Annotated in this window: 46 protein-coding genes (2 of these 46 cut by a window edge); 8 read left to right on the top strand and 38 right to left on the bottom strand. The window is 67.1% G+C overall.

Annotation, left to right across the window (positions count from 1 at the left end; all coding sequences use genetic code 11):
• From Q3866_RS04895 to Q3866_RS04855, 9 genes are all read right to left on the bottom strand, one after another.
• Positions 1–251 carry the 5' portion of a hypothetical protein gene (locus Q3866_RS04895; RefSeq protein WP_301830050.1) on the bottom strand. 184 nt of this gene lie to the left of the window's left edge, so only the first 251 of its 435 coding nucleotides appear in the window; it begins with the start codon at positions 249–251; the stop codon falls past the left edge of the window.
• 717 nt (positions 252–968) lie between these two features.
• Positions 969–1,331, bottom strand: a complete 363-nt coding sequence (locus Q3866_RS04890) for a PLP-dependent transferase (RefSeq protein ID WP_301830049.1) — start codon at positions 1,329–1,331, stop codon at positions 969–971.
• A 9-nt stretch (positions 1,332–1,340) separates the two neighbouring features.
• On the bottom strand, positions 1,341–3,104 hold the full coding sequence (gene thrS, locus Q3866_RS04885; protein WP_301830047.1) for a threonine--tRNA ligase: 1,764 nt from the start codon (positions 3,102–3,104) through the stop codon (positions 1,341–1,343).
• A 498-nt stretch (positions 3,105–3,602) separates the two neighbouring features.
• Positions 3,603–4,034, bottom strand: coding sequence for a zinc ribbon domain-containing protein (locus Q3866_RS04880; RefSeq protein WP_293674311.1), 432 nt, complete (start codon positions 4,032–4,034; stop codon positions 3,603–3,605).
• A 126-nt stretch (positions 4,035–4,160) separates the two neighbouring features.
• The gene (locus Q3866_RS04875; protein WP_301830044.1) at positions 4,161–5,600 is read right to left on the bottom strand and encodes a folylpolyglutamate synthase/dihydrofolate synthase family protein; all 1,440 of its coding nucleotides are present in this window, start codon (positions 5,598–5,600) and stop codon (positions 4,161–4,163) included.
• Between the two features lie 78 nt (positions 5,601–5,678).
• Positions 5,679–6,284 (bottom strand): GTP cyclohydrolase I FolE, encoded by a 606-nt coding sequence (gene folE / locus Q3866_RS04870; protein WP_301830078.1) that lies wholly within the window; start codon positions 6,282–6,284, stop codon positions 5,679–5,681.
• A gap of 20 nt (positions 6,285–6,304) precedes the next feature.
• Entirely contained in the window at positions 6,305–7,168 is an 864-nt protein-coding gene (locus tag Q3866_RS04865) for a bifunctional 5,10-methylenetetrahydrofolate dehydrogenase/5,10-methenyltetrahydrofolate cyclohydrolase (protein ID WP_301830042.1), read from the bottom strand.
• Positions 7,152–7,811, bottom strand: a complete 660-nt coding sequence (locus Q3866_RS04860) for a cyclodeaminase/cyclohydrolase family protein (RefSeq protein ID WP_293674237.1) — start codon at positions 7,809–7,811, stop codon at positions 7,152–7,154. Before Q3866_RS04860 ends, Q3866_RS04865 begins: the two co-directional genes overlap by 17 nt.
• Positions 7,812–7,892: 81 nt before the next feature.
• Positions 7,893–9,557 (bottom strand): formate--tetrahydrofolate ligase, encoded by a 1,665-nt coding sequence (locus tag Q3866_RS04855; protein WP_301830040.1) that lies wholly within the window; start codon positions 9,555–9,557, stop codon positions 7,893–7,895.
• Positions 9,558–9,862: 305 nt separating this feature from the next.
• Between Q3866_RS04855 and Q3866_RS04850 the strand changes: the two genes are divergently transcribed.
• On the top strand, positions 9,863–10,972 hold the full coding sequence (locus Q3866_RS04850; RefSeq protein WP_301830039.1) for a CdaR family transcriptional regulator: 1,110 nt from the start codon (positions 9,863–9,865) through the stop codon (positions 10,970–10,972).
• Here Q3866_RS04850 and Q3866_RS04845 read toward each other — a convergent pair.
• Positions 10,941–11,585, bottom strand: coding sequence for a 5-formyltetrahydrofolate cyclo-ligase (locus Q3866_RS04845; protein ID WP_301830037.1), 645 nt, complete (start codon positions 11,583–11,585; stop codon positions 10,941–10,943). The two genes, Q3866_RS04850 and Q3866_RS04845, sit on opposite strands and share 32 nt — an antisense overlap.
• Positions 11,586–11,606: 21 nt before the next feature.
• Positions 11,607–14,309, bottom strand: a complete 2,703-nt coding sequence (locus Q3866_RS04840; RefSeq protein WP_301830076.1) for a valine--tRNA ligase — start codon at positions 14,307–14,309, stop codon at positions 11,607–11,609.
• A gap of 218 nt (positions 14,310–14,527) precedes the next feature.
• Between Q3866_RS04840 and mscL the strand changes: the two genes are divergently transcribed.
• Complete coding sequence (mscL, locus tag Q3866_RS04835) at positions 14,528–15,007, top strand: large conductance mechanosensitive channel protein MscL (RefSeq protein WP_301830036.1); 480 nt, start codon at positions 14,528–14,530, stop codon at positions 15,005–15,007.
• A gap of 17 nt (positions 15,008–15,024) precedes the next feature.
• Here mscL and Q3866_RS04830 read toward each other — a convergent pair whose 3' ends face one another.
• The 3 genes from Q3866_RS04830 to Q3866_RS04820 form a co-directional block, all read right to left on the bottom strand.
• Positions 15,025–15,360, bottom strand: a complete 336-nt coding sequence (locus tag Q3866_RS04830) for an HIRAN domain-containing protein (RefSeq protein ID WP_293673958.1) — start codon at positions 15,358–15,360, stop codon at positions 15,025–15,027.
• Between the two features lie 159 nt (positions 15,361–15,519).
• Positions 15,520–16,467, bottom strand: coding sequence for an alpha/beta fold hydrolase (locus tag Q3866_RS04825; protein WP_301830034.1), 948 nt, complete (start codon positions 16,465–16,467; stop codon positions 15,520–15,522).
• A gap of 250 nt (positions 16,468–16,717) precedes the next feature.
• Positions 16,718–17,197, bottom strand: coding sequence for a hypothetical protein (locus Q3866_RS04820; protein ID WP_301830032.1), 480 nt, complete (start codon positions 17,195–17,197; stop codon positions 16,718–16,720).
• A gap of 149 nt (positions 17,198–17,346) precedes the next feature.
• Here Q3866_RS04820 and Q3866_RS04815 point away from each other — a divergent pair, with 149 nt between their 5' ends.
• Positions 17,347–17,499, top strand: a complete 153-nt coding sequence (locus tag Q3866_RS04815; RefSeq protein WP_301830030.1) for a hypothetical protein — start codon at positions 17,347–17,349, stop codon at positions 17,497–17,499.
• Here the strand turns inward: Q3866_RS04815 and Q3866_RS04810 are convergent.
• The 4 genes from Q3866_RS04810 to Q3866_RS04795 all read right to left on the bottom strand — a co-directional run bounded on the left by Q3866_RS04810 (position 17,496) and on the right by Q3866_RS04795 (position 25,627).
• Positions 17,496–20,648 carry an SNF2-related protein gene (locus Q3866_RS04810; RefSeq protein ID WP_301830029.1) on the bottom strand — a complete coding sequence of 1,051 codons (3,153 nt, stop codon included), beginning with the start codon at positions 20,646–20,648 and terminating at the stop codon, positions 17,496–17,498. The two genes, Q3866_RS04815 and Q3866_RS04810, sit on opposite strands and share 4 nt — an antisense overlap.
• A gap of 97 nt (positions 20,649–20,745) precedes the next feature.
• The gene (locus tag Q3866_RS04805; protein WP_301830028.1) at positions 20,746–22,140 is read right to left on the bottom strand and encodes an aminopeptidase; all 1,395 of its coding nucleotides are present in this window, start codon (positions 22,138–22,140) and stop codon (positions 20,746–20,748) included.
• A 210-nt stretch (positions 22,141–22,350) separates the two neighbouring features.
• Positions 22,351–23,289 carry a glycyl-radical enzyme activating protein gene (locus Q3866_RS04800; protein WP_301830027.1) on the bottom strand — a complete coding sequence of 313 codons (939 nt, stop codon included), beginning with the start codon at positions 23,287–23,289 and terminating at the stop codon, positions 22,351–22,353.
• Between the two features lie 13 nt (positions 23,290–23,302).
• Complete coding sequence (locus Q3866_RS04795) at positions 23,303–25,627, bottom strand: formate C-acetyltransferase/glycerol dehydratase family glycyl radical enzyme (protein WP_301830025.1); 2,325 nt, start codon at positions 25,625–25,627, stop codon at positions 23,303–23,305.
• Between the two features lie 292 nt (positions 25,628–25,919).
• On the opposite strand from Q3866_RS04795, the gene Q3866_RS04790 reads away from it, so the two are divergent.
• Positions 25,920–26,675, top strand: coding sequence for a DeoR/GlpR family DNA-binding transcription regulator (locus Q3866_RS04790; RefSeq protein ID WP_301830024.1), 756 nt, complete (start codon positions 25,920–25,922; stop codon positions 26,673–26,675).
• 25 nt (positions 26,676–26,700) lie between these two features.
• Here the strand turns inward: Q3866_RS04790 and Q3866_RS04785 are convergent, their stop codons facing one another.
• The 9 genes from Q3866_RS04785 to Q3866_RS04745 all read right to left on the bottom strand — a co-directional run bounded on the left by Q3866_RS04785 (position 26,701) and on the right by Q3866_RS04745 (position 41,123).
• Positions 26,701–27,996 (bottom strand): DNA recombination protein RmuC, encoded by a 1,296-nt coding sequence (locus tag Q3866_RS04785; protein WP_293673949.1) that lies wholly within the window; start codon positions 27,994–27,996, stop codon positions 26,701–26,703.
• A 49-nt stretch (positions 27,997–28,045) separates the two neighbouring features.
• A complete protein-coding gene (locus tag Q3866_RS04780) occupies positions 28,046–31,627 on the bottom strand; it encodes a UvrD-helicase domain-containing protein (protein ID WP_301830023.1) in 3,582 nt (1,193 codons plus the stop codon).
• A complete protein-coding gene (locus Q3866_RS04775) occupies positions 31,624–34,854 on the bottom strand; it encodes a PD-(D/E)XK nuclease family protein (RefSeq protein ID WP_301830022.1) in 3,231 nt (1,076 codons plus the stop codon). Before Q3866_RS04775 ends, Q3866_RS04780 begins: the two co-directional genes overlap by 4 nt.
• Positions 34,855–35,025: 171 nt before the next feature.
• The gene (locus Q3866_RS04770) at positions 35,026–35,904 is read right to left on the bottom strand and encodes a dihydrodipicolinate synthase family protein (RefSeq protein WP_301830021.1); all 879 of its coding nucleotides are present in this window, start codon (positions 35,902–35,904) and stop codon (positions 35,026–35,028) included.
• A 114-nt stretch (positions 35,905–36,018) separates the two neighbouring features.
• Positions 36,019–36,474, bottom strand: coding sequence for an RbsD/FucU family protein (locus tag Q3866_RS04765; protein ID WP_126421491.1), 456 nt, complete (start codon positions 36,472–36,474; stop codon positions 36,019–36,021).
• A 75-nt stretch (positions 36,475–36,549) separates the two neighbouring features.
• Positions 36,550–37,347: an amidohydrolase gene (locus tag Q3866_RS04760; protein WP_195447918.1), complete on the bottom strand. Its 798-nt coding sequence runs from the start codon at positions 37,345–37,347 to the stop codon at positions 36,550–36,552.
• Between the two features lie 5 nt (positions 37,348–37,352).
• Positions 37,353–38,609 (bottom strand): MFS transporter, encoded by a 1,257-nt coding sequence (locus Q3866_RS04755; RefSeq protein WP_293674324.1) that lies wholly within the window; start codon positions 38,607–38,609, stop codon positions 37,353–37,355.
• Positions 38,610–38,636: 27 nt separating this feature from the next.
• Positions 38,637–39,428: an SDR family oxidoreductase gene (locus Q3866_RS04750; protein ID WP_293825716.1), complete on the bottom strand. Its 792-nt coding sequence runs from the start codon at positions 39,426–39,428 to the stop codon at positions 38,637–38,639.
• Positions 39,429–39,608: 180 nt separating this feature from the next.
• Entirely contained in the window at positions 39,609–41,123 is a 1,515-nt protein-coding gene (locus Q3866_RS04745; protein WP_301830014.1) for a UxaA family hydrolase, read from the bottom strand.
• A gap of 365 nt (positions 41,124–41,488) precedes the next feature.
• On the opposite strand from Q3866_RS04745, the gene Q3866_RS04740 reads away from it, so the two are divergent.
• On the top strand, positions 41,489–42,256 hold the full coding sequence (locus tag Q3866_RS04740; RefSeq protein WP_301830012.1) for an IclR family transcriptional regulator: 768 nt from the start codon (positions 41,489–41,491) through the stop codon (positions 42,254–42,256).
• A gap of 337 nt (positions 42,257–42,593) precedes the next feature.
• Here Q3866_RS04740 and Q3866_RS04735 read toward each other — a convergent pair whose 3' ends face one another.
• From Q3866_RS04735 to rpsA, 6 genes are all read right to left on the bottom strand, one after another.
• Entirely contained in the window at positions 42,594–42,890 is a 297-nt protein-coding gene (locus tag Q3866_RS04735) for a YerC/YecD family TrpR-related protein (RefSeq protein ID WP_301830010.1), read from the bottom strand.
• A 185-nt stretch (positions 42,891–43,075) separates the two neighbouring features.
• Entirely contained in the window at positions 43,076–43,432 is a 357-nt protein-coding gene (locus Q3866_RS04730) for a phage holin family protein (protein ID WP_301830009.1), read from the bottom strand.
• A gap of 105 nt (positions 43,433–43,537) precedes the next feature.
• The gene (uvrB, locus tag Q3866_RS04725) at positions 43,538–45,802 is read right to left on the bottom strand and encodes an excinuclease ABC subunit UvrB (protein ID WP_301830006.1); all 2,265 of its coding nucleotides are present in this window, start codon (positions 45,800–45,802) and stop codon (positions 43,538–43,540) included.
• On the bottom strand, positions 45,789–46,430 hold the full coding sequence (gene coaE / locus Q3866_RS04720) for a dephospho-CoA kinase (RefSeq protein WP_301830005.1): 642 nt from the start codon (positions 46,428–46,430) through the stop codon (positions 45,789–45,791). Before coaE ends, uvrB begins: the two co-directional genes overlap by 14 nt.
• Positions 46,431–46,435: 5 nt before the next feature.
• On the bottom strand, positions 46,436–46,867 hold the full coding sequence (locus Q3866_RS04715; protein WP_301830003.1) for a zinc ribbon domain-containing protein: 432 nt from the start codon (positions 46,865–46,867) through the stop codon (positions 46,436–46,438).
• A 222-nt stretch (positions 46,868–47,089) separates the two neighbouring features.
• Entirely contained in the window at positions 47,090–48,253 is a 1,164-nt protein-coding gene (gene rpsA / locus Q3866_RS04710; RefSeq protein WP_293825732.1) for a 30S ribosomal protein S1, read from the bottom strand.
• A 450-nt stretch (positions 48,254–48,703) separates the two neighbouring features.
• Between rpsA and Q3866_RS04705 the strand changes: the two genes are divergently transcribed.
• Positions 48,704–49,453 (top strand): HAD family hydrolase, encoded by a 750-nt coding sequence (locus tag Q3866_RS04705; RefSeq protein ID WP_301830001.1) that lies wholly within the window; start codon positions 48,704–48,706, stop codon positions 49,451–49,453.
• Positions 49,454–49,457: 4 nt separating this feature from the next.
• Here Q3866_RS04705 and rnhA read toward each other — a convergent pair whose 3' ends face one another.
• Positions 49,458–49,943 (bottom strand): ribonuclease HI, encoded by a 486-nt coding sequence (gene rnhA / locus Q3866_RS04700; RefSeq protein ID WP_301829999.1) that lies wholly within the window; start codon positions 49,941–49,943, stop codon positions 49,458–49,460.
• Positions 49,944–50,113: 170 nt separating this feature from the next.
• Here rnhA and Q3866_RS04695 point away from each other — a divergent pair, with 170 nt between their 5' ends.
• Positions 50,114–51,517 (top strand): Nramp family divalent metal transporter, encoded by a 1,404-nt coding sequence (locus Q3866_RS04695; RefSeq protein ID WP_301829998.1) that lies wholly within the window; start codon positions 50,114–50,116, stop codon positions 51,515–51,517.
• A 149-nt stretch (positions 51,518–51,666) separates the two neighbouring features.
• Here Q3866_RS04695 and polA read toward each other — a convergent pair whose 3' ends face one another.
• The 3 genes from polA to nth all read right to left on the bottom strand — a co-directional run bounded on the left by polA (position 51,667) and on the right by nth (position 56,886).
• Entirely contained in the window at positions 51,667–54,411 is a 2,745-nt protein-coding gene (gene polA / locus Q3866_RS04690; RefSeq protein WP_301829996.1) for a DNA polymerase I, read from the bottom strand.
• A 305-nt stretch (positions 54,412–54,716) separates the two neighbouring features.
• Positions 54,717–55,205 carry a hypothetical protein gene (locus Q3866_RS04685; protein WP_301829995.1) on the bottom strand — a complete coding sequence of 163 codons (489 nt, stop codon included), beginning with the start codon at positions 55,203–55,205 and terminating at the stop codon, positions 54,717–54,719.
• A gap of 1,021 nt (positions 55,206–56,226) precedes the next feature.
• Entirely contained in the window at positions 56,227–56,886 is a 660-nt protein-coding gene (gene nth, locus Q3866_RS04680; RefSeq protein WP_301829994.1) for an endonuclease III, read from the bottom strand.
• Positions 56,887–57,044: 158 nt separating this feature from the next.
• Here nth and Q3866_RS04675 point away from each other — a divergent pair, with 158 nt between their 5' ends.
• Positions 57,045–57,449 carry a hypothetical protein gene (locus tag Q3866_RS04675; RefSeq protein WP_301829992.1) on the top strand — a complete coding sequence of 135 codons (405 nt, stop codon included), beginning with the start codon at positions 57,045–57,047 and terminating at the stop codon, positions 57,447–57,449.
• Between the two features lie 52 nt (positions 57,450–57,501).
• Here Q3866_RS04675 and Q3866_RS04670 read toward each other — a convergent pair whose 3' ends face one another.
• A protein-coding gene (locus tag Q3866_RS04670) for a polysaccharide deacetylase family protein (protein WP_301829991.1) crosses the window boundary here: on the bottom strand, positions 57,502–57,671 show its 3' portion. It continues 1,369 nt past the right edge of the window; 170 of the gene's 1,539 nt are visible here — the last part of the coding sequence; the start codon falls outside the window, past its right edge — the gene reads right to left on this strand; the stop codon is at positions 57,502–57,504.

The following is a 57,671-nucleotide window of genomic DNA, read 5'->3' as shown; positions in this document are numbered from 1 at the left end:
GTGCCTCCGGCTATGCCAGTAAAGAGCCGATAGGTATCTACGACGTCGTCGTACAGGAGCCTTCTCTCGACTCCCTGGGCATCATTCTCAGCAACGGAAGACTGCACAAGCGAAGGACCCCCGAAAGAAGACGAAGTAAGAGCAGTGGCCTTCTGCGGCGACAAGGAAAGCGCCGCAAAAAGCGCAATCAATGCAAGAAGCAAAGCTACAACTGGCATTCCCATAGCTCGATGATTGAAATTGGCGTTCATGTCACCCTCCTAAGTTGTATATCGTCAAAAACTAGTAAGTCTCATAACTGCAGCTAAACCGCTTCAACATTCCGTTATGCGTTGGGTCTGTTGGACAGGGATATTGTGCGATCGAGTAAAGCAGAGTATCGGGATACTTTCTCGTGTATCCGTTTCTATAGGTGAGCGTGCGATAAACCGGCTCGAACACTTTAATGTCATGAGAAGACGTTTGGTAGCAGAAAAAGTAGCCATATGAATCAAGCACGTCGTCAATTTTGGAACGTTGTACTTCAACAGGAGAAAGTGCGGTCAAAGATAGCGAATCCAGAGTTGTTGCAACCGAAACAGTGGGCACAGAGAACAGCGCGAGAGCGGAAGCAAGCAGTCCACAAAAAATGGCACACGACCTTTTGGGCGAGAAAGTACTTCGTTTCATAATGACCTCACAATCTAATTTCGAGTCCTTTAATTAACCACAACTCCTATCTACCGAAAAAGAGGTTGGCTCGCACGAAGACACCCGCCGAGCGGCATTTATATTCCGGTCAGCGCCACTAAAGACATTTTTAATTCCCGGTTTACTTCCTGAACCAAATTCCAAAGCACCCGCAATGCTCAAATCGGCCACAAACCGCTGGATTATTTGACGCTGTTGAGCCGGCCGGCAATTCAAAGACTGCAAAACGGTCCCTTCCCTAACTGACGAAATATGACAGTTAGGGAAGGGACCGTTTGTCACCGTGCAAGGACGCGCTCGAGGCGCAAGACCTCGTCGCGGGCGTCGCCGGCCGCGCGGCGCGCGTCATAGCGCATCCACGCGCCACTCGCGAGCAGCACGTCCACGAGGGGACCAAAGCCACCGCGCAGCGTGCACGAGGCCTCGTGGTAGCTGGCATCGCCCGTGAGTCCCGGATAGCGCACGGCCTCAACGGCCGGATGGCACGCGAGGTAGCTTGCCACGACCTGCGCTTTGTCCGAGACGCGTCGCCATGCGGAGGCGTCCATGCCCACCTGCATCTCGAGAAGATCGGACAGGCAGGGGCCTCCCCCGCCGCACGGCGAGAGAGGCCCCCAAAAGATGTTCTCGTTGGCAGTCACGACGCGAGACTAGCTGCGACGCTCGGCGATCTCCGCGGAGACCTCGGAGATGAACTCGTCGAGGCTCTTCTGGACGGTCTCGTTGGAGCGGTCGCGCACGGAGACGTTCCCGGCCTCGACCTCCTTCTCGCCCAGAATGAGCATGTAGGGCACGCGGTCGATGGAGCGGGCCTCGCGGATCTTGTAGCCAATCTTCTCGTCACGGTCGTCGCAGACGGCGCGGATGCCGGCCTCCTCGAGCTTGGCGGCCACCTCGTCGGCGTAGGCGCGGCTCTTCTCGGACACGGGAAGGACCTTGACCTGGACGGGGGCGAGCCACGTCGGGAACTTGCCGGCGTAGTGCTCGATCAGGATGCCGATGAAGCGCTCGATGGAGCCGAAGCAGACGCGGTGAAGCATGATGGGGCGCTTCTTGGAGCCGTCGGCGTCGGTGTACTCGAGGTCGAAGTTGATGGGCATCTGGAAGTCGAGCTGGACGGTGCCGCACTGCCAGGTGCGACCCAGGGAGTCCTCCAGGTGGAAGTCGATCTTGGGGCCGTAGAAGGCGCCGTCGCCCTCGTTGACCTCGTACTCCATGCCCAGCTGGTTGAGGGCGGTCTTGAGGCCCTCCTCCGCGCGCTCCCAGTCCTCGTCAGAGCCCATGGAGTCGTCCGGGCGCGTGGAGAGCTCGACATGGTACTTGAAGCCGAACTTCTGGTACACGGAGTCGATGAGGTTCACGACGCCCACGATCTCGTCGGTGAGCTGGTCGGGACGCACGAACAGGTGGGCGTCGTCCTGGTTGAAACAGCGCACGCGAAACAGGCCGTGGAGGGCGCCGCGCAGCTCGTGGCGGTGCACGAGGCCGATCTCGCCGGCGCGGATGGGCAGCTCACGGTAGCTGTGCGGCTTGGAGGCGTAGACGAGCACGCCGCCCGGGCAGTTCATGGGCTTGATGCAGTACTCCTCGTCGTCGATAACGGTGGAGTACATGTTGTCCTTGTAGTGGTCCCAGTGGCCGGAGGTCTTCCACAGCTGCTTGTTCATGATGAGCGGCGTGGAGATCTCGACGTAGCCGGCCTTGTGATGAATCTCGCGCCAGTAGTCGAGCAGGGCGTTCTTGAGGACCATGCCATTGGGCAGGAAGAACGGGAAGCCGGGGGCCTCGTCGCGCATCATGAACAGATCCATCTCGCGGCCGATCTTGCGGTGGTCGCGCTTCTTGGCCTCCTCGAGCAGGCGCAGGTGCTCGTCGAGCTCCTCCTTGGTGGCAAAGGCGACGCCGTTGATGCGCGTGAGCATCTTGTTGTTCTTGTCGTCCTTCCAGTAGGCGCCCGAGACGGCCGTGAGCTTGAAGGCCTTCACGGCCTTGGTGTAGCAGACGTGGGGGCCCACGCACATGTCGATGTAGTCGCCCTGCTGGTAGAACGTGATGCGGGCGTCCTCGGCAAGGTCGCCGATGTGCTCGACCTTGTACTTCTCGCCGCGCTCCTCCATGAGCTTGATGGCCTCGGCGCGCGGAAGCTCGAAGACGGAGAACTTGAGGTTCTCCTTGCAGATCTTCTTCATCTCGGCCTCGATGGCAGGCAGGTCGTCCTCGCCGATCTTCTTGTCGCCAAGGTCGACGTCGTAGTAGAAGCCCTTCTCGGTGGCGGGTCCGTAGGCAAAGTCGGCCTCGGGGTACAGGCGCTTGATGGCCTGGGCCAGGATATGGGCGGCGCTGTGGCGCACGACGTGGGTGACCTCGTCTGCGGGGCACTCGTCGACATGGCCGTCGTTGTACAGGATCTTCATGGAAAACCTCTTCCGTTGCTGGTGAGCGCGATAAGTGTACTAGACATGAAAAACGCCCGCACGTCGCCCTTGGGCGACGTCGAGCGAATATGCGGCGTCTGTCACGCGACCTGCCGGCCCGTGGAGGGACAGACGCCTAGATAGTCTGGGTTGTGATGGCACCTGCGAGCTTGCGCTGCATCAAGTTGGCCCCTTCTGGCATGTGTGCGACCCTTCGCACGCGAGCAGATTGCTAATGGTTTACCACAAAGTGAGATTTCGCGTGCGGGGCAAGGGTGGTTCGCCACGCGGTCGCTACGTTACGGGGAGCGGTCGGGCTGGTGCAGGCGGACGCAGGCGGGACGGCCTCACATGCCGAGGCGAGCGTCCGCCGGACGGGCGCGGGCGTGGGGACAGCATCGCGGCCACGACGTCGCGTGCCCTTCTCGGCATGAAAAGGCCCCGCAGCGCGGGTGCGCGGCGGGGCCTGGCATGCGGCTTGTGCGTGGGCTGCGGCCTCTACTGGATGCGGGTGCGGCAGTAGGGGCAGACCTTCCAGTCGGCGTTGAGCGGGCGGTGGCACGTGGGGCAGACGTTGCGGACCTGCGTGTTGCAGTTGGGGCACACAATGAAGTCCTTGTCGATGGGCGTGCCGCACTTGGGGCAGATGCCGTAGTGCGAGAGCTGGTGCTCGCGCAGAGCGATGTCGAGGTCCTGTTCCTCGCGGTCGACCAGGTAGGAGCTCGGGCGCAGGATGACGTAGGCGAGCAGGCCCACGATGGGAATCACCGAGATGATGGCCCACAGCCACCAGGGCTCGGCGCCGCGGCGCTGGGCGTCGCGGATGACGTAGACGATGGACAGCACGTAGAGCATCACGACGCAGGCAAGCATCAGGTAAAGCACCATGAGCACCTCAGGCGTGAGGATCTGGTCGATGAGGTTCGACATAAGGGACCTGCGCTCCTTAGGGTTATGCGGCCCGTGCGGCCGCCGCGAAAAGTCAACTCAAAGGATTGTAGCAGCTCGTAGGCGTGCGGCAACAAAAGCCACCGCATGACCACAGGCCGCGCTCCCCTAGCGCGCGAGGCGTGCCAGGCCGGCGAGCTCGCCCGCGAGGGTGATCGAGCCGCAGGCGACGAAAGCCTTGTCCGCGAGGGCCGCCGCGGCGTCCGCAACGGTTGGGTAGGTGCCGGACGCCTCGACGCCATGGGCCGAGAAGCGCTCGGCGAGCTCGGCGGCAGGCAGGGCACGGGGGCTTGCCGTGGCCGTCACGTACACGCGCGGGAAGGCGGGCGCCAGCAGCGACACGATGCCATCGACGTCCTTGTCGGCCAGCACGGCGCACAGAAGCGCCGGGCGAGTGGAGACGTCTGGGGCGATGGCGTCGAGCGAGGCCAGCAGAGCGGCGACCGACTGCGGGTTGTGCGAGGCGTCGATGAGGTGCACGGGGGCATCCTGGAGCACGTCGAAGCGTCCGGGCGTGGGGCAGGCCGTAACGCTCGCGCGCAGGGCGCCCGCGTCGAGCGCGTGGCCCAGGTAGGCCTCGGCGAGCGCGGTGGCGCAGGCGACGTTGGCCGCCTGGTAGAGGGGCTTTGCGCACGCGAGGTGCTCGTAGGTGGCGCGCGGCGTGGTCACCGCAAGCTCCAGCGTGTCGCCCACGCGCTCGGGACGGCGCGTCACCACGTAGCCTGCATGGGGCAGCTCGGGGTGCTCGCGCACGCTTCCGGGCTCGACCTCGCCGGGGGCGTCCGTGGGGTCGCTCGGGCGCAGGAGGGTGGGCACGACGCCCTGCTCGACGGCACGCTCCAGCAGCACGTCCTCCACTGTCGAGGGCGACCAGGTGCCCACACCCAGCACGCAGGCCTGTCCCGCCTTGATGACGGCGGCCTTCTCGGCTGCGATCTTCTCGAGGGTGCCGCCCAGGATGCGACAGTGGTCAAGGCCGATGCCCGTGACGCAGGTGGCGGCGGGGTGGGTGGCGCTCGTCGCGTCCCAGCGGCCGCCCAGGCCCACCTCGAGCACGGCGACGTCGACGCGCGCCTCGGCGAAGACCACGCAGGCGGCCACCGTGAGCAGGTCGAACTCGGTCACGCGGAAGGGTCTCTCGCCCACGGCCGCGCGGCGGGCGCTCACGCGCTCGCCCGCCGTGGCGGCAAGCGCGATGCCGTGCGCGAAGGCCTCGCGCGAGACGGGCGCGCCGGCAACCTCCATGCGCTCGCGCATCTCGACGAGCTCGGGCGAGGTGTAGAGGGCGCAGGCGAGGCCCTGGCCCGCGAGGATCGCGGCGGTGTAGCGCGAGGTCGACGTCTTGCCGTTGGTGCCGGCGACCTGCACCACGTCGAAGGCGGCGTCGGGGCGGCCGAGCTCGTCGAGCATCTCGACGACGGTCTCGAGCAGGGGGTCGCCGGTGTTGCCAAAGAAGCCGGTGTCGTGGGCCATGGCCTCGGCGCGCTCGTAGGAGAGCGGCGCGGCCGAGAAGGGCGCCACCCATGCGTTGTGGCTGGTAGCGGGCATATAGTCTCCAAGCATAAAGTTGGTTGAAACAATAACCTTCGGGGCCATTGTCCCAAAGTGGGACAGCAGCTCAGGCACCTATTGTCCCAGGAGGGAGAGGGCCTCGGCGCGCAGGGACGCGTCGGCGTCGAAGGCGCCGCGGGTGGCGATCGTGGTGGTCTTGGCGCCGGCCGCGCGGATCCCGCGCATGGTCATGCAGGTGTGCTCGGCCTCCATGACCACGAGCACGCCCTCGGGCTCGAGCTCGGCCACCATGGCGTCTGCCACCTGGGCGGTGAGGCGCTCCTGCACCTGGGGCCGGGCCGCAAAGCCGGCCACGCAGCGCGCGATCTTGGACAGGCCCGTGATGCGGCCCTCGCGCGGCAGGTAGGCCACGTGCGCCGCGCCCACGAACGGCAGCAGGTGGTGCTCGCACATCGAGTGGAACGGGATGTCGCGCACCACGACGATGCCGCCGCCCGACTCCTCGTGGAACTGCTTGCGCAGGTGGGCCGCCGGGTCTTGCCCGATGCCACCAAAGAGCTCCTCGCAGGCGCGGGCCACGCGGTCGGGCGTGCCCACGAGGCCCTCGCGGTTCGGGTCCTCGCCAATCGCGGCGAGCAGCTCGCGCACCGCCGCCTCGACGCGCGCGCGGTCCACGTGGCCCGTGCCCACCTCGCCGGTCGTGCCCGCCAGGTTGGCCATCTCGTTGGTCTCCCCCATCGCTATCCCTCCCGCGCCGCGGCGCGCTCGGCGCTCGCGACGACATGGTCCATGAGCACGGCGGTCGTGATCGAGCCCACGCCACCGGGAACGGGCGTGATGGCGCCCACGAGCTCGCAGGCCGCGTCGAAGTCGACGTCGCCCACGAGCTTGCCGGCCGCCTCGTCCCAGTTTATCCCCACGTCGACGACGACCTGGCCCGCGTCGAGGTGCTCGGGGCCAATGGCGCGCGCGTGCCCGCAGGCCACGACCACGACGTCTGCCGCGCGGGTGTGGGCCGCGAGGTCGCGCGTCTTGGTGTGGCACATGCACACGGTGGCGTTCTTGCGCTGCAGCATGAGCGACACGGGCCTGCCGATGACGAGCGAGCGGCCCACGACGGTGACGTCAGCACCCGTAAGCGGCACCTCGTAGTGGTCGAGCAGGCGCACGACGGCCTCCGCCGTGCAGGGGGCAAAACCCATGCCCGCACCCGTGAGCACGTGGGCAAGCGAGGCGTCCGTGAGGCAGTCGACGTCCTTCTCGGGGGCGATGGCCGCAGCCGCCTCCTCCTCGCTCAGCTGGGCCGGAAGCGGGCGGAACAGCAGGATGCCGTGGATGCCCTCGTTGGCGCTCGCCGCACGGACCTTGTCGAGCAGCTCGGCCTGCGAGCAGCTCTCGGGAAGCACGATACGGTCGACGGCCACGCCCGTCTTGCCCGCGCGCGAGAGCACCCCGCGCTCGTAGGCAAGGTCGTCGGGGCGCTCGCCCACGCGGATAATCGCGAGCCGCGGCGTGATGCCGCGGGCCTCGAGGGCGGCGGCGCGGCCGGCGACGCCCTGGGTGATGGCGGCCGTGACGGGCGCGCCCCTAAGCAGTGTGGCCATGGCCGTATCCCTTCTTCATGACGCCAATCGCGTGGTCGGCGATGGCCTGGGCGCGCGGCTCCCACTCGGCGATCAGTGCCACGCACTGCTCGTCTATCTCGCGGGCACGTTCGCGGTCGCGCATCGAGGCGGTGTTGACGCAGACGGTGAGGTTCGCGGCGTCAAGCGCCCCCCGGCAGAGCATGGCGCCGCAGCCCACGTCGGAGAGGAGCAGCCGCGAGCAGTCCTGGGCCATGCCCTCGAGCAGGGCGATGGCGCGGGCGCAGGCCACCATGATGCGGTAGGGCGGCAGCGCCGCCTCGTGCAGGGCAGTCTCGATGGCCTCCGGGCGCGCGGGGTCTTCGCGATCGAGGGCATAGGCCGCGCTCACGAGCTCGTAGGCCGCCGCGTCCTCATCGACGAGGCGCGTGAGCTCGGCACGAATGCGCTCGGCGGCGGCCACCGTATGGGCGAGCTCGGCCTGCCTGGCGGCGAAGGCCGGCTTGCCCTCGTCGTAGCGGGCGACCATCGAGCACAGCGCCACGCCGAGCGCGCCCACGTAGGCGGCCGCCCCTCCGCCGCCCGGCACGGGCGTGCGCTGGCTAAGCGCCTCGGCAAAGGTGCGGCAGCTCTCGTCCATCATCGATCTTGCCTTGTCCTGCATGTCTTGCAAACGCTCCCTACGCGTGATGGCGCGGCCGCGCGCAAGCGGCCACGCCACCCAATCTATCTGGTATTTCTTGCCCTAGAAGAGGCCGGTGATGCGGCCCTTCTCGTCCACGTCGATGTTCTCGGCGGCGGGGTGCCTGGGCAGACCCGGCATCGTCATGATGTTGCCCGTGAGCGCCACGACGAAGCCCGCGCCCGCGGCGACCTTGACCGAGCGCACCGTGATGCGGAAGTGCTCGGGCGCGCCCAGGCGCTTGGCGTCGTCGGTGAAGGAGTACTGGGTCTTGGCCATGCAGACGGGCAGGTTCGTGAAGCCCTGCTCCTCGAGCTGGGAAATCTGCTTGGCTGCGGCGGGAGCAAGGTCGACGCCGTCGGCGTGGTAGACGCGCCTCGCGATGGCCTCGATGGTCTCGCGGATGCCGCCCAGCTCGTAGGCGCAAGCAAACTCGTGGGGCTGCTCGCACAGGCGCACGACCTCGCGCGCCAGGTCGAGGCCGCCCTCGCCGCCCTTGGCCCAGACCTCGGAGAGTGCTACGTTGACACCCAGCTCGCGGCACTTGCTCTCGACGAGCGCGAGTTCGGCGGGCGTGTCGGTGGGAAACGCGTTGATGGCGACCACGACGGGCAAGCCAAAGACGTCCTGCATGTTCTGGACGTGACGCAGCAGGTTGGGCATGCCGGCCTCGAGCGCCTCGAGGTTCTCCTCGGAGAGCGCCGCCTTGGGCACGCCGCCATTGTGCTTGAGGGCGCGCACGGTGGCCACCACGACGCAGGCGTCGGGGGCAAGGCCCGCCATGCGGCACTTGATGTCGCAGAACTTCTCGGCACCAAGGTCGGCGCCAAAGCCGGCCTCGGTGACGACGTAGTCGCCGAGCTTCATGGCCGTGTCGGTTGCCATGACCGAGTTGCAGCCGTGGGCGATGTTGGCGAACGGGCCGCCGTGGACGAAGGCCGGCGTGTGCTCGAGCGTCTGCACGAGGTTGGGCGAGATGGCGTCCTTGAGCAGGGCCGTCATGGCACCCTCGGCATGCAGGTCGTGCGCCGTGACGGGCGCGCGGTCATAGGTATAGCCCACAACGATGCGGCCCAGGCGCTCCTTGAGGTCTGCGATCGAGGTGGCGAGGCAGAAGCATGCCATGACCTCGGAGGCCACGGTGATGTCGAAGCCGTCCTCGCGCGGCATGCCGTTGGCGACGCCGCCCAGGCCGCAGACAATGCTGCGCAGCTGGCGGTCGTTCATGTCGACGACGCGCTTCCAGGTGATGCGGCGCGGGTCGATGCCAAGGTCGTTACCCTGCTTGATGTGGTTGTCGAGCATCGCGGCGAGAAGGTTGTTGGCCGCGCCGATGGCGTGGAAGTCGCCCGTGAAGTGCAGGTTAATGTTCTCCATGGGCACCACCTGGGCGTAGCCACCGCCGGCGGCGCCGCCCTTGATGCCAAACACGGGACCCAGCGACGGCTCGCGCAGGGCCAGGACGCTCCTCTTGCCAAGACGCTGCAGAGCGTCTGCCAGGCCAACGGAGGTCGTGGTCTTGCCCTCGCCCGCGGGCGTGGGGTTGATGGCCGTGACCAGCACGAGCTTGGCGCGGCGCGGGCGGTCGCCCAGCTTGGTGACGTCGACCTTGGCCATCTGGCGGCCGTAGGGAATGAGCTCGTCGTCGGTGATGCCAAGGGTGGCGGCAACCTTGTCGATGGGCCAGACCTCGGCCTCCTGCGCAATCTCGATGTCAGACTTGGGCATGGGTTCTCCAATCGCGTCCGCGTGGGCCTCGCCTCGCCATTATCCGCCGCGGCGTACGCCCGGGTAGGCATACGCGCCAGACTGGAACAGTTTGTTCGCAGTCCCTGCACTCTGATGCGCAGGGGCTTGGCGCAAGGCAGGCAAAAGCGAGGCCGCTTATCTCAACGAAGAGCATTCTAAGAAGTGCCGTCTAGCCGAGAAAGGCACAAAGGGCGCAAATGTGGCACGATGATGCTACAAAGTGTGTCATATACCGAGACGGGCGCTCACGCGACGTTCACACGCGCGCAAACGAGGGAGGAAGCATGAGGCTCAACCTGCTCACGCTCAAGGACGAGCTCGACGGCCTGGAGTTCTCGAGCCACCTGGCACCGGGGGCAGCCGGCCGCACCTGCGGCTACGCCCTCCCCTACGTGCCCGGCGAGCCACTCGAGGAGGGCGTGGTCTACGTGGCCGACGCCTCGGAGCTGCCCCAGTCGCCCCAGACGGGCGGCGTGATATCGCTCGTCTGCGTGGGCGAGCCGCCGGCCGCGTGGCGCCACGGCAGGCACGACGTCCTGTGGGTCGAGGCGAGCGCCATCACGGCCCGCGCGCTTCTCGCCCGTGTCACGCGCACCTTTGCGCGCCACGAGCAGTGGGAGCGCTCGGTGGAGCGCGCAATCGAGGGAGGTGGGCAGCCGCGCGAGCTCGAACTCGTGCTCGAGGGGCTCCTCGCCCACCAGCTGCTCGACGAGCGGCGCATCGAGGCCGCAGCGCGCGCCTTTGGCTGGGAGGTCTTCGACCGCTACCTGTGCGTCTCGATCGCCTCGGTGCAGCGCGGGCAGAGCCAGGAGCGCCTCGAGGCCACGGCGGCGTCGCTCGCCCCGCTCGTCGGGCAGGTGGGATTCGTGCTCCACGGCGCTTACCTCGTGGTGGTGTGCAACCTCACGCGCGCGGGCGCAGACGACTCCGCGATGCTGCGTCGCATGGCCGGGCTCTTTGTGCCGGGGCTCCTCGCGGTGGGCGTGAGCAGCGAGTATGGCGACCTCAAGAACACGTTCTACTACTACAACCAGACGCTTGCGGCCGCCCGACTGGGCGAGAAGGACTGTCCGGGCGAGGCGCTGTGGCGCTACGAGGACTACCTGCTGTCCGACATGCTGCGCCGTGTGCGCGTGCGCCAGATCCCCGCGGCGCTCACGCCGGCGGGCCTTCTGCGCCTCATGGAGTACGACCGCGCGCGGGGAACCGACCTCGTGCGCCTGCTGCGCGGCTACCTCGACCACGACCGCAACGTGACGCGCACCGCCCGCGACCTATTCATGACGAGGAGCACCTGCATCCGCCACCTCGAACAGATCCAGCAGGTGAGCGGCCTTGACCTCGACGACCCCGACGTGCGCCTCACGCTGGGGATATCCCTGCGCCTTCGCTAGCGGGGACACGGGGACGGGTCTTTTGTCCCCGTGTCCCCATCTCTGTCACGACGAGGCTGACGGGCAGGTCATGGGGCTCGGTGGCGCCCAGGGCGGCGAGACTTTCGAGGAGCATGGCGCTGCGGCACAGGCCCACGCTCATGCCGGCGAAGTCGCGCAGGAACGCGTCGTAGAAGCCGCCACCATAGCCCAGACGGTATCCCCGCGCGTCGAAGGCGAGGCCCGGCACGAGCGCGAGGGCGTCGGCGCCCAGCGCACCTACGTCGACGAGGCGCTCGGGGCGCTCATGCGGCTCATCGATGCCCATCCGACTGCGCTCGAAGGCTTCCCCCACACCCACCTCATACCACGCGAGCCTGCGCGGGCCCACCACGCGCGGGGCCGCCACGCGCTTGCCGGCCGCAAGCGCGGATGCCACGAGGGTGCGCGTGTCGACCTCCTCGCGCACCGATAGGTACGCGAGCACGATTGGTGCCGCCTCCCACTGGGGCAGCCCGAGGACGTGCCGGGCCAGTGCGGCGTCGACGCTGGCGCGCAAGGAAGGACCCAGCCCCCGGCGCATGGCCTTGAGCTGGGTCCTCAGGATCTGCTTGTTGTCCGGTGTCGCGGGCACGCGAAGCCTCGCTACCGGGGCCTAGGCAAGGTCGGCGAGCTGGGCGCGCAGACGCTCGACCGTGGCGGTGAGCTCGGCGGCGCGGGCGTGCTTGGCCTCGATGACCTCGGGGGCGGCCTTGGCAATGAAGCCCTGGTTGGAGAGGGTGCGCTCGACGCCAGCCAGCTCCTTCTCGGCCTTGGCGAGGTCCTTCTCGAGCTTCTTGCCCTCGGCGGCGAAGTCCACGAGGTCGCCCATGACGACGAAGGCCTCGAAGTCGGGCTCGACGAGCGTCACGGAGGCGGCGGGCTTCTCGGCGTTCTCGGACACCTCGAGGCTGCTCACGCGGCCCACGCTCTTGACGAAGTCGGCCTGGCTCGAGAGCTTGGCCGCGGCGTCGGCGGCGGCGCTCACCACGACGGCAAGCTCGGTCTTGGGCGAGAGCTTGTAGCGAGCGCGGGCCGAGCGCACGTCTGCCACGAGGCGACGGGCGATGTCGAAGGTCGACTCGGCCTCGTCGTCAACGAAGCTGGCGACGGCCTTGGGGTCGGGCCACGCGGCCATCATGAGGAAGCGGCCGGCGTGCTCGTCGTAGCCGCCCTGCTCGTTGGCGTCGAGCTCGCTGGCGGGCATGGCGTCCCAGACGCTCTCGGTCACGAACGGCATGACGGGGTGCAGCATGCGCAGCGAGGCGTCGATGACGTAGACGAGGTTGCGCTGGACCTGCAAGCGCGTGGCGGCGTCACCATCGAGCAGGCGACCCTTGCACAGCTCGATGTACCAGTCGCAGACCTCACCCCAGAAGAAGCTCTGCAGCTCACGGGCGTAGTCACCCATCTCGTAGGCCTCGAGGCGCTCGGTGGTGGCGGCGACCATCTTGGCGAGGCGCGAGAGCATCCAGGCGTCCTCGGGCGTGGCGGCCTTGGCGGGACCGGGCGTATAGCCGTCCATGTTCATGAGGACGAAACGGCTCGCGTTCCAGATCTTGGTAACGAAGCCCTTGGCCTGCTCGGTGCGTGGGCTGTCGATGAGCTGCTTGGTCTTCTTGTCAATGTTGGCGTCGAACTTGACGTCTTGGTTGTTGGTAACGAGCGTGAGAAGGTTGAAGCGCATGGCGTCGGCGCCGTACTTCTCGATGAGGTCCATCGGGTTCACGCCATTGCCCTTGGACTTGGACATGCGCGAGCCGTCCTTGGCCAGGATCGTGGCGTAGATCACGACGTCCTTGAACGGAATCTCCTTGGTGAAGTACAGCGAGCTCATGACCATGCGGGCGACCCACAGGGCGATGATGTCGCGCGCGGTGACGAGCGCCGTCGTGGGGTGGTGGCCCTCCATCTGCTCGGGGTGGTCGGGCCAGCCCTGCGTGGCGAAGGTCCACAGCTGCGAGCTGAACCAGGTGTCGAGGACGTTCTCGTCCTGGTGGACGTGGTGGCCGTGGCAGTGCGGACACTCGTGGACGTCGTCCATGCAGGCGTCCTCCCAGCCGCAGTCCTCGCAGTAGAAGACCGGGATGCGGTGGCCCCACCACAGCTGGCGCGAGATGCACCAGTCCTTGAGGTTCTCCATCCAGGTGGTGTAGGTGTCGGTCCAGCGGGCCGGGTGGAACTCAATCTGGCCCGAGGTCACGGCCTCGAGCGCCGGCTGCTTGAGCCTGTCGACGGCCACGAACCACTGCTCGGACAGCCACGGCTCGAGCTTGGTGTCGCAGCGGTAGCAGTGCATGACCGAGTGCTCGTGCTCGTCGATGTGGTCGAGCAGGCCGTGCTCCTCGAACCATGCGACGACGGCCTCGCGGCACTGGTCGCGGTCCATGCCGGAGAACTCGCCGTAGCCGTCGACGACGACCGCGTGCTCGTCGAACACGTTGATCTGCTCGAGGTCGTGGGCCTGGCCCATGGCGTAGTCGTTGGGGTCGTGTGCAGGCGTGACCTTCACGAAGCCCGAGCCAAAGTCCTTGTCGACGTGGTAGTCGGCAAAGATGGGGATCTCGCGGTTGACGATGGGCAGCATGACCGTCTTGCCGATGAAGGCGGCCTTCTCGGGGTCGGACGGGCTCACGGCCACGCCGGTGTCGCCGAGCATCGTCTCGGGGCGCGTGGTGGCCACGACGATGTAGTCCTGGCCGTTGACCGGCTCGGTGAGCGGATAGCGCAGGTGCCACAGGTGGCCCTTCTCGTCCTTGTACTCGGCCTCGTCATCAGAGATGGCGGTGGTGCACTTGGGGCACCAGTTGACGATGCGCTTGCCGCGGTAGATCAGGCCGTCGTGGTACCAGTCGCAGAAGACCTTGCGCACGGCCTTGGCGTACTCGGGGTCCATCGTGAAGCGCTCGTTGTCGAAGTCGACCGAGCAGCCCATGCGGCGGATCTGCTTGATGATGGTTCCGCCGTACTCGCGCCTCCAGTCCCAGCACGCGTCGAGGAACTTCTCGCGGCCGATCTCGAGGCGCGAGATGCCCTCGCTCTTGAGCTTCTTGTCGACCTTGGTCTGCGTGGCGATGCCGGCGTGATCCGTGCCCACGATCCAACGGGTGGAGCGGCCGCGCATGCGGTTGTAGCGGATGATGGAGTCCTGGATGGTGTCATCCATGGCGTGGCCCATGTGCAGCACGCCCGTGACGTTGGGCGGCGGGATGACGACGGTGCAGTCGCCAACGCCCTTGCTGCGCTGGTAGCAGCCGGCATCAATCCACTGGTCGATGAGCTTGGGCTCGGCGGTTGCCGGGTCGTAGGTCTTGGGCATGTCGGCGGCGATGGCCGCAGGCTTGTTCTCTGCCACGGAAGAACCATCCTCTCGCAAGGCTATCTCTGGAATGCGCTTGCCAATGAGCTCGCGGGCCAAGCCGCTGGTAGGCGCATTCGCATGGACGTACAGCTAGTCGATTAGAATAGCACGTTGGACCGTGCCGAGACGGGAGCGGCACCCCGCACCAAGATGATACGAGCAAGCAGGAGGAAGACATGGCAAGGGACGGCAAGAAGGGCATCATCGCCGAGTTCGCCGAGTTCATCAATCGCGGAAACGTGATGGACCTGGCCGTCGGCGTCATCATTGGCGGCGCGTTCACCGCGGTGGTCAACTCGCTGGTCAGCAACGTCATCCAGCCGCTCATCTCGTTTCTGACCGGTGGCACCAAGGGTGTGCCGGGCCTCTCGATCGACCTCAACGGCTCGGTGGTCGACTTCAGCGTGTTCATCTCGGCAATCATCAACTTCCTGATCACCGCGGCGGCCGTCTTCGCCATCGTGAAGGCCTTAAACGAGCTCAACCGCATCAGGGACATCGCGGCCGAGAAGGCGGGTCTTGCCAAGAAGGCCGAGGAGGACGCCAAGCCGGCCCCACGCCTCTGCCCCTACTGCAAGCAGGAGATTGCCGGCAACGCGACGCGCTGTCCGCACTGCACCTCCAAGCTCGAGGGATACAAGAACAGCGCCGAGTAGGCGATTGCACGGGCGCGCTACTCGGCCTTGCGGGCGTCTGTCACGAAGAGGCCCACGAGCACCTGCTGGTGAGGAGCGGCCTCTGGGTCGACCTGTTGGATGCGGCACTCGATGACGTCGCCGTGGCCAAAGTGGAGCAGAAGTGCCAGCAGCTCGTTCTCATGCGCGGGAACAAACCCAAGCTTGGTGCCCTTGTAATAGAGGGCAATGGCGCTGGGGTCGTGCGGGTTGTCGGGCTCGGCCACGAGGTCGAGGGCCATGCCGGGCTTGAGCTGGTCGAGCACAAGCGCGCCGTCCCAGTACTTGAAGCCGGCGATGCAAAACGAGGTGACGTGGCGAGACGGTTCGTACATGGTGACCTCCCAAAGACGGGCCCAAGGCGCTCGGGCGAGGCGACGGTGGCCGGCCGAGTCGTTACCGGCCACCGGGCTCCCTGTGGATGAGACCACGATACGGCGCTATGCGGACACTAATGCGCGTTGCATGGGTCGGCACGGGCGTGCCGGCTCCCGCTAGATACCCTGGCGCGTGAGGAAGTCGAGCACGTCGGCAAAGACCTGGTCGTGGATGGGCTCGTTCAGGATCTCGTGGCGCACGCCCGGGTAGATGATCTGCTCGACCAGGCGAACGCCGGCGTTGCGGTACTCATCGACGGCGCGACGCACGCCACGCCCGCACTCCCCCACCGGGTCTTCGGCGCCCGCGATGAAGAGGAGCGGCAGGTCGCGGGGGATGCGGCGGGCCAGGCGCGCGTCGGTCGCCTGGGCCACGAGGCCGCTGAGCGTCGCGTAGGCGCCCACGGTGAAGGGCTGGCCGCACAGGGGGTCGGCGATGTACTCGTCGACGACCTTGGGGTCGGTGCAGATCCAGTCGACGTTGGTGCGCGCGCCCTTGATGGCGCGGCCGTAGGCGCCCGCGCCCAGCGAGTCGATGAGGCGGCTCACGTGGCGCGGCCCGCGAGCTGCGGCGATGATGCGGCACAGCACCTTGCCGGCCGCGGTCTGGATGTGCGGCTGCTGGCCCGTGCCGCACAAGACGGCGGCGGCGAGGCCCTGCGCGTGGCGGGTGAGATAGGCGCGCGTCACGAAGCTGCCCATCGAGTGGCCAAAGATCACGTGGGGGCAGCCGGGGTAGCGCTCGTGCGAGAGCTCGCGCAGGACATGGACGTCCTCGACCAGGACGTCGGCCCCGGCGTCGAGGGGCATGTGGCCCAGCTCGGCATCGCTCGCGGCGGTCTTGCCGTGGCCGACATGGTCGTTGGCGCAGACAACGAATCCCTGGTCAACAAGGTAGTTTGCAAAGGGGGCGTAGCGCTCGACATGCTCGGACATGCCGTGGACGAGCTGCACGACCGCGCGGGGAACAAAGTCGGGGCGGGCGGCATCGTCGGCCTCCCACATGAGGGCGCGGACGGTCGAGGAGCTGTCGTGGCTGGGATAGGTAAGCGTGGTGGTCTTCATGAGGCCTCCTGCCAATGTATTTGAAGCACGCACGGGTTGTATACCCGCGAAGGTGACGACGGACCCGCCTTCGCGGAGCTTCACAGGGCGCACACCAGGGTGATTGAGCCCGCGATGGAGCCCGTCTACTCGCGGCCTCGCGAATTAAGTACTCGAAAGTTGATCAGAATGCCCAGAATTCGTACTCGCTGGTCAACTTTCGAGTACTTCATCCGGGAAGATGGGGCCTCTCGACCACGAACGCCACCGGTTACGCCTCCGCAACGTCTGACTCGCGCACCCAGCCAAGCTCGCATGACTCGTCGGCACTCGCGAGCTGGTAGGCGGGCTCGTCGTCCATCTGGCCCACGGCCTCGACGATGCAGGGGGTGTTGCTCGCGAGGTCGAGCACGAGGTCGCCCACACTCCAGCGGGCCAGAGGCGCCGCAGCGGTGCTCTCGGCCTGCTCGCGGGCAATGCGCTCGGTAGCCTCGCGACCTGCCTCGCGGCCATATACCTTCTGGTCAAGCTTGTGGGTGAGGTGCCAGCCGCCACAGTACTCGCACTTGTAGATGCGCAGCTCCCGGCCGTTCTCCTCCTCGCCCCAGCGCGCAACGGCGCGGGCCTGGTCATACGTTGCGTACCTGCGCTTCTTTGCGCACGAGCTCACGCGGTCCCACATTCCCTCGTCGGCGACCCCCTGGCGCAGGCGCTCGCGGCGGGCACGCTCGCGACGCGACTCGTAGCTCACCCGCTGGTCGGGGCGGGCCTGCGGGCTATCGTATCCGTCTCACCACTCACGATGCTCGGGCATGGGAGCTCCCCTTCCGCTGCCAATCTTGCGATTGCTATAGTCTAGGTCTTCCGGTTCATTCGCCCCGGCCAAGGGAGTGAGGTCGCATGCCGCCCGAGATAATCGAAGACGAGAATTCTATCCCCAGCTATCTCGAGGAAGCCGAGCGGGAGGCATGCTCAACTGGCGTACGTTACTCAACCGCCGAGGTCATCGAGGCCGTCGCTCAGGCATTGCTCGAAAAGGACGCCAACGGCTAGTCAGCGTTTCTCGACCTTCCGCATACGGGGCAAAAGTTCGCGTACTCGGGAAGCTCGGCGCCGCAATGGATGCAGAACCTTGCCTTGCCGCTTGAGGCGGGCACCTCGGATCGTGGATCCTCGTCCGACCTTTCGCTAGAGAAGGGAAGAGGGGCCCAGGCAGAGTCGCCAATGCTCTGGTCATCGCTCCCAGCAGAATCATCCGCTGCACCAGCCTTGGCACGCTCGGCATCGACCTTTGCGGCGAGCTCGGGGTTCTCCTTGCGAATGCGCTCGATCTCGTCCTCGATGATCTTGCCAAAGCCTCCGTTGTCGATCTTGACGTCTTGCTCCGCGGTCTCGGCCGCCGCGGAGGACTTATCGGCAAAGGCATTGAAGATGGCCTGCTTCTCCTTGAGCACGTCCATCATCTTCTCATCAACTGTTCCCTCGCAAAGGAGTCGGTATACAAGGACGTTTCTCGACTGCCCCATGCGATAGGCACGCGAGATAGCCTGATTCTCGATGGAGGGCTTGAACTGGGGCTCGCAGATCACCACGACGTTCGCTGCCTGGATGTTCATGCCAGTGCCGCCGGCCTGAATCTGGGAGACCAGCACCGCGCCGGGCTTTGCCTCCTCCAGACGTTCGACCATCTCTTGGCGACGCGCAACGGGAACATCCCCCGCTATAACGCCAACGCACTTGCGGCCGAGCATCTCCGCCACCATGCGCGCCGTATCCCTGAAGAACGTGAAGACGATGAGCTTACGGCCGTCATCGGCAACGTCGCTTGCAATCTCTTGCAAGCGCTTCGCCTTGCTCGAGAGAGCGGGGTCTTCGACGTTCCAGGAAACCCTACGTGAGGCCATGAAGTTCTTACTGAGGACAGCGCGCTCGTAGGCTTCCCTCTCCCGGACGCCAAGCGAACACCATTCCTCGTTCTCGATGAGGTCGGGCAGCTCCGTCAGCACGTCCTCACGCTTGCGGCGATAGTAAACAGGAGCAACCGCGTCGCGGAACTGCTGGGCACCAGACATGAACGCGAGCTTGCGGGCCTCGCGCGCAACGTCGGGTTGGAGATACTCGAGGAGTGTCACCATCTCGTCGACCTTGTTCTCGAGGGCCGTGCCCGTCATGAACAGGAGGCGCGAGGCCCCGCCGCACAGGCGAACCGTGTTCTTGGTTCGAGCCGCATTGGGATTCTTGATGTAGTGAGCCTCGTCGACGATAGCAAGGTCAAACGAGAAGCCCTCGCCCAAGGCAAGCCTGCCCGTTGTCTCGTACGTGGTAACCGCGACCCCACCCGTCTTCTTCCAATTCTCGAAGGCGCGCCTTGAGCCGGGTCCGTAGATTCTCGAGACGCGCAGCTTGCTGTGCTTGCGAACCTCCCTGCACCAGTTCTCGAGGACGCTCAGGGGACAAATCACCATGAAGTGGGATGCGCCTGTGTTCTTGAGCGAGACCATCGTCGCGATGGCCTGCACGGTCTTGCCCAGGCCCATCTCGTCGCCGAGCAGTACCCTCTTCTGGTGAAGGATGTACTTGACGCCCCACTCCTGGTAGCGGCGCAGCGTGCAGAGAAGCCCGTCGGGGAAGAAGCACTCCTCTTGGACCGCGCGGGCAAGGTCCTCGGGCAGGCCATACATGCCGTCGCCATTGCCCAGAATACCTGGGTCGATTCGCTCGAGCTCGTTGATAAACCGAACGGAGTCTGACGAGAAGGCAGCCCACGCCTCGTCGGCGCTCGGCGTCGAGGACTGCAGCCTCTCAATTTCCGAGAGAGCTTGCTCAGTGGAAGTCACGAGGTCGGAGTCGAGAAGACCGCGGGCGGCCTCATAGGCCTGGACGGCAGCCGTGCGACGCGCGTCGTCAAAATACAACCTCTCGAATGCCTTGGCGCCATCTTGCAACGGCAAGGACAGTTCCTTGGATGCGGCGGCAAGCTGCGCCCTATATCCTCTGCAAGAGTCGGCGAGACGCCCGTAGAGGATTGACGAGTAGAGGGAGCAAACCACAGATGTCGTCTCGGCATCCCGCCTATCTGCGCTGATGCGCAGCTTGGCGCCCTTGCCCGCCTGACTGGCGATGTCGGCGGCAGCAAGCTTGATTTCGAAGGCCGACGACTCGCCCACGCCTCGAACGGCCTCGATGTTGTACACCGAGGCCGCATAGACGTCGGCAACGTTCTCGTAGCCAGCATCCCTCAGCGCCTTGATGCGAAAGCCCCTATGCCCTCGATTGAGTTCCTCGACAGGGATTTCCTCAAGCGCACGGAGATGCTCCCTCGCAAGGCAATGCTCGGCGGCCTTGCGGACATCGGTCTCAAAGGCCTCGCCCACCCTAAGCGAAGAGTCGAGCCTTTCGAAAAGGTCATTTCGCTCATCCATGAGGCTCTTTGCCGAGGCGGCAAGAAAGGGCCACCGGTTCTCATCGAGACAAGACGAGTCTATGCCGAGAAGGGTATCGAGCACAGATTGTTGATTTGCACGGAATGAAGCCCAGTAGTCAGCCGTCTCGATCGCCTGGCGGCGGTCGTGCAGGCTGCGCACAGACGAAGCCATCTCGGACGCCATGACCTGACGCAGCTTGTCGTATGCCGCCTCGGCGGCATCCTTCTTCTCCCTCGACGAAAAGAGCCATTTGATTGAACCCGTGCCGAGGTTGAGGTCCTTAAGCGATTCATCTGTGGCCTCATGCAGGCGGGTCGCCACGTCCGACGCCTGGGCAGATAGGGGTTCGACCGTCACCGCCTTTTGAGCCGCCGCAACAACGGCAAGGGCGGAATGGGTTGGTCTGCAGGGATCAAGCCGCAGGTGGGCATTCTCTCTAGCTCGGGAGACGCACTCCTCGACAGACTTGGTCGCCAGGTCATAAGCGTGTTGGGAATCAAAGTCCGCAGGTCTGAATGTGCGAAGGTCGGCAAGCGTGGAAACTCCTCGAGCCTTCAGAACCGAAAGGGAGCCCGAGGGAATGCGGCTCGACAGTTCATCAAGTGGCAGCTCGCGCAACACGCGGAGAAGCCTCGCCTCAAGCGCCGAATCGACCTCGCGCTTGAGTTCCTCGTGAAGGCGAGTAGCGTCGGATGCCAGCCCATCAGCCTCTCCAACAAGAGAGTTCACCTGGTCGATGAGGGTACGCGCCTCTTCGTTGCTGAACTTGCGAGCCATGCAGATTCCAACTTCCTGTGTTTGCCAGAAGATAGACCAAGCACCAGAAAAGCGCGGCACGCCTCGGCAGTGAGGCGTGCCGCGCAATTAATTGCTGCTAGGCGCGCTGGATGAAGGCCTTGTAGCCGCGGTAGGCCTCGTAAATGTCGGCCTTGCTCGTGACCTCCCACAGCGAGTGCATCGACAGTACGGCCACGCCCGAGTCGATGACGTCCATGCCATAGCGGGCCATGATGTAAGCGATTGTGCCGCCGCCACCGGCGTTCACGCGGCCAAGCTCGCAGGTCTGGAAGCTCACGTCAGCCTCGTCCATCACGTCGCGCACGTAGGCCATGTACTCGGCGTCGGCGTCGTTGGAGCCGCTCTTGCCGCGCGAGCCCGTGTACTTGTTGAAGCACAGGCCACGACCCAGATACGCGCTGTTCTTCTCCTCGAACTGACCCGCGTAGGCCGGGTCGAAGCCCGCCGACACGTCGCTCGAGAGCATCTTGGAGTTGGCCAAAGCACGACGAAGCGCCAGCTCGCCGCCCTCGCCCGCGAGCTCCATGACCTCGGCCAGGGCGTTCTCGAAGTAGTGGGCCTGCATGCCCGTGGCGCCCACCGAGCCAATCTCCTCCTTGTCGACAAGCAGGCACACGCTCGTGCGCTCCACGTCCTCCACGGCGAGCATCGCCTCGAGCGAGGTGTAGGCGCACACGCGGTCGTCCTGGCCATAGCCCAGCACCATCGAACGGTCGAGGCCCATGTCGCGCGCGGGACCAGCCGGCACGACCTCAAGCTCGGCGGACAGCAGGTCCTCCTCCTCGATGCCATAGCGCTCGGCCAGCAGGTCGAGCAGCATCTTCTTGACGGGCTCCTTGGGCTCGTCTCCCTCGCCGTCGATGCGCACGGGCTTGCCGCCCACAATGACGTCGAGGCTCTCGGGGTCAACGGCCTCGGCGTGCGTCTTCTTCATCTGCTCGCCAGCCAGGTGAATCAGGATGTCGGAGATGCAGAAGACGGGGTCGGCCGGGTCCTCGCCCACGACGACGGGCACGACGCTGCCGTCCTTCTTGGCGACGACGCCGTGAATGGCGAGCGGCGTGGCGACCCACAGCGAGCTCTTGAGGCCGCCGTAGTAGTGGGTGTCGAGAAACGCGAGGTCGGCCTTCTCGTAGGCAGGGTTCTGCTTGATGTCGAGGCGCGGCGAGTCGACGTGGGCGCCCAGGATGTTGAGGCCGCTCGAGAGGGGCAGTTTGCCGATGTTGAACAGGGTGAGGGCCTTGCCGCGCGTGTTGACGTAGATCTTGTCGCCGGCGGCAAGCGGCGTACCGGCGGCGATGCGGTCCTCGAGGTTGGTGTAGCCGGCGGCCTCGGCGAGCTTCACGGCCGAGGCGACGCACTCGCGCTCGGTCTTGTTGTCGCTGATGAAGCCGCGGTAGCGAGCCGCGAGGCCCTCGAGCTCCTCGCCCTGCTGCTCGGTGTACTTCTTCCAGGCGTTTGCACGCTCCATGGGTCCTCCTTTGTGCCGGGCAATCCCAGCAGCGCAGTTGTGAACGCCACAATTATAGGAGAGCGCGCGGACACAAAAGGGACAAGTGGCGAGAGGACAACGGACGCGGCATTGGGCCGCAGCTTGGGACGAATTAGCCCGAAGCTTTATCGTCCCAAACCGCAGGTAATGTGGGACGAAATAGATCCGGGCGTTAGTGTCCCAGGCTCGTCACTCGCCGCGGATGGTGACATCGAGGCCCTCGGACGCGACGATGGTCGCGGCGCGCTCGGCGGACGCCTCGGCGAGCTGCGGCACGCCGCCCATCTCGTAGGAGCGGCCCACGCTCGCGTACTTGCTCTCGCCCAGCTGGTGGAACGGCAGGATGTCGGCGCGAGCGATCCCCAGCTCGCGGGCGCGGCGGGCGTTGGCGCGCACGCAGTCGTCGCCGTCGGTGAAGCCCGGGATGATGGGCATGCGGGCCACCACCGTGGCCCCCGCAGCGAGCGACGCGGCGAGATTGCCGTCGCGCACGGCCACGTCGATGCCACAGACCTCGAGGCTGCGCTTGCGGTCGGCGACCTTGAAGTCAACGAGCAGCTGGTCACAGGCCCGCACGAGCTCCGACGGCGCCACCGTGAGCGAAGTGGCGAGCGTCGACTCGATGGCCGTCGAGGCACCGCCCTCGTGCACGCGGCCAAGCAGGTCGAGAACGGCGCGCTGGCGGGCCGCACCCGCCAGGCACTCGCCGCCAGACACCGTGACGCCACCCCCGCTCTCCTCATAAAAGGGCAGGTCGCGAAGGAGCTCGCGCGCAAGGTCATCGGTCGTGCGCCAGGTGCCCAGCCACTCCTTGGCACCCGTGGGGCACTCCTCGCACGACGTGTCGCAGCCCGCGCCGTTGGCGTCGCGCGCGCCGCTCGCGCGCAGCGAGCAGCCGATGCACAGGCGCCCGTGCCAGGCGACCTCGGGCTCGAAGGAGAGGTTCTCGGGGTTGCAGCACCAGGGACAGCGAAACGGGCAGCCCTTCACGAAGGCGACCGAGCGAATCCCGCCGCCATCGTGGAGCGAGAAGCGTTGGACGTTCGTGACGCAGAGGCGGGCTGGCTCGCCGCCACTCGGACATCCACCGCCGGCCTCGACGTCCACGACCTCTACCTGCGCCGACATGCCACTTTCCTCCCTACAGCTCATGCTCGGTCCTGTTGATGATGTCGTCTTGCAGGGCCGGAGCCAAGTCGACGAACAGGGCGCTGTAGCCCGCCACGCGCACGACGAGATCGCGGTGCGCCTCGGGGTGGGCCTTGGCGTCGAGCAGCACCACCTTGTCGACGACGTTGAACTGGATGTGCTGGATGCCCAGGCGGCAGAAGGCACGCAGGTAGGCGGAAAGCTTGGCCAGCCCCTGCTCGCCGCCGAGTGTCGAGGGCGAGAACTTGACGTTAAGCAGGCCTCCGTTGGACTCGAGGCCGTTGTTGAGCTTCGAGACGCTCATGAGGCTCGCCGTGGGGCCGTGCTTGTCGAGGCCGCGCATGGGCGACAGACCGCCGTCGGCCAGCGCCTCGTGGGCGTGGCGGCCATCGGGCGTGGCCCCGCAGGCGGCGCCCAGCGGCACGTGGGCCGACACCGTGTAGCTGCCCGGCTGGAAGAAGCCGTCGCGCACGTTGCCGTACTTCTCGACCTCGCGTGCATAGAACTCGAGCATGCGCGAGCCGAGCAGGTCGACCTCGTCGACGTCGTTGCCGTACTTGGGCATGCGGTCGACGATGCGGCGGCGCAGAAGCTCGTCGCCCTCGCCGGACCAGTCGCGCGCGAGGGCCTGCGCCAGGCGCTCGTAGCCCACGACGGGCTCGACGCGGCCGGAGCCGTCTGCCCCGGTGATGCCAAAGACGCCGCGGCGTAGGGTCTCGAGCGAGTCGGCGAGGTTGGCCGTGCCCACCCCCTGCACGCCAGACGGGTTGTAGCGCGCCCCGCCCTCGGTGACATCGCGGCCGCTCTCGAGGCAGTCGCTCACGAGACACGACAGCAGCGGCGTGGGCGAGGTCATGCGGTGCGCGAGGTCGCAGGTGTTGCAGCCGCGCACCATGAGGGCCACGTAGCGCGCGACCGTGGCCTTGAGCGCCTCCTCCACGTCCTCGTAGCTCGCGAAGCCCTCCGGGTGCTCCGCAAGGGTGAGCTCGAGGCAGCGCACGAGGTTGAACATCGAGATGTCGTGCAGGCCGTACATGCGCCCGGGAATCGACAGCTCGACGCAGCCCACGACGGCATAGTCGCGCGCGTCTGTCTGGGACACGCCGCGGTTCATGAAGGCGCCAATGTTAACCTCGTCGTTGAAGAACTGGGGCAGGCCGTCACCCAGGCGCACGACCTCGCCGGCGAGGCGCAGCAGCGCGGCGGGCGAGCCCTTGTGGACACGCAGCGACAGGTTGGGCTGTGGCAGGCGCGTGTCCTTCTGGATGTCGAGCAGCAGGTAGCTGAGCTCGTTGGAGGCGTCGGCGCCCTGCTCGTCCACGCCGCCCACGACGAGGTTGAAGCCAATGGGAAAGCCAGCAAAGAAGCGGGCGCTGCCCGTGGAGCGGATGGCCACGATCGTCGAGAACTTGAGGTAGAAGCACTGGAGCAGCTCGCGGACCTGCTCGGGGCTGGCGCCGGCGGCGACGCTTGCCTGGTAGTAGGGCCACAGGTACTGGTCGGCGCGCCCCAGCGACAGCGACGAGGCGTTGCTCTCGTGCATGAGCGCAACCTCGGTGAGCCACACGAGCTGCAGCGCGTCGTAGAGGTTGCGGGCGGGCTTGGTCTGGATGTGGCCGAGGACCTCGGCGATGCGGGCGAGCTCGGCGGCGCGCTCGGGCGCAGCGGTGGCGGCCAGCTCGCGCACGGTCGCAGCATAGCGGCCGACATAGGCCACCATCGCCTCGAGCGAGATCACCGCGGCCTCGAGGAAGGCGTTGTCGGGATCTGCCGCGGCGCGCTCGCGGGCGCGATCGAGGATGGCGCCATAGCCCCGCGTGAGGACGAGCGGGAAGTCGCAGATGATGTGACCCTGGCCCTTGTCGGTCTGGGCCACGGCAAAGACCTGGTCGGCCTCGGCGGCGGCCACGTCCTCGTCGAGGTGCGCCCGGTACCAGTCGATGAGCGAGCGGCCGCTCCAATAGGGCAGCAGCTCCTCGAGGTAGCGGCGCTTGGTGTCCTCGGAGATCTGGAACTGGTCCTGGGGGCGGGTGGGGAACTCGTCGAGCTCGTCGGCAATCCAGTAGGGGCTCATCTCGGGCGAGACGACGCCCGCGCGCGGCGTGGCGCTGCGGTTTCCCACGAGCAGGTCATGGTCATCGATGACGATCTTGTGCTTGGCGAGCACGTTTGCGATGGCGCGGGCACGGCGCACGACGACGGGCTGGCCCTCGGTGGTGCGCCAGCTCTCGGTATAGAGCAGTGCGCGCTCGAGGTCGACGACGCGCGGGACGTCGAAGATGGCGTCCTTGATGGCTTGGGTGCGGGGCGTGAGCATCGTGCGTCTCCTTAGGCGGGCGCGGGCGGCCGGGGGCGTTCCCGCGCAGACAATTCGCTGCCGCCTGCCGCGCGGGCGCTGGCGCGCCTGGCACTTCTCGGCAGCATGACTCCCATTTAGCCCCAAGTTAGCGTGTTTATCCCTATTCTTCAAGCATATTGAGCGAGTATTCGGCGTATTTTGGCGTATTTTGCCCCATTCGGTATACTTTGGGGACAGTATCGGAGGGTTTTGGGGCGCATGCCCCACGCGCCGGCCAACCGGCCTGGCACAGCGACGACAAGGGGCGGCCATGTTTCCCGAGGAGAGGCGCGCGAGCATCCAGGCGATGATCGACGAGGTGGGCCGCGTCACCGTGAGCGACGTGGCGCAGCGCCTGGGCATCACCGAGGACCTCGTGCGCCGCGACCTCAAGCAGCTCGCTGACGAGGGCCGCTGCCAGCGCGTCTGGGGCGGTGCCACCCGCGTGGAGAACGTAAGCGAGCGCGCCATGAGCGCCCGCCTCACCCGCGAGGCGCCCGAGAAGCTCGCCATTGCCCGCAAGGCGCTCGCACTTCTGGCACCCGGCCAGACCGTCTACCTCGACATGTCGAGCACCTGCGTGCACCTGGCGGGCCTCATCCGCGACGCGGGGCTCGAGCTCACCGTCGTGACGTCCATGGTCGACGTGCTCGCGACCCTCATGGACGCCGAGCGCGTGACCACGCTGTGCTGCGGCGGCACGCTGCGCCCGCAGATGCGCGGCCTTCTGGGGTCGCTCGCCACCGAGACGCTTTCCCACTTCCGCTTTGACGTTGCCCTCATGGGCGCCTATGGCGTCGACGCCGAGACGGGCGAGGTGAGCACCTTCGACGCCGAGGACGGGCTGCTCAAGCAGTGCGCCATGGGTCGCGCGAGCAAGACGTACCTGCTGTGCGAGTCGCGCAAGTTCTCCGCCTTTGGCTCGTGGCGTTACGCGGACCTGCCGGACTTCGACGCCCTTGTCACCGATGGCGCCAACGAGTGGGCCTGCGAGCGCGTGCGGGCCCTGGGCTGCGACGTCCTGTAGCAGGCGGGACCGGGGACGGCCCGCGCTAGTCCTCGAGAAGGCCGGCACCGGATTCGTCGTCCGCATCGTCCACGTCGTCTTCGCCATCCGCGTCGGCCGGGCCGAGGGTGACGTTTCTCAGCTTACGCTCCATGACGTTGGTGCGCGTCGTCATGAGCCTGTCGACCGTGCGGCCCGCGCGGTCGATCTGGTCCTTGGCGCGGGCGAGCTCGGCCTGGTACTTGGGGAACTCTGCCTTGACCTCCTGCAGCACGCGCAGCACCTCGTCGGCCTGGCGCTGCAGGTTGAAGGTCTGGTAGGCCATCTCGAGGCTACTGAGCAGCGCCGCCATCGTCGAGGGGCCGGCAACGTTGACGTGATGGGTGCGCTGCAGCTCCTCGATGAGGCCGGGCATGTTCACGACCTCGGCGTAGAGGCCCTCGAACGGCAGGAACATGATCGCGAAGCTCGTCGTGGCGGGCTCGGAGATGTACTTGGTGGCGATGTCCTTGGCCTCGGCCTTGATGCGTATGGCCAGCATGCGACGCGCGGCGGCGATGTTGTCGCGCTCGCCACCATCGAGGGCATCCCTCAGCTGGGCATATGTGTCGCCGGGGAACTTCGCGTCGATGGGCAGCCACACGGGCTCGCCGCTCTCGACCGGCAGCTTCACCGCGTACTCGACGCGCTCGGCGCTGCCCGGCACCGTGGCGACGTTCGTGTCGTACTGTGCGGGAGCGAGCACCTCGGAGAGAATCGCGCCCAGCTGCACCTCGCCCAGGATGCCGCGCGTCTTGACGTTCGAGAGGGTCTTCTTGAGGTCGCCCACGCCGGCGGCGAGCGTCTTCATGTCGCCAAGGCCTCGATAGACGGCCTCGAGGTTGTCACTGATCTGCTTGAACGAGGCGGAGAGGCGGTCGTTCAGGGTCTTGGCGAGGCGTTCGTCGACCGTGGCGCGAATCTGATCGAGCTGGCGGTTCGTGTCCTCGCGCACCTGGCGCAGCTGGTCTGCCGTAATGCGCGACACGCCCTGAAGCTGCTGGGTCGTGGCCTGGGAGCCCGCGGCAAGCTGCTGGGTGACGTCGGCGCGCATGCCATCGACGCGCACGCCCGCCTGCTCGACGGCGCGCGAGCAGGCCTCGACCTGCGCGCGAATCGAGGCGGCGTCGGCCGCCTGCTGCGTTTTGAGCTCGGTGATGGAGCCGTTGAGGTGGCCGAGGTAGGTCGCGAGCGTCTGCTCGTCGACGCCAGCGGCACCCCTCCCCGACCGCATAACCGCCCAGGCGGCCACGGCAACCGCCGCGACCGCGACCACGATGCAGACCAGCTCGATGACGCTCATCCAATACTCCTCCCAAAAATGAGACGAAGGGGCTGCCCCGTCTCATTCGCTAAAACGTGTAGCGGACGACGACGGGCTCGCCCGTCTCGTCCTCAAGCTCTACGCAGACAAAGGCGCAGGTGACGGCTGTGAACCCCTGGGCGAGAAGCACGCTTGCGTAGAAGCGGGCCTGCATCTCGTGGCGCTCGCGAATCTGGGCATAGGTGGCCCCGTGGTCGCCGGTCTTGTAGTCGACGAGCAGTGCCTCGCCCCGCCCCGGCGCGTCGCAGGCGAGCAGGTCGATGGCGCCCTCGAGGTCCTCGCCCAGAGGCGAGCTCACCGCGCGGAAGAACGGCACCTCGGCCCGCACGCACGCATGGCCCAGCGCCTGGGCGCGAATCTGGCTGCCCGCCCAGCGCGTGAGCGCCTCGGCAAGGCGCCTGCGGTCGGCGCGCGTGACGGCGTAGGCGTCTGCCACGAGGGCCACGCGCTCCTCGCCGGGCTCGCGGCCCGTCTCGACCATGAGGCGGGCGAGCTCGTGGAAGGCGCTGCCGAGGTTCGTGGCGCGGTCCGCGTCGTCGGTGTCTGCCGGCTCGTCCTCGTCTGCCAGGACGGGCACCGGGCGCGGGCGAGCGGCGTGCGTGGCGGCCGGGGCCTCGCCCTTGGGATAGGTACCGGCGCGGGCGAGCTCCTCCGCAGACATGGACGCGGGCTGGGGCAGCGCCATCACCTCGTCGAGGGTGGCGGGGCCTCCCTCCCGGCCCAGCACGCGATGCGCCGCCGAGTAGCTGAACACGCCCTCGCGCGGGCGCCAGAGGTCCAGCTTGGCGTGGGTCTCGGCATCGACGTCATAGAGCCTGAAGGCGCGCGTGCCGTCCCCCTCACCCTTGAGCCTGATGGTGCCCTCGAGCGACTCGGCGGTGTAGCACAGCGAGTCGCCGTCGTCGACATAGGGCTCGCCCTCGGCAGGCGAGACGTCGACGCAGCGCAAAAGGCCGGCGTCCCTGCCGCCATAGGCGAAGTGGCCCTCGCCGGCGACAGGCGTCTCGCCAAAGAGCGTCTCGGCGATGCGCCCGGTCATCGCGGGCGACAGGCCGCCGCCCTTCTTGACCGTGGCGTTGAGACACAGGATGACGCACTCCTTGGCCCTCGTGAGCGCCACGTAGAGCAGCCGCCCGTCCTCGCAGGCCTCGTCGACGCGGCGCTGCTCCTCCATGAGCACGCGCCAGTCGAGGGGCGTCACGCAGTCTGCCTCGTCTGCCGGGGCGTCCTCGCCAAGGTCAGGCGCCTTGAAGCCCGCAGGCGCAAGCGTAAGCAGCTCGCGGTCGCCATCGCGACGGGCAAGCAGGCGCGGGGCGGCGGGCGTGCGGTCAGATCCCGCGCAGCCCACCACGGCCACGACGTCGAACTCGAGGCCCTTGGAGGCATGCGCCGTCATGAGGCTCACGGCGTTGAGGCCCTCGCCGGAGAGCGACGCGGGACCCTCCTTGACCACGTCGAGCCAGCGGCTGAACTCCTCGCTCGCGCGAATGGCGTCGAGGCCGCCCTCCTCGGCGAGCTCGCGAATGTGGCGGATAGCCGTGAGCACGTTCGCCGCCACGGCGCGCCCGGCCACGCCACGGCGCTCGAGGCGGTCAAGCCAGCCAGACTCGCGCACGCACATGAGGACGACGTCCGCGACGGGCAGCTGGCCCACGCGCTCCCAGGCGCGACCCAGCACCTCGCGGGCGCGGACGAGGCGCTCGGAGGGCGCGACGTCGCCAAAGTCGGGGGCGCCGGGACGGGCGCCCACGTTGATGCGACGCTTGGCCGGGGCGTCGAGGACGTCCTGCGGGCGGGTGGCAAGCATGAGCAGGTCGTTGCCGTCGAGGGCGAACATGTCGCTCTCGAGCACGGCGAACAGGCCGCTCTTGGTGTCCTGGGGGCTCGCGAGCGTGCGCAGCAGCGCCTCGACGACGCGCACCTCGGCGGCCGAGGCGAAGGTCGAGCCGCCCACCACGACGCTCTCGAGCCCCACGGCGCGCAGCGCGTCGATGTAGACGGGCGCCTGGGCGAGGCTGCGCATGAGCACGGCCATCTGGCGCGGCTCGACGCCCTCCTCGTGGATGGTGGCGAGGCGGTCCGCGAGTTGCTCGGCGGCAACGCGGGTGCGCTCGGCGGCGGGCACCACGCTGCGGCCCTCGCGAAACGCGCGCGTGAGCTCGACGACCACGCGCGGGCACGCGGCGGCGGGAAAGTCGCTCTCGCGGTTGTCGCGGGGCTTGAGATCCATGAACGATGGCACGATGCCGGTGTCGCCGCAGGTGCGCTTGACGAAGCGCAGGATGGCGTCGTCGCTCCTGAAGTTGTAGGCGAGCCGGACCGTGCCGGCCTCCCCCACCTCGCGGCCGCGGTCCTCGAAGACGCTCACGTCGGCACCGCGGAAGCCATAGATCGCCTGCTGGGCGTCGCCCACCGTGGTGAGGTGGCAGGCACCCTCGCCCGACAGGCCCTTGACCATGCTAACCTGCTGCGCGTTGGTGTCCTGGAACTCGTCGACCATCACGAGGCGAAAGCGGTGCGCGTACTCCTCGGCGATGGCGGGGTGGTCGCGGAAGGCGCGGGCGGTGAGCTGGAGCAGGTCGTCGTTGTCGAGCACGCCGGCCTCGCGCTTTGCCGCGTCGTAGTGGGCCTGGACGCAGCGGGCGAGCACCATGAGCGGCCCCTGCAGCGGCACCGCGCGGCCCAGCGCCACCTCGGCGCGGGCGGCGTCGAGCGCGGCGCGGGTTTCCTTGTAGGCGTCATTCACGGCCTTGGCGCGCCACTTCTGGCCGTTGGGCCCCTTGACGGCGTCGAGCACCTCGGCCGCGGCGGCGGCCGTGCGCCGGCTCGGGGCGAGGACGAAGAAGCGCTCGAGCGCGTCACGCTCCTGGCAGCAGCGCGCGAGCTCGTCGGCGTCCTTGATCTTGTTGCCGCACAGGGCCTGGTAGGAGTAGAGCACGGCCCTCATGACGCCCGAGACGTCTGCCTCGGCGTTGACGAACTCGAGCGAATCAAGCCCGTCGGTGGCCGAGCCCGCGCGGTTGAGCAGGCTCGTCACGAGCCCCTCGACCCCGTCGCGGCCAGAGCCCGTGCCGCCGCCGAACTCGGCGAACAGGGCGTCGAGGCCGGGGTCGCCGTCCATCTCGTCGAGCGCGACCTCGAGGGCCTGGGCGCGCATCGCCGAGGCGGCCTGGTCGGCGACCATGGCAAAGCTCGGGTCGAGCCCCAGGTCGAGGGCGTGGGCGCGCAGGATGCGGGCGCACATATGGTGGATGGTGCTCACCCAGGCCGAGTCGACCTTGAGCGCCTCGTCGGCAAGGCCGGCCTCGCGCAGCGCCTTGCGCACGCGCTCCTTGATCTCGCCGGCGGCCTTCTCGGTGAAGGTGATGACGAGCGCCTGGTCGAGGCCGTCGAGGAAGGGCGCACCACCCTCGCCCGAGCCCGGGCACAGGGCCCACACGATGCGGCGCGTGAGCGTGAAGGTCTTGCCCGAGCCCGCGCCCGCCGCAACGAAGACGGGGCGGTCGAGTGTGCGCACGATCTGCTCCTGCTCGGGAAGCAGGCCCTCGAGCAGGGCGAGCGCGCTTTCCTTGGTGGGCGCCGGCGCGGCGCCGCTCATGTTCGTGCTCACGACTGCCTCCTCTCGCAGTTCATGGCCGGGCACCAGGCGCAGGCCTTGGGTGAGGACGGACGGGCCTCGACGCGTCCGGCGAGCATGTCCTCGATGACCTGGGCCACGGCCTCCTCGGTGCGGTCGAGCAGGTCAGCGAACGAGCGGGCGCCCGGCACCGGCAGGGTCATGCGGTCGACGTCGGCCGGCCTCGCGTCCGCGCCCAGCACGGCCGCGGCGTCGCGCGCCGAGAGGGCGCCCGCGATCTGGTGCCTGCCCTTGGTGCCCAGGTAGACGGCGCCAACGAGCTCGAGGCCAGAGTCCGTCTGGGCAAGTAGCCTGCGGGCGATGCTCGCGTAGATGAGCGTCTGAACGCGGCTGGGCAGCGCAAACTCCGCGCCCCAGTCCACGTCCCCCTTGCCCTTGAGCGCGTACTCGTCGAGCAGGGCGCTCTTGTGCTTGTAGTCGATCACGAGGGCACGGCCCTCCGCGTCGACGTCGATGCGATCGATCGTGCCCACGAAGTCCGCGCCCGCATAGGTGGCGACGAGCCCCGATGCACCGCCAAAGCGGCCCTCGAACAGGCGCGGCTCGAAGCCAGCGAGGCGCGTCGCCTCGTACTCGAGCGTGGTGGCGATGTCATGCTCGACCTCGGCCAGGCGACGCTCCTGCGAGGGCGTGTGGGCAATGAGCGCCTGCTTGTTGCGGGTGGTAGCGCTCAGGCGCTGGTGGGCCAGGTGCTCGGCGAACTCGGCGTGCATGAGCTCGGCGGCGTGTTCAAGCGTCTGCTCGCACACGCGCGATCCCCCCACGCGAACGCGTGGGTCGAACCAGAAGAGGCCCTGCTCGGGCGCCTCGGCGAGCGGGTCGCTCACGAGGCCCTGGGCGGCAGCGGCCTCGAGGAAGAGCCTGCGGTGCGTCACCTCGAGCACGCGGTGAACGAAGGTGCCGATCTCGACGTTGGAGAAGCGGGCGTCGCAGTCGTCGAGGCCCAGGCGCCGCAGCGTGAACCACTTGAGCGGACACTCGAGGTAGGTCTCGACTTGCGAGGCGGACAGCGACGGGCGCCCCTCGGGAAGCTCGGCCACGCCATCGCGCGGGACGATCACGAGGCGGCGCAGGCTCTCGCTCAGCTGGCCCGCGGCCGCGGGCGCGGCGACCTTGCGTGCCTCGCTGGCCTCACCGGTGGCCGAGAGGTTCTCGACCACGCGGCCCTCGTCGAGCTTGGAGGACTGCTCGGCCTCGAGAAGGCAGCGGCCCCTGTCGTTCGTGGCGTAGCACGAGAGGAGCTCGGAGAGCATGACCGCCGGGAAGGTCTCCGAGGCGCTTGCGTCGTGCGAGGGGCACACGAGCAGCAAGTGCTTGCGCGGTGCCGCCACGGCAGCCGCAAACGAGGCGCGCGCGGTGGCCAGACCGTCTGTCGGGTCGTCGACGCCCGTGCGGGCAAGCAGGCGGTCGAGTGCGCCGTCTGCCACCGATATGGGCGAGCCCGCGGCGTCGAGTCCGAGGTAAACGAGGGCGTCGACGCTTGCGGGGGCAAGCCTGGCGACCTGGGCGGGACTCACGATCCTCACGCTGCAGCTCGCGTTCTCGCACGCGAGCTCGGGGCGTACCACGACCTTGAGGGCGCCAAGCGCGCGGGCGGCGAGTTCGACGAGGGCAGGCAGCTCCACGCCGGCGTCGAGCGAGACGCCGCAGCGCTTGAGCGCCTGGCCCGCCTCGCCCACCGCGCGCAGCGCCGCCTCGTCGAGGGCGCGCCCGAGCTCGCGCTCAGCACTCGGCACGGGGGGCTCGGGCTGCTCGAGCACGTCGGACGCGCCGGACACGCCGGACGCGTTGGCCTCCTGCTTCGTGCCCTCCTCGGAGGCCGCGCCCAGGTTGAGCAGGCGGGCAGCCGCGGCGGCGACGTGGCCGCGCAGAAGCTCGCGCGTGGCGCCCGCCACCTGGTTGGAGGTGGCGTTCTTGTTCTGGAGGGTGGCGAGCACCGAGGCGGGCGTGAGGATGCGGTTGCCGCGCCACGAGGCGTCGCGGCGCCAGGCGACCTCGGGGCCAACGCCGCAGGCATCGCTCAGCAGAAAGTCCGAGACGTCGCGCGGGGGCCACCAGGTCATGTCCGGCGCGGGCGCAAGCGGCTCGACGGGCCAGCTAGCCGCCAGCTCGTCGAGCCGTGCCACGGCACGGGCAAAGCTTACGAAGCCGGCGCCCATGTCCGTCTTGAGGACAGGCATCGAGAGCTGCGCCCTCACGGATACGCCACGCGAGAAGAGCTTGGGGGCAAGTCCGCGCCAGGCGGCCGCCACGTCGCCCGCGACCACCACGACCTCGTGGGTGCCACGGCCAGCCATGCGCGCCACGCGGCTCGCCACGGCCTCGTCGACCGCGAGCGGGCCCGCGGGCTCGATGAGCTCGACCGCACCCTTGGGAACGATGCCCGCGCCACGGGGGGCAAAGAGCGAGCGACGCAGGTCCGCGAGCTCGCGCACGCGCTCCACGGGCCACGCGCCCGCCTCGCGCTCCTCCACGGCAATGCCACGCTCGCGCGCCTGGGCGGCGAGCAGTGCCGCGCCCTCGCGCACGACCGCGCACGCGGGGCCACCGTCGTCGGCCACCACGTAGGCGAGCTCGCCCACCCGGGCATAAGCAAGCGCGAGCTCGCGCGCGGGACGCCGCAGCTCGCCCATGCCAACGGGGGCGAGCATGACGCAGGCGGGCAGCACGGCGCCCTCGCCCGCCATGGTCGTAGGCAGCAGCGCCGCGGCACGCGCCGGCTCGACGAGGCCGCGCTCGACAAGCTTGTGCTCATAGGCTCCCAGCAGCTCAACGGCACGGACCTCGCCCGCACTGAGACCAGCCACGGGCTCAAGCTTCCAGCGCCGTGCGGCATCGCAGAGCAGCTCGACCGTTCCCTTGCCGCCATCGAGCGGATCCAGCTCGCCGCGGTCCGCGGCATCGGCCACCACGAGCGCCATGAGCACGGCGCGCTCGGGGGCGCTCACGAGGGCGCGACCGTCTCCGTAGAGCGCCCAGCGCAGCTGGCACCAGGCCTCGGCCGTGGTGCAGTCGACGCCCATCGAAAGTCCCCTGGCCGCGGCGAGCTCGCGCTGGACGTCAAGCGCCTGCGCAAGGCTTGGCGCCAGCACGAGCACGTTGCCGCCTCCGCGGGGATGCTCCAGCTCGCGGGACAAAAGCTCGCGCACGGCGCCGCCCGCCAGGCGCTCGTCTGCCGTGCGCACGATGCTCAGACCCATGTTCCTCCCTGCTTCGCAATTCACTGCAACAATCCTACCGCGCCTAGCGGACAAAAAGCGACCCGACCGCTCGGGGTGCGGTCGGGTCGCTCGCCGCCACGGGGCGGCATGGTGACGCATGAAAGGAGGCGCAAGAGCAAAAGGAGCAAGGAGCTCCGATAACGCAGGTGCCTAGGCAAGCAGCTCGGCGATCGCGGCCTCGTCGGCCTCGGTGGCCTGGACGGCCGGCTCAAAGATCTTCGTGGAGATGGACAGGCCCTTGACCTTCACGGCAGCCTTGATGGCAGAGACGAACAGGTCGCAGACGTCATAGACGGCCATGAGCTTGGAGATGCGCTCGGCGCACGCCACAGCGGTCGCGAAGTCGCCCTCCTCGTAGGCCGCGTGCATCTTGACGAACGTCTCGGGCTCCACGTTCGTGAGGCCGCACAGCACGCCGTTGCCGCCGCTCACGCGGTTGACCAGGTAGTACTCGTCAAAGCCGGAGAACACGGTGAAGTCGGGGTTCACGGCACGCGCGGCGCGGATGACCTTGCGCGTGTGGCTGATCGTGTCCACGGTGTCCTTGATGCCGCAGATGTTGGGGTGCTTGGCGGCAAGAGAGGCCACGAGCTCGGGCGTGAGGTCGGTGCCGGTGCGCGCCGGGAAGTTGTAGAGGATCACGGGAAGCTTCGTGGCCTCGGCGATGCCGCCAAAGTAGTTCTCGGCGGTGAGGGGGCTCGGGCCAAAGTAGTACGGCGAGACGGCGAGCACCGCATCGGCGCCGGCCTTCTCGGCGAACTTCGTGAACTCGATGACGTTGGCGTACGTCGTGTCGCCCACGCCGGCAAACACCTTCATGCGCTCACCAACGCGCTTGACGGCAAACTCGAGCGCGGCCTCCTTGTCGGCAAGCGAGACGCTGTAGAACTCGCCGATGCTGCCGAACAGCAAAACGCCGTTCACGCCGGCGTCGGCAAGGTGGTCGAGGTGCTTGCCCCAGAGGTCGTAGTCGATTTTGCCCTCGTCGTCCGTAATGGTGATGGACGGGCAGAAAATGCCCTTGAACATGACTTTCTCGCTTTCTGGGGACGGCCAGCTCCAGGCTGTCCCCCGTTTGTTTCCCCTTGACGCAACATGGGACCGGCCGCAAGCGCGCCGGTCCCATGGGCAATGCGAACGAAGCTAGTCGATCTGCTCGTTCTCGTACACGACGCCCTTCTGCAGGATGACGTTAGCATACTGGGCGCGCTCGCTCGTGGCGATCACGACGTAAGCCTTCTTGGCCTCGTCGTAGAACGGGAAGCGGTCGATGGTGCCGATGACGTCGGCGCCGCGGTCGTCCACCTCGGAGACGAGCTGCTTGTACGTGTCCCAGATCGGGGTCTCGCAGTCGTCCCCCGGCACGACGTCCATGAGCGTGACGGGCTTCTCGACGTACTGGTCGAGCGGGACGAGCTTGAGGATGGCCTTGAGGATCTCGGGCACGCCGTGGCCGTCGCAGCGGACGAGCTTGCAGTCCTTGGCGATGGAGGCCGCCGGGAAGTTGCCGTCGGCGATGACGAGCGTGTCGCCGTGGCCCATCTCGCACAGGATCGAGAGGAGCTCGGGCGGAAGCACCGGAGAGATACCCTTGAGCATAATGCACTCCCTTACTATGATGGGACCGATGGAGCGGCCCGCGCGCCGACTGGACGCGCGGGCCAACTTCAGACGTTAGAGCGTAAGGCCGTAGGCACGCACGGCGTTGTTCATGAAGAAGTCCTCGTCGTCGCCAAAGGCGTCGCGAAGCGTCTGGAAGTGCTCGTCGAAGGAGCTGTAGAGCTTCACGACGGGCCAGTTGGACGCGTACAGGAGCTTCTTGGGGTCGAACGTGTCGCGCGTGAACTTGAGCAGCTCGGAGACGAACTGCTTGTCGGCCGTCGGGAAGCCCGAGACCTTCACGTAGAGGTTCGGCAGGGTCGCGAACTTCTTCATGACCGCGCACCACTCCGGCGTGAGCGCCTCGACGTTGCCGAGGTGGTTCAGGATGACGGTCTCCTCGGGCGCCTGGGCGAACGCCTCGTAGGCGTCCTCGAGCTCGTTCACGCGGTTGCAGGACTCAAAGGGCAGGCCCTTCTTGGCCAGCGTGTGAAGTCCCTCGACGAAGCTGGGCTCAAGGCAACGACCCTTGGGCTCGGAGTCGATGTGGAGCGGCTCGCGGATGCCGGCGGCAAAGGCCGGGACGCGCATCCACGGAGAGACGTCGCTGCGAAGCATGCAGGCAAGCATCTTGGGGTGGGCCGCCTTGAGGTCATAGGCGATCTTGTCCTCGGCCTCGTGGTCGGCGCAGTCAACCTCGACGTACACGCCGCCGACGAACTCGACGCCGGCCTGGCGGGCGTACTCGGCCTCGAGGTCCTCCACCTTGTAGGTGTGCGTGATGGTGCCGTCGGTGCCGTCGAGCCAGGGAAGGCTCTGCGTATCGAGGTTCCACACGTGGAAGTGAGAATCGACAACCTTGAGATCAGACATGATGGTTACTCCTCCCCAAAGCCGATCTTGGAGCCGGCAAAGCCGTACCAGGCGCAGAAGGCCAGGCAGGGCACGGCGACGAGCATGGCGACGGACAGGCCGCAGGCATCGCCGATGGCGCTCACGACGACCGGGATGATGGCGCCGCCCACGATCGACATCGTGATGATGGACGAGCCCGTCTTGGTCTCGTTGCCGCTCATGCCGCGCAGCGACAGCGAGAAGATCGTCGGGTAGCCGATGGACATGAACAGGTAGGCCACGACGAACGCGGCGACCGAGACCACGCCAAGGTTCAGGAAGACGAGGAAGAAGCAGACGGCGGCACCAGTCATGTAGATGCCGAGCAGCTTGCCCGGGTCCTTCTTGGCCAGAAGCGGCGTAGAGCCGAAGCGGCCAATGGTGAACAGAAGCGACAGGGCGCTCACGAGGCCCGTGGCGAGGCTCATCTCAAGGCCGGCGACCTTCGTCGCATACGTGGCGAACAGGGAGAAGCCAACCGTCTGGATGCCCACGTAGAAGAACTCGGCGACGACGCCAAGCTTGAAGTAGGGCTTCTTGAGGGCACCGCCCTTGGCGGCCTTCTCGGAGCCGGCCCCCTCGACGTCGTTAGGCGGCGTGGGGAGCTTTACGAAGACGAACACGGCGAGCATGATGGCGAGCACGATGGCGATCACGATGTAGATGCCACGGGTGCTGCCCAGGAAGGCCGTCTTGGCCTCGGCGAAGCCGGGCTGACCGGCGGCGACCGTCGTGCTCAGGATCTGGGCCATGATGAGCGGGCCCACGATGGAACCGACGCCGTTGAACGACTGGGCGAGGTTGAGTCGCATGGACTCGTGCTTCTCGTCACCGAGCTTGGTGATGTAGGGGTTGCAGTTGGCCTCGAGCGTGGTGGCGCCAGCGGCAACGACGAACGTGGAGACCAGGAACAGGGCGAACGAGGCGGCGTTCGTGGCGGGCACCGTGATGATGGAACCGATCACGAACAGGGCGAGGCCGGCGATGACGCCACCCTTGTAGCCGAACTTCTTGGCGATGGCGCCGGCCGGGATGGCCATGACGAAGTAGGCACCGTAGTAGGCGACCTGCATGAGCGACGTCTGGGTGGTCGTCAGCTCAAGGTAGTTGGCGATCGGGGCGTTCAGCGAGCTGACCAGGTTCATGGCCAGGCCCCAGACGAAGAACAGCGAGGTCACGAGAACGATGGCGATGGTTGCCGCAGCGCCCTTGGTGCTCGCCTTCTTGGCGGAATCAGACATGCGTTAAATCCTCTTTCCAGGCCAGAGCTAGTCGAGGGCGCGATCAAGGTTGACGTAGCCGCCGTCGACGCTGCACCACTGGCCGGTGGTGTGGCTGGCGCGGTCGGACAGCAGGAAGGCGCAGGTGTCGGCAATCTCCTCGCAGGAGGTCATGCGGTGCTCCAGCGGGATGCGGTCGGTGATGAGGGACAGACGCTTCTGCTGGGCCTCCTCGTCACCAAAGGTCTTGATCCAGTTGGCGTACAGCGGCGTCCAGGCCTCGGCGACCACGATTGCGTTGACGCGCACGGAGTCGTGGACGAGGGCGGCGGCCCACTCGCGGGTGAGGCCGAGGATGGCGCCCTTGGCGGCGGCGTAGGCGGTCGTCTTGCCCTGGCCGGTCAGAGCGACCTTCGAGGCGATGTTGACGATCGAGCCCTTCGACTCCTTGAGGTAGGGGCAGCAGCAGTGGACGAGCTCGAAGTAGTGCGTCAGGTTGCCGTGCAGGGACTTCTCGAAGTCGTGCCAGTCGAGGGTCTCGAGCTCGAGGTTGTCGTTGCGGCCGGCGTTGTTCACCACGCCGTCGATGTGGCCGTACTTCTTGTAGACCTCCTCGACGATGGGCTTGATGGCATCGGTGTCGTTGAGGTCGATGTAGTACATCTCAAACGTGTCGGTGATCTCGGAGATCTCCTTGCGGAACTCGTCCTCGACGCCGTCCTTGCGGTTCAGGACCACGGGGATGGCACCCTCGCGAGCGAGCTGCAGGGAAATGCCCTTGCCGATGCCCTTGAAGCCGCCGGTGACGAAGATGACCTTGCCCTCGAGATGCAGATCCATGATGTACTCCTCCTTGTTGTGCCTGGGGTTTCCAGGCTTCCTATATGCGCGGGTTGTAGGGGGACCCGCACAGCTCACACGGGCGCCCCGCCCGCGATGATGCCTTGGTGGTCGAGGTTGGGGATGGCTCCCCGCCTCGTGGCCGAGACGCTCGCGCGCCTCGGGTGGTGCCGCCGCGCCTTACATGTAGTTGCACAGGTGCGGCAGGGCCGTCTCGGTGAAGCCCAGGGCCTCGGCGCAGGTGGGCTCGCCGTTGCAGACCGCGATGATCTTGTCAATCAGCTGGTCGCGCAGCTCCTCCATCGTCTCGGGGCCGTAGATCGTGGCCTGGGCGTCGAAGTCGATGTGGTCAGCCATGGTCTGGGCGGTGCGGCCGTTGGCCGTGATGCGCAGCACCGGTGCGATGGCGTTGCCGGTGGGCGTGCCCAGGCCGGTCGAGAAGATGACGAGCTGACAGCCGCCGGCGATGATGCCGCCCACGCTGGACGGGTCGTTGCCGGGGGTGTCCATGATCACGAGGCCCTCGTGGCTCTTGAGCTGGGCCGCGTAGGGGTAGACGGCGTTGATGGGGCTGTGACCGGCCTTGTGGATGCAGCCGAGCGACTTCTCCTCGAGCGTGGTGAGGCCGCCGGCCATGTTGCCGGGACTGGGGTTGCCCTCGCGCATCTCGGCGCCAAAGCCCTGGACGTACTTCTCGTAGTCGCGCACGATCTTGAGGACCTGCTCGCCCACCTCGGGGCTCGCGGCGCGGCGCGCCAGGATGTGCTCGCCGCCAAAGAGCTCGGGCGTCTCGCACAGGACGGTCGTGGCGCCTTGGCCAACAAGCCAGTCGGAGACCTCGCCGATGAGCGGGTTGGAACCCAGGCCGCTCGAGGTGTCGGAGCCGCCGCAGTTGGTGCCAAAGATGAGCTCGGAGACGGGAACGTCCTCGCGCTCGCAGGCCGCGGCCTCGGCCACGAGCTCATGGGCGATGCGCGTGCCCTGCTCGATGGCCTTGATGGCCCCGCCCACCTGCTGGATCACGAGCGAGCGGATGGGCTTGTTGGTACGCTTGCGGATGGCGTCGACCACGAGGTCGTTCTGGCAGCCCTCGCAGCCCAGCGACACCGCGAGCACGGCGTAGACGTTGGGGTTGGCGGCGAGGCCCGCGAGCGTGTCAAGCGTGAGCTGCTGGTCGACGTTGACCTGGCTGCAGCCGTTCTGGTTGTGGAACGACACGCAGCCGGCAACCGCTCGGGCGATGCGCTCGGAGGTGTCCGACGCGCAGATGCTCGTCGGCAGGATCAGGACGTGGTTGCGGATGCCCACCTGGCCGTCGGCGCGGCGATAGCCGCGGAAGGTGCGGGTGCACTCGTGCTGAGCGGGAGCAGCCGCGGTGGTCGTCTCGACGGTGCCCACGCCATTGGCGTCGGTGTCCTTGAGCTCGTCGGAGCTCTCGCAGTTGTGGGTGTGGACGTGCTCGCCCTGCGAGATGTCGCGGGTGGCGACGCCGATGTACTCGCCGTACTTGACGACCTTGTCGCCCTTCTTGATGTCGGTGCGGGCAATCTTGTGGAAGAGCGGGATGGCCTCCTTCGTCACGACGTGGCCCTCGCCCCCAGCGGGAAGCGGGTAGGCGACGTCGGCGCCCGCCTCGAGCTGGCGGATGGCCACGACGACGTTGTCCTTCTCGTCAATGATGACGCCGTTACGCATGTGCGCTCCTCTTCGGTACGTGGGTGTCGTAGCAGCTCGCACGCGACCCTCCCCTTTGCGCCCTGGTGCGGCGACTGGCTGCGAAGGCTTTGCGTTCGCATTTACGAACTGTGTTCCCAAAACGCGGTTCTACCTTAATTCCATCGATGGCCGATGGCAACTTCATTTTAGCGCTCGCCGCGAACGGTTGCATTCCTTCCGCGAACGGTGTTCGCATACACGAACGTTCAATGAAATGATTAGAATATCTATGCAAGTAGTTGAGTGGATGCGCGAGAGAGCCTCGGGGACGTTACGGGGCGCGCACCAAGTGCGCGATAGGGCCGCAGGGACGCCGCGGGCTCGCGCGAGAGGAGAGGTACATAGTGGAGAATCAGGCTCGCGAGGCAAGGCCGCAGCATCGCTCGACCATGCGCGTGCTCGACATCCTGGAGGCCCTGGCAAACTCCACGGCCGGCCTCACGATGGCAGACGTCTGCCGCGAGGTGAGCGCGCCCAAGGGGTCCATCTCCCCCATCCTGCACACGATGGCAGACTCGGGCTACGTCGCCTACGACGAGTCAACGAAGCGCTACACGATTGGCCTCAAGACCTACCTGCTGGGCAAGTCGTATGACCGCGAGAGCAGCTCGATGGGGCTGTTCGTGGCCGCCATGCGCGAGGTCACCAACGCCTGTGGCGAGACCTGCCAGCTGGGCGTCCTCGACCACGGGCGCGTGTTGTACGTGGCCAAGGTCGACTCGCCCCAGCCCGTGCGCCTGACCTCGAGCATTGGCCGCACGCTGCCGATCCACTACACAGCCATCGGCAAGGTGCTCGTGAGTGAACTGCCCGAGGCCGAGGTGCGCTCGATGCTCGCCGAGCCGCTCGAGAGGCCCACGGCCGCGACGATCCACTGTGCCGACGAGCTCATCGCCCAGCTGGGCGAGGTGCGCGAAACGGGCTTTGCGTACGACCGCGAGGAGGCCACCGAGGCCGTGCAGTGCATCGCCGTGGGCATCCGCCGCCACGGGATGCTCGAGTATGGCCTGAGCGTCACGACCCCCTCGTACCGCCTCTCCCCCGAGAAGCGCGACCGCATCAAGAGCGCGCTCACGAGGGCCAAGAGCCACCTGGAGCTCGCCCTTGCATAGGCGGCCGCACCGGGCACTCGCCCAAGGTGTGTGCCTGACGCGACAATCCCTCGGCCGATGCGCCACTCGCGTGCCAAACGCGACTATCTCAAGGTCTCGGAGCGGCCATTTAGTCTCGTTGGGCACGCACAGCCGAGCCAACCGACAAGAGTGCGTGCCAAAAGCAGGTAATTATTCAGAACGCGTGCCAAACGCAGGTAGTTATTGGCCTTCCAGCTCGATAATTAACCGCACTTGGCACGCACTTCTACCTGCACTTGGCACGCGCTTTTGCTTGCGAGAAGGTCGCAGCCAACAGGGCTGCCGCCATTGCCCCGCAGGGCGCGCGCGGCGGCCGCTACTCTGTGGAGAGGCGGTCGAGGACGGTGCGATAGCCACCCGCCTCGCCGTTGAGGCACTTTGAGACGCGGCTGACGGTGGTCGACGAGGCGCCGGTGTGTTCCTGGACGGAGAGGTACGGCTCGCCGGCGTCGAGCAGGCGCGCGACCTCGAGGCGCTGGGAGAGGTCCTCGATCTCGCGCGGGGTGCAGAGGTCAACGAGAAGGGCCTCGACGTCCTTGGCGGTCGTGAGCTCGCACAACGCAGCCACCAGCCTACGTGCCGGCTCGGTGGCAAGAGCCTCTCGTGCGTCCATGCGCCCTCCCCTCGCGGCGCGCATCGAACGGCCGCTCGCATCAATCGATGCATCTACTTTAGCGCATTAAAGCACAGCCGCGACACGCCGCACGCAAGACGCCCACAGCAAAGGGCCCGAGCACCACCGTGCCCGGGCCCCATCACTTGTATCGTCGGTCAAAAGCAACCACTCGCGGGGTCTCTCTACTTGATGACGCCACCAAGGATCATCGAGACAAGCGAGATGACGATGGCACCGAGAAGCGCCGCTCCAAAGCCCTCGATGAGAATGCCCGCATGCGTGATGTTGCGAGACAGGTAGCTCGCGAGCTCGAGCATGAACGCGTTGATCGCCAGCAGGAACAGTCCCAGCGACAGCACCGTGATGGGCAGGCCCAGCACCTGCAGCACCGGCTTTACCACCGCGTTCACGATGGCGAGGAACAGTGCCGTGAACGCCGCCGCGCCCACCGTGCCGCCCACGACGTCGATGCCCGGCACGAGCCAGACGGCCACGCCCACGGCGATGGCGCCAACCAGCCACTTGCCCACAAATCCCATGTCCGCTCCCTCTCCGCCGCCACGCCTCGCGCGGCGGCCGCGTCATCGTCTGGTCGCGCCCATCCGAGCCGTGCGTCGCAGCCGGCCGCCACGGACGCGCATCCGCTACTTCTTCCTCGGGTGATAGCGACGCCTCGTGGCGTGCGCGCTTCCCTTGCGAGCACCCGCCTTGAGCCTGGCCATGACCTCGTCCTCCGTCGTGCCCTCGACCTTGCTCCTCAGCTCGACCAGCTGGTCGCGCAGCTCGGCCGCACGCTCGAAGTCCATCGCCTCGCTCGCCGCGGCCATGTCGGCCTCGAGGGTCTCCATGAGCCTCACGAGCTCCTCGCGCGGCAACTTCTTGGCAAGCTCGGCCGCCACGGACTTGGCCGTGGCCTCGCTGCGAGCACGCGCGTCCTGCTCGACGTTGACCAGGCTCTCGAACGCGCCGTGGCTACCCGTTCCGTGGCGGTCGCGCGTCTTGTCGCCAAGCGTGTCCTCCGCCTCCTCGATGAAGCTCGAGATGTCAGCGATCGACTTGCTCACCGTCTTGGGCACGATGCCGTGCTCGGCGTTGTAGGCCTCCTGCACGCTGCGGCGACGCCGCGTCTCGTCGATGGCGACGCGCATCGAGTCGGTCACGACGTCGGCGTACATGATGACCTCGCCGTGGGCGTTTCGCGCCGCGCGGCCCATTGTCTGGATGAGCGAGCGGCGATTGCGCAGGAAGCCCTCCTTGTCGGCGTCAAGAATCGCCACGAGCGACACCTCGGGGATGTCGAGGCCCTCGCGCAGCAGGTTGATGCCCACCAGCACGTCGATCTTGCCCGTGCGCAGGTCGCGGATGATGTCCACGCGGTCGAGCGTCGCCGTGTCAGAGTGCATGTAGTTGGCCTTGAGCCCCTCGTCGAGCAGGTGGTCGGTGAGGTCCTCGGCCATGCGCTTGGTGAGCGTCGTCACCAGCACGCGCTCGTGACGCGCCACGCGCTCGCGAATCTCGGAAGTGAGGTCGTCGATCTGGCCGCGCACGGGGCGCACGTCGATCTTGGGGTCGAGCAGGCCCGTGGGGCGAATGATCTGCTCGACCGTCTGCTGGCTCACCTGCTCCTCGTAGTCGCCGGGCGTGGCCGACACGTAGAGGAACTGCGGAACGCGCGCCTCGAACTCGTCGAAGCGCAGGGGTCGGTTGTCCAGCGCGCTGGGCAGGCGAAAGCCGTGCTCCACCAGGGTGATCTTGCGCGAGCGGTCTCCCTCGTGCATGCCGCGGATCTGCGGCACCGTGACGTGGGACTCATCGATGATGCAGAGCATGTCCTTGGGGAAGTAGTCAATGAGCGTGTAGGGCGGCTCGCCGGGCTTGCGTCCGTCGAGGTGGCGCGAGTAGTTCTCGATGCCGTTGCAGAAGCCCATCGTCTCGAGCATCTCGAGGTCGTAGGCCGTGCGCTCGCGCAGGCGCTGCGCCTCGAGCAGCTTGTCGGAGGCCTTGAGCTGCGCCAGGCGCTCGGTGAGCTCCTCGTTGATCGTATCGAGCGCGTGGTTGATCTTGGGGCGCTCGGTGACGTAGTGGCTCGCCGGCCAGATGGGCACGGCGTCGAACTCGCGCAGAATCTCGCCCGTGATCTCGTTGATCTCTGCGATGAGCTCGACTTCGTCGCCAAAGAACTCGATGCGCAGGGGATGCTCGGCGTACGGCGGAAAGACGTCGACGCGCTCACCGCGCACGCGGAAGCACCCGCGGGCGAGGTCGATGTCGTTGCGGTCGTACTGGATGTCGATGAGTGCGTGGATGAGGTCGTCGCGCTCGAGTGGCTCCTCCTTGCTCACGTTGGGGGCAAGGCCCGCGTAGTCCTCGGGGCTGCCGATGCCGTAGATGCAGCTCACGGACGCCACGCAGATGACGTCGCGGCGCGACAGCAGGCTCGCCGTGGCCTGGTGGCGCAGCTTCTCGACCTCCTCGTTCACCGAGGAATCCTTCTCAATGTAGGTGTCCGACTGCGGGACGTAGGCCTCGGGCTGGTAGTAGTCGTAGTAGCTGACGAAGTAGACCACCGCGTTGTTGGGGAACATCTCGCGCATCTCGCTCGCGACCTGGGCCGCGAGCGTCTTGTTGGGTTCCATGATGAGCGTGGGCTTGTTCACGGCCTCGATGGTCTTGGCCATGGTGTAGGTCTTGCCCGAACCGGTGACGCCCATGAGGGTCTGGTAGCGCAGGCCCTCGTTGATGCCGCGCGCGAGCTTTTGAATCGCCTGAGGCTGGTCGCCGGCAGGCTCGTAGGGCGAGACGACCTTGAGCGGCACGCCCTTGCCCTCGACGCCAAAGCGGCGCAGCTCGGCGCCGACGTGACCCGCGAGCTGGACCTCTGGCTGGGCCGCGGGGCTAGTCTGCGGCATCGGAGCCTCCCATCACCTCGTGCCACCACTCGTCGACCGCGCGCGCCAGGGCTGCCTCGTCGCCGGTGTTGTCGATTACGTGGGTTGCATGCGCGCGCAGGTAGTCGTCGCTGGGCTGGTGGAGCACGCGCCGGTCGAAGTCGGCCGCGTCCATGCCGCGGCCCTGGGCGCGCTCGCGGCGCAGGGCCAGCGGGGCGGTGACGACCAGGACGTCGTCGGCGAGCGGCAGCAGGTCCTCGATGCGATCGAGCAGCGGCACCTCCACCACCGTGAGCGCAGGCTCGGTCGCCGCGCAGCAGCTGTTGGTGAGGATGGCGGCCAGGCGCTCCTTGATGGCAGGCATCTCGATGGCCTCGAGGCGCTCCGTGGCCTCGGGCGAGGCAAACGCGCGCATGGCAAGGCTCAGGCGGTCGAGCTCACCGCTCTCGGGGTCGAGAAGGTCGCGGCCAAACTCGTCGGCAACCTGCTCGAGCACGGGGTTGGGACCCTCGTACCAGGGACTGTTTGCCTCGAGCACCTCGCGCGAGACCTGGTCGAGGTCACACAGCCAGGCGCCGCGCTCGTGCAGCAGGCGCGCGACGGTCGACTTGCCCGACGCGATGCCACCGGCCAAAAACGTCGTGTGCATGTGCCTTACGCCTTTCCGTCAAAGCGGGTGTGGCATTTGGGGCAGGTGATGCGCACCTTGCCCTTGCCGCGCGGGATGCGAACGCGCTGGCCACAACTGGGACAGGTGAGGTGCACGTAGGCCTTGGCCTCGCGCGCGAAGGCCACGGGGTTGGCGATGAAGGTGATCACGGGACCAGTCGCGCTTATGGCGCGGGAGTTCTCGCGGGCGCGAGCCATGACGTCCTTGGAGGTGATGCGGAACCACGAGTAGCCAAGCAGCACGAGGGCGATCACCGACAGCACCGTCGTGTGCGCGAACAGGTCGATGATGACGAGTAGCACCGCGACGTTGGTGCAGGCGCTCGAGAGCTCGTCGGCGCCGTTGCGGCCACGCGCCCACTCGACCATCCTTCGCTGCGAGTCGTCCATCTTACGTTTGAAGTCGCCCTTTGGCATGTCTCCCCCATTCGTCTTTTCGAGAACCTATTCTACCCAGCCTGCCGGACGCATACCAAAGCCGCGCCCGCGCGTAACAAAAGCGGGACAACAGGTTCGATGCGCGTACGTGCGGGCGTGGGAGGTGGGACGGAGGGGGCGTCCCACCTCCCACGCAAACAAAAAAGCGGGGCCGCCCGAAGGCGACCCCGCTCGACATGCGAGAGATGTGAGGGCTGAGCGCTACTCGGCGTCAGCGGCCTCCTCCTCGGGCTTGTCCATGGGCTCGACGGCAACCTCGAAGCCGAGGGTCTCGGCGGCAGCCTTCATGGACAGGGAGATGCGGCGACGATCGAGGTCAATCTCCATGACCTTGACCTGAACCTTGTCGCCGACCTTGCAGACCTGCGCGGGGGCGTCGACGTGCTGCTTGGCCATCTCGGAGATGTGGACCAGGCCCTCGATGCCGTCACCGAGGTCGACGAAGGCGCCGAACGGGACGAGCTTCGTGACGGTGCCCTCGACGATGGCGTCGACCGGGTACTTCTTGACGAGGGAGCGCCAGGGATCCTCGGTGGTCTGCTTGAGACCCAGGGAGATGCGCTCGCGGTTGAGGTCGACGTCGAGCACCTGGACCTCGACCTCCTGGCCGACCTTGACGACCTCGGAGGGGTGGTTGACGTGGTTCCAGGAGAGCTCGGAGATGTGGATCAGGCCGTCGATGCCGCCGAGGTCGACGAAGGCGCCGAAGTCGACGATCGAGGAGACCGTGCCCTTGAGGCGCATGCCCGGCTGAAGCTTCGAGAGGATCTCGGAGCGCTCGGCCTTGCGGGCCTCCTCGAGGACGACGCGGCGGGAGAGGACGACGTTGTTGCGGTTGCGGTCCATCTCGATGACGCGGGCCTCGATGCGGGTGCCGAGGTAGGCGTTGAGGTCCTTGACGCGACGAAGGTCGACGAGGGAGGCGGGCAGGAAGCCGCGCAGGCCGATGTCGAGGATAAGGCCGCCCTTGACGACCTCGATGACCTCGCCCTCGACGTTCTCGCCGGCGTTGAACTTCTCCTCAATGCGGTTCCAGGCACGCTCGTACTCGGCGCGCTTCTTGGACAGGACGAGACGGCCGTCCTTGTCCTCCTTCTGGAGCACGAGGGCCTCGATGGTGTCGCCAAGGCTCACGATGTCGGCGGGGTTGGCATCCTTGCGGATGGACAGCTCGCGGACGGGGATAACGCCCTCGGACTTGAAGCCGATGTCAAGCAGGACCTCATCGCGCTCGATCTTGACAACGGTGCCCGTGACAAGATCGCCCTCGTCGAAATCGGTGATGGTGCCGTCGATGAGGTTGTTCATCTCCTCGTTGGACACATCGTCTAGCGAGAAAACGGACGAGTTCTGAATCTCACTCAAAGGTGGACCCCTTTCGAAAACGGGGCCCCGATGCTCATGCGCATCGCCTGCAGCAGCTCCGGGCAAGATGCTCGCCCACAGCCACCGGCTTGGATTTACATCGCTCGGGGGCCGACAGATATGGTGTGTGAGCGTCCGAACTCACACGTCCAGATAGGATACCTGTCTGCCCTATCACATTTCAAGGAGTTTTGCAGCATTCCACGTCTTTTTTCATGACCGAAACAAGTTTGGCCACCCTGATGGGTAGGGCAAAACGCGTGCGCCCCGCAAACGGGCGCGATGGACCGGCGGCGCGCAGGCCCCGCAGCCGCTTGCGCGGGACGCGCGACCGGAGCGGGCGCCTGCTCAACGCACAGTATTGTAAGCCTCGCGCAAGGACGGCGGGGCCGCGCGAGGCGGGGCCGCAACGTGGGTAGAATGGGACGACACGCACACGATGGGGGTTTCATGATTCAGGCCGTACTCTTTGACATGGACGCAACGCTGCTCGACATCAACCTAACGGCCTTCATGACCGCCTATGCCGCGGACTTCTCGCAGATCATGGCTCGCGTGTCGGGCAGGCCCACCATCTCGTTTGGCCCGGTACTCGCCCACTGCTACCTCGCGATGGGCAGCGCGCGCCGCACCGACGGCCTCACCAACGCCCAGGTCTTCTGCCGCGAGTTCGAGCGCCTCTCGGGCGTGCCCCTCGCAGACCCCGCGATCGCCGAGCCCCTGCACTACTACGAGCGCGAGCTGCTCCCCCACCGCTCGGGCGGCCTCACCAACGCCCATCCCATGGAGGGCGGCCTCGCGGCCATCGAGAGGGCGCGCGACATGGGCCTCGTAGTGGCGCTGGCCACCAACCCCAGCTTTGACGAGGAGTGCATCCGCGTGCGCATGGGCTGGGCCGGCATCGCCGACATCCCATTTGCGCGCGTGAGCCACATGGGCAACTCGACGCGCCTTAAGCCCAAGGCCCGCTACTACGAGGAGTTCGTCGCATCGCTGGGGCTCACGCCCGCCGAGTGCCTCATGGTGGGCAACGACGCCAGCCGCGACTTCCCGCGCCCGTGCATCGGCATGCGCACGGCCTACGTGGGGCACGCCCGCCCCAGGGGCGCCGCCTGGAGCGGCCGCATGAGCGAGCTCGCCGACGCGCTGCCCGCGGTCGTCGACCGCGTCAACCTCGAGAACGCCAGCCTGCAACAATAGCAACCTAATCCGTGAAGCCCTCGTCGTTGAGTAGCGTAGCGCGCGGGGCCGTGGCGGCCGCTGCGGCCAGCTGGTCGCAGCGTTCGTTGAGGTCGGTGCCGGCGTGTCCCCTCACCCACACGAACTTCACCTGATGCGGTGCCATGGCGTTGAGCAGGCGCATCCAGAGGTCAGGGTTCTTGACCGGCTCCTTCTTGGCGTTCTTCCAGCCACGGCGCTTCCAACCATCGACCCAATGCTGGTTGAACGCGTTGACCACGTACTGCGAGTCGCTGTGGACCTCGACCTCGCAGGGGCGCTTGAGCGCCTCGAGCGCGGCGATGACGCCCATGAGCTCCATGCGGTTGTTGGTGGTGCGAGCGTACCCGGCCGACAGCTCGCGTTCGTAGAGCTTGCCCGTGGGGTCGTAGCAGCGAAGCACGGCCCCGTAGCCGCCGGGGCCTGGATTTCCCCTGCTCGAACCATCCGTGAAGACGACGACCTTCGTCAAAACAACCCCCTCGCGCAGCGCGCACCCATCGTAGCCCAAGGCGCGCGGTCGCGGCGGAGCCCTTGGCCCATCGCACGCGCGCCCCGTGAATTTGCAGGCCTTCGAGTCTAGCGCAAGCCATGCCGTATCCCTATAGTTAGCTTTAGTTAACTTCTAGGAATCGAGGCACCATGGGCGAGAAGAGCACCACGAGCGAGCGGGCCACGAGGGGCGACACGACCGTACGGCCCGCCATGCCCGGCACACGGGGCGACGCGCCCGAACGGCCCGCTGCGCCCGGCACGGGCGATGCCGAGATGGGCGCCCGTTCCACGGGTCGCGGCCGTATCAGGCGGGCCCTGTGGGGCACCCGGCACACGGGGCACACCGGCGGCCTCGACATCCTGCGCTGGATTGGCCCGGGGCTGCTCGTGACCGTGGGCTTCATCGACCCGGGCAACTGGGCCACCAACATGGCGGCGGGGTCGACCTTTGGCTACGCCCTGCTGTGGGTCGTCACCCTCTCTACCCTCATGCTCATCGTCTTGCAGCACAACGTGGCCCACCTGGGCATCGTCACGGGCCAGTGCCTGGCCGAGAGCTGCTCGGCGCACCTTCCCCGCCCGCTGTCGCGCCTCGTGCTCGCGAGCGCCTGGGCGGCCTGCGCCGCCACGATGATGGCCGAGGTCCTGGGCGGCGGCATCGCGCTGCAGATGCTCTGCGGCCTTCCCATCCTGGCCGGCAGCGCGCTCGTGACCATCGTCTCGGCCGTGTTGCTGCTCACCGGCTCCTACGCGCGCGTCGAGCGCGTCATCATCGGGTTCGTCTCGCTCATAGGGCTGGCGTTTCTGGCAGAGATCATGCTGGTGAGGGTCGACTGGCCGGCCACCGCGGTGGGCTGGGTCACGCCGTCCCTGCCCGCGGGCTCGCCCGCGATCATCGTGTCGGTGCTGGGCGCAGTCGTGATGCCGCACAACCTGTTCCTGCACTCGGAGGTCATCCAGAGCCAGCACTTCGAGGGCGCGGGCGACGAGGTCATCCGCGAGCGGCTCGACCACGAGTTCGTCGACACGCTGTTGTCGATGGGGATTGGCTGGGCCATCAACAGCGCCATGGTGATCCTGGCCGCCTCGACCTTCTTCGTGGCGGGCACGCCCGTCGACGACCTCGCGCAGGCGGCTGCCACGCTCGAGCCCATGCTGGGCCCCGCCTCGCGCACGATCTTTGCCCTGGCCCTGCTGCTTGCGGGCGTGTCGAGCTCGGTCACGGCCGGCATGGCGGCGGGCACCGTGAGCGCCGGCATGGCAGGCGAGCCCTACGATATCCGCGACCGCCACAGCTCGGTGGGCGTCGTGGCCTGCTTTGCCGTGGCGCTCGCGGCGATAGCGCTCGTGCCCGACCCCTTCTCGGGCCTCGTGTGGAGCCAGGCGCTGCTGAGCCTCCAACTGCCCATCACGGTGTTCGTGCAGATCTGGCTCACGAGTAGCCCGGCCGTCATGGGCGCCTATGCCAACGGACGTGGCATGCGCGCGCTGCTCGTGTGCCTGGGGCTCGTGGTGGTGGCCCTCAACGCCGTGCTGCTGGCGACGATGTAGGCGGGCGCGGACCTCGCGGCCCTGCTCGCGCCGCGAGTCATGGGCAGGCCGAGCAAGAAGCGGGGCGAAGGCCGCTCGCCCTCGCCCCGCTCGCACGGACCTGGTTGTGGAGGGCGCGCAAGACACGTGCGCCGAGCGCGCGCCCCTCGCTACTTGGCCTCGGCCCAGTTGGTGCCCCAGGAGACCTCGGCCACGAGTGGCACCGAGAGCTCGGCCACGCCCTCCATGGTCTCCTTGACCAGCGCGCTCATGGCGTCGAGCTCGGCGCGCGGCACCTCGAAGTCGAGCTCGTCGTGAATCTGCAGGACGAGCTTGCTTTCCATGCCCTCGTCGCGCATGCGCTCGTCGACCGCGATCATCGCGAGCTTGATGATGTCTGCCGCGGTGCCCTGCATTGGGTGGTTCATGGCCGTGCGCTCGCCAAAGCTGCGCAGGTTGGCGTTGCGCGAGAGGATGTCGGGCAGGTGGCGCTTGCGCCCGTAGAGCGTCGTAGCGAAGACGTTGCGCTTGGCCGCGGCGACCGTGCCGTCAAGGAAGGTGCGCACGCGCGGGTAGGCCTCGAAGTAGCGGTCAATCATCTGCTGGGCCTCCTTGCGCGAGATGCCCAGCGAGGTGGACAGGCCATAGGCCTGCTGGCCATAGACGATGCCAAAGTTAACGGCCTTGGCGCGGCTGCGCATCTCGTGGGTGACCTGCTCGACGGGCACGCCAAACACGCGGGCGGCCGTCTCGGCGTGGAAGTCCTCGCCTTCGCAGAAGGCCGCGATGAGGTGCTCGTCGCCCGAGAGGTGGGCCAGCAGCCTCAGCTCGATCTGCGAGTAGTCGCAGGCCAAGAATACGCAGTCCTCGCCCACCGTGAACGCGGTGCGCACGCGGTGGCCCAGCTCGCTGCGCGTGGGGATGTTCTGCAGGTTGGGGTTGGAGCTCGAGAGGCGCCCGGTGGCCGCCACGGTCTGGTTGAGGCTCGTGTGAATGCGGCCGTCGCCGGCGATGAGGTCGGGCAGGGCGTCGAGGTAGGTGCCGCGGATCTTGGCCTTCTCGCGATAGGCCAGGACGTCCGCCACGACGTCGTAGGTGCGGGCGAGGTCGTCGAGCACCTTGGCGTTGGTGGAGTAGTAGCCGCGCTGGGTCTTCTTGAGGCCCGCGGTGGGCAGGCCCAGCTCGTCGAAGAGCACGCCCGAGAGCTGCATGGGGCTGTCGACGTTGAACTCGTGGCCCGCGAGCTCGAAGATCTTGGCGCGCGTGGCGTCGATGTCGGCGCCGAGTTCGGCGGACTGGGCGGCGAGCACCGCCGGGTCGACGTGCATGCCCATGCGCTCCATGCGCGTGAGCACGCCCACGAGCGGCATCTCAATCGCAGCCATGAGCTTGCTCGAGCCGTCCTTCTCGAGCGCCTCGGAGAGCGGGGCCACGAGGGCGAGGGCCGCCGCGGCGGCGATGGCGGCCGCAGGGCACTTGTCGCTTGCCTCGGGCAGCTCGGCGTCGAGGTACTTCTCGGCCACGTCGGCGATGGCGTAGGCGCCCTTGGACGAGTCGAGCAGGTAGGCGGCCACGCCCACGTCGAAGAGGTTGTCGGGGTCGGTGTCCGCCGGGTCATAGGGACGCCCGTCCGCGACGGAGGCGGGCAGCGACGAGTCGACCGGATAGACGACGTGCATGAGGGCCTTGACGTCTGCACAGGCCACGCGCCAGCCGCGAAGGGCGCGCACGAGAAGCTCGCTCGCTGCGTCGCCACACATGCTTCCGCAGGCCTTCTCGCACGCGAACCAGGCCTCGATCTCGGGCGCAAAGAGCGTGCCCTGCTCGGGCTCGGCGAGCGCCACGCCCACCCACTGGCCGTCTGCGACGGCCTGCTCGAGGGCCGAGACGAGCTCCCCGCCCTCGAGGCGCTCGGGCAGCTCGAGGGCGGGCACGCCGGGGGCGCCCGCGGCGCCGGCGAGCGCCAGCACGCGACCGGTCATGCTCGTGATGCCCAGCGCGCCAAAGGCTTCCCTGACCTCGGCCGGGTCGAACGTGGGGAACTTGGCGTCGGCGAGCTCGATGTCGATGGGCGCGTCGGCGCGAATCGTGGCGACCTTGCGGGAGAGCAGGGCGTCGTCGATGTGGGCGCGCAGGTTCTCGCCCATCTTGCCCTTGACCTCGTCGGCGTGGGCGATGACCTCGTCGAGCGAGCCGTACTGGCAGATGAGGGCGCTCGCCTTCTTGGGGCCGATGCCGGGCACACCGGGGATGTTGTCGGACGTGTCGCCCTTGAGGCCGTAGAAGTCTGGCACGAGCTCGGGTGTGACGCCGTGGTAGAGGTCGTCGACGCTCTCGGGGGTCATGATGTTGACGTCGGAGACGCCCTTGCGGGTGGAGACGACGTTCACGCGCTCGGTGACGAGCTGGTACATGTCGCGGTCGCCAGTGACAAGCAGCATGTCGTAGCCGGCCGCCTCGCCGCGGCGGGCCAGGGTGCCCAGGATGTCGTCGCCCTCCCAGCCCTCGAGCTCGGCCACGGGGACATCCATGTGGCCCAGCAGCTCCTTGATCATGGGGAACTGCTCGTGCAGGATCGGGTCCATGGGTGGGCGCTGCGCCTTGTACTGGGGCAGCATCTCCATGCGCACGCGGGGCTTGCCCTTGTCGAACGCGCAGATGACACCGTCTGGCTGGAACTTCTCGACGAGCTTCACGAACATCGACAGGAAGCCGTAGATGGCGTTGGTGGGGCGGCCGTCGGGCGCGGTCATCGTGGGCGGAATGGCGTGGAAGGCGCGGTGCATGAGCGAGTTGCCGTCGACCACGGCGATGGTGCGACGGGGCTCGCCGGGAGTGGGCGCACCGGCCAGGTCGGCGCTTGTCTCGGCGGTGTCCGTTGCCGGTAGCTGCGCGCTGTTGGTCTCGTCTGCCATGGTGGGTCCTTCCCGTTGGTTTGTTCGCCCACCATTGTACGTGTGCTCGCGGACACGCGGGCCCGAGGCGGGCGGCGTCCATGCTGTGGGGCGCGTGCGAACGGTGTTGTGTGCCTGTTGGGACCATCGAGACTACCTTGCGTGCCTAGCGCGGCAATCCTGACAACTTGCGTGCTCAACGCGACAATATGCGGCTCCCAGAGGGCCAATCTAGTCACGATAAGCACGCAGTCACGCAGGCTAGTCGCGACGGGCACGCAACTTACGAGGTGGATTGCAAGCAAGTCGCATCAGGCACACGACATTCAGCTCGAAGGCGCCCACGGCACGCCATAGGACGAGAGGAGCCGGCCCAGGTAGGCATCGTCTCTTGCCTCGGCAAACGAGAAGCGCGCCACGCGCAGGCCATAGTAGGTGAGACGAGCCTCACGGCGACGCTCGGCAAGCAGCTGGTCCCGTGCGTCGCGGTCGCCCGTCAGCCGCTTGTCGAAGGTCTTGGCACGCCCGTCGAGCTCGCCCGCCACGCACCCCGCGACACCACCGGCCAGCAGCGTTCCCGCGGCCAGGCCGCCCAGGACCTTCTCGGCATCGAGGTCAGCCGGGATCCACAGATAATCGAGACGATACGGTTGCCCCTCGCCCATGGGGTCTGCCACCGGCACCTGCAGCAGCGGCGTCGCAAACCCTAGCTCGAGCATCACGGCACGGGCATATGACTCGCCGCCGTTCTCGCTCAGTCCATCCGCGTTGAGGGCGCAGCGCAGCGCAACCTCGCGGTCTCGGGGCCTCCCCATGCCGCGAAACCCTTCCAGCAGCTCATCATTCGAGCACCCGTCCAGTGCAAGCGCTCGGTCGCACACGCCCAGACCGCGGCGAAAACCCAGCATGCGCGCAGCATCAAAGGCCGTTCGCTCCAAACTCGTTACCCTGATGCCGGCCACCTCCTCGACATCCAGGCCTGACGGCAGGCAAACACGCACAAGGGAGCGCGAGCTTGATGCATGCGCGCATCGGGGCGTCGCGGCATACGGGCGAGCTATGTAGCCGCAAGGCTCGTACAGGCCCCACGCCACCGCAGCCGACGGTCCGCAGAACACGAGCCCGGGGTTCTTAAGCTGTAACGACCGCATGATGCACAGACTTTGGTCGGTTGCGCTAAGTCCATACCAAAGCTTTGGCTGCTCATAGCAGCCAGACGCCGGCGAGACAAGCAGCCCGCGCTTCACCCAGCGATCGAGCGTCCTTCTCGAATTGTGGTCGCGGGCCACAAGACACTGGCCCGCCCGCCGCGCCGCCGCAAGGTGAGACCCGATGCTTTGATTGACCTGCTCGCTAGTCCTTCTCGTGCCCATGGACGCCTCCCCACCCTTTGGAGGAAGCATGACAAATTTGAAGGACGGAAAATCTAACAAATACCTAACAGAGGTCTAACACGCGAGGTAGAGGGCAAGATTTTGCCGAGAAAGACGAAGTGGGCAAAACTGCCGAGCGGCAGGTTTTGAGCCGCAAGCGCGCGATGCGGAACGTCTTCGTCCACCTCTTGTCCGATACGTCCTTCCAGCTGTCACTGTCGCGGTCGCGCCCGTTTATCCAGCCCTGCCGTCTTGCGTGCCCAACGCGACAATCTTCGTTAGATGCGTGTCCAACGCGACAAAACACGGCTCCCAGAGAGGCAATCTAGTCGCGTTAGGCACGCAACCTCTCAGGCTAGCCGCGATAGACACGCACTTCTCGGCCGCTCGTTAATCAGCATGCCTAGAAGCATGCAAATGGCCAGGCCACGCACCCGGAACGCAACCCGCCAACAAATCCCAGCTACTTGCCTACGCTGGGGCAAATGTCTGCCATAGGGCACTCACCGCAGCGCGGGCTCTTGGCCGAGCAGACCTCGCGGCCAAAGCGAATCCACTGGTGGTTGACGTCGCGCCACAGCTCGCGCGGGATGATCTTGAGCAGGTCCTGCTCGGTCTTGAGGGGTTCGGCGGCGTGCGTCTTGGGGCTCAGCGCCAGCCGGTGGGCGATGCGGTTCACGTGGGTGTCGACCGCAATGCCCTCGACGATGCCGAAGCTCACGTTGAGGACGATGTTTGCGGTCTTGCGGCCCACCCCGGGCAGCCGCGTGAGCTCGTCCATCGTGCGGGGCACCTCGCCGCCAAAGTCGGCAACGATCATCTGAGCGGCCTCCACGGCGTGGCGGGCCTTGCTCTTGTAGAAGCCCAGGCTGCGGATGACCTCGCCCACCTCCTCGGGACTCGCGGCGGCAAGCGCCTCGGGCGTGGGCCAGCGATCGAACAGCTCGGGCGTCACCTTGTTGACCTGGGCGTCGGTCGTCTGGGCCGAGAGGAGCACCGAGATGACCAGCCTGAACGGGTTCGTGTGGTCGAGGAAGCACTCGACCGGGCCGTACATCTCGTTCAGGCGGCCACAGAACTCGACTGCCCTCTCCCGCTTCGCAGCGTTCGTCTCGCGCGGCATGGCGGCCTCCTTACGCTCATCCCAAAAATTAAGGCACTCGCCGATGGCAGCAATCCACCCCATACCCGACAGGCAAACCGCTACCTGATACTTGACTCGGGGAGGTGACCATGCGACCAGCCCATTGTACCAACGGCCTCGAGGCTGGCCCGAATGCAATGAGGAACCGCACTTCGAAGCGCGCCCTCAGGGCCTTCGCGATCGCCCTGCTCGCCCTTTGCGTCGTTGGCAGGGTGCCGTCGGAGTGGCTGAGAAGCCCGGTCGCGGCCCTGCCCGCCACCGGGGCCACGCTCCTCACGCTCATCGCCTATGCAAACCTGGCCACCACCATTGTCGCGGTCGAAAAGCACGCCAGCAGCACCCCTGCCAGACGTTGGCTCACGGGCATTGCGATGGCCGTGCTCGAACTGCTTGCGGTCATCGCTCTCACACGGGGCTTTCTCCTGATTCCGAACCTAGACCAGGCGCAGCAGTTAGCGAGGTTCGCCGCAGAGATGGCAGCACTTCTCGCCGCGCTCGCACTCAAGGTCCGCGCACTCACCACAAGCAGACAGCGCCCATGAAAATGGCCGGGCTCGCGAGGCGTTCGCGGGCCCGGCCCAGACGTTCAATCCACTAGTTGCTGCCCGGCATACCGTAGGCCATGAGCTCGTCGATGGTCACGAACTTGTAGCCGGCGGCCTTGAGCTGCGGCAGCGCGATCTTGAGCGCCTCGACCGTCTGCGAGCGGTCGCCGCCGCCGTCGTGCATGAGCACCACGTCGCCCGGCTTGGCCGACAGGATCG

It is taken from the genome of uncultured Parolsenella sp., from assembly GCF_958346945.1.
Lineage (GTDB): Bacteria > Actinomycetota > Coriobacteriia > Coriobacteriales > Atopobiaceae > Parolsenella.
This window is presented reverse-complemented; position numbering and strand designations above follow the sequence as displayed.

What these genes read in the sequence shown, in the direction of transcription:
- Q3866_RS04805 (WP_301830028.1), bottom strand. Translation starts at nt 22,140, where the DNA reads ATGGAGCGTGCAAACGCCTGGAAGAAGTACACCGAGCAGCAGGGCGAG.
- Q3866_RS04840 (WP_301830076.1), bottom strand. Translation starts at nt 14,309, where the DNA reads ATGCCCAAGACCTACGACCCGGCAACCGCCGAGCCCAAGCTCATCGAC.
- Q3866_RS04695 (WP_301829998.1), top strand. Translation starts at nt 50,114, where the DNA reads ATGGGCGAGAAGAGCACCACGAGCGAGCGGGCCACGAGGGGCGACACG.
- Q3866_RS04705 (WP_301830001.1), top strand. Translation starts at nt 48,704, where the DNA reads ATGATTCAGGCCGTACTCTTTGACATGGACGCAACGCTGCTCGACATC.
- nth (WP_301829994.1), bottom strand. Translation starts at nt 56,886, where the DNA reads ATGCCGCGCGAGACGAACGCTGCGAAGCGGGAGAGGGCAGTCGAGTTC.
- Q3866_RS04815 (WP_301830030.1), top strand. Translation starts at nt 17,347, where the DNA reads ATGCCGCCCGAGATAATCGAAGACGAGAATTCTATCCCCAGCTATCTC.
- Q3866_RS04750 (WP_293825716.1), bottom strand. Translation starts at nt 39,428, where the DNA reads ATGGATCTGCATCTCGAGGGCAAGGTCATCTTCGTCACCGGCGGCTTC.
- Q3866_RS04775 (WP_301830022.1), bottom strand. Translation starts at nt 34,854, where the DNA reads ATGGGTCTGAGCATCGTGCGCACGGCAGACGAGCGCCTGGCGGGCGGC.
- Q3866_RS04850 (WP_301830039.1), top strand. Translation starts at nt 9,863, where the DNA reads ATGAGGCTCAACCTGCTCACGCTCAAGGACGAGCTCGACGGCCTGGAG.
- Q3866_RS04760 (WP_195447918.1), bottom strand. Translation starts at nt 37,347, where the DNA reads ATGTCTGATCTCAAGGTTGTCGATTCTCACTTCCACGTGTGGAACCTC.
- Q3866_RS04865 (WP_301830042.1), bottom strand. Translation starts at nt 7,168, where the DNA reads ATGGCCACACTGCTTAGGGGCGCGCCCGTCACGGCCGCCATCACCCAG.
- Q3866_RS04745 (WP_301830014.1), bottom strand. Translation starts at nt 41,123, where the DNA reads ATGCGTAACGGCGTCATCATTGACGAGAAGGACAACGTCGTCGTGGCC.
- Q3866_RS04675 (WP_301829992.1), top strand. Translation starts at nt 57,045, where the DNA reads ATGAGGAACCGCACTTCGAAGCGCGCCCTCAGGGCCTTCGCGATCGCC.
- Q3866_RS04825 (WP_301830034.1), bottom strand. Translation starts at nt 16,467, where the DNA reads ATGAAGACCACCACGCTTACCTATCCCAGCCACGACAGCTCCTCGACC.
- Q3866_RS04830 (WP_293673958.1), bottom strand. Translation starts at nt 15,360, where the DNA reads ATGTACGAACCGTCTCGCCACGTCACCTCGTTTTGCATCGCCGGCTTC.
- Q3866_RS04875 (WP_301830044.1), bottom strand. Translation starts at nt 5,600, where the DNA reads ATGCCCGCTACCAGCCACAACGCATGGGTGGCGCCCTTCTCGGCCGCG.
- Q3866_RS04770 (WP_301830021.1), bottom strand. Translation starts at nt 35,904, where the DNA reads ATGTTCAAGGGCATTTTCTGCCCGTCCATCACCATTACGGACGACGAG.
- Q3866_RS04735 (WP_301830010.1), bottom strand. Translation starts at nt 42,890, where the DNA reads ATGGACGCACGAGAGGCTCTTGCCACCGAGCCGGCACGTAGGCTGGTG.
- Q3866_RS04855 (WP_301830040.1), bottom strand. Translation starts at nt 9,557, where the DNA reads ATGCCCAAGTCTGACATCGAGATTGCGCAGGAGGCCGAGGTCTGGCCC.
- uvrB (WP_301830006.1), bottom strand. Translation starts at nt 45,802, where the DNA reads ATGCCGCAGACTAGCCCCGCGGCCCAGCCAGAGGTCCAGCTCGCGGGT.
- Q3866_RS04765 (WP_126421491.1), bottom strand. Translation starts at nt 36,474, where the DNA reads ATGCTCAAGGGTATCTCTCCGGTGCTTCCGCCCGAGCTCCTCTCGATC.
- coaE (WP_301830005.1), bottom strand. Translation starts at nt 46,430, where the DNA reads ATGCACACGACGTTTTTGGCCGGTGGCATCGCGTCGGGCAAGTCGACC.
- Q3866_RS04715 (WP_301830003.1), bottom strand. Translation starts at nt 46,867, where the DNA reads ATGCCAAAGGGCGACTTCAAACGTAAGATGGACGACTCGCAGCGAAGG.
- Q3866_RS04810 (WP_301830029.1), bottom strand. Translation starts at nt 20,648, where the DNA reads ATGGCTCGCAAGTTCAGCAACGAAGAGGCGCGTACCCTCATCGACCAG.
- Q3866_RS04685 (WP_301829995.1), bottom strand. Translation starts at nt 55,205, where the DNA reads ATGGGGAGGCCCCGAGACCGCGAGGTTGCGCTGCGCTGCGCCCTCAAC.
- Q3866_RS04755 (WP_293674324.1), bottom strand. Translation starts at nt 38,609, where the DNA reads ATGTCTGATTCCGCCAAGAAGGCGAGCACCAAGGGCGCTGCGGCAACC.
- Q3866_RS04795 (WP_301830025.1), bottom strand. Translation starts at nt 25,627, where the DNA reads ATGCTCACGCCCCGCACCCAAGCCATCAAGGACGCCATCTTCGACGTC.
- Q3866_RS04800 (WP_301830027.1), bottom strand. Translation starts at nt 23,289, where the DNA reads ATGTCGGCGCAGGTAGAGGTCGTGGACGTCGAGGCCGGCGGTGGATGT.
- thrS (WP_301830047.1), bottom strand. Translation starts at nt 3,104, where the DNA reads ATGAAGATCCTGTACAACGACGGCCATGTCGACGAGTGCCCCGCAGAC.
- mscL (WP_301830036.1), top strand. Translation starts at nt 14,528, where the DNA reads ATGGCAAGGGACGGCAAGAAGGGCATCATCGCCGAGTTCGCCGAGTTC.
- Q3866_RS04730 (WP_301830009.1), bottom strand. Translation starts at nt 43,432, where the DNA reads ATGGGATTTGTGGGCAAGTGGCTGGTTGGCGCCATCGCCGTGGGCGTG.
- Q3866_RS04860 (WP_293674237.1), bottom strand. Translation starts at nt 7,811, where the DNA reads ATGCAGGACAAGGCAAGATCGATGATGGACGAGAGCTGCCGCACCTTT.
- Q3866_RS04785 (WP_293673949.1), bottom strand. Translation starts at nt 27,996, where the DNA reads ATGAGCGTCATCGAGCTGGTCTGCATCGTGGTCGCGGTCGCGGCGGTT.
- polA (WP_301829996.1), bottom strand. Translation starts at nt 54,411, where the DNA reads ATGGCAGACGAGACCAACAGCGCGCAGCTACCGGCAACGGACACCGCC.
- folE (WP_301830078.1), bottom strand. Translation starts at nt 6,284, where the DNA reads ATGGCCAACCTGGCGGGCACGACCGGCGAGGTGGGCACGGGCCACGTG.
- Q3866_RS04790 (WP_301830024.1), top strand. Translation starts at nt 25,920, where the DNA reads ATGTTTCCCGAGGAGAGGCGCGCGAGCATCCAGGCGATGATCGACGAG.
- Q3866_RS04880 (WP_293674311.1), bottom strand. Translation starts at nt 4,034, where the DNA reads ATGTCGAACCTCATCGACCAGATCCTCACGCCTGAGGTGCTCATGGTG.